At 68.4% G+C, this 56,370-nt stretch carries 53 protein-coding genes and 5 pseudogenes (2 of these 58 only partly in view); 27 read left to right on the top strand and 31 right to left on the bottom strand.

Annotated elements, in window-relative coordinates:
• The 3 genes from JIX56_RS46070 to JIX56_RS46060 form a co-directional block, all read right to left on the bottom strand.
• Positions 1-391, bottom strand: the beginning of a protein-coding gene (locus JIX56_RS46070) for a dihydrodipicolinate synthase family protein (protein ID WP_257550243.1). 503 nt of this gene lie to the left of the window's left edge; 391 of the gene's 894 nt are visible here — the first part of the coding sequence; its start codon is at positions 389-391; the stop codon falls past the left edge of the window.
• A gap of 64 nt (positions 392-455) precedes the next feature.
• The gene (locus JIX56_RS46065) at positions 456-1,775 is read right to left on the bottom strand and encodes an aminotransferase class I/II-fold pyridoxal phosphate-dependent enzyme (protein WP_257550241.1); all 1,320 of its coding nucleotides are present in this window, start codon (positions 1,773-1,775) and stop codon (positions 456-458) included.
• Positions 1,776-2,088: 313 nt separating this feature from the next.
• Entirely contained in the window at positions 2,089-2,328 is a 240-nt protein-coding gene (locus JIX56_RS46060) for an aldo/keto reductase (protein WP_331597705.1), read from the bottom strand.
• 54 nt (positions 2,329-2,382) lie between these two features.
• Here JIX56_RS46060 and JIX56_RS46055 point away from each other — a divergent pair, with 54 nt between their 5' ends.
• The gene (locus JIX56_RS46055; RefSeq protein WP_257550239.1) at positions 2,383-4,122 is read left to right on the top strand and encodes a tetratricopeptide repeat protein; all 1,740 of its coding nucleotides are present in this window, start codon (positions 2,383-2,385) and stop codon (positions 4,120-4,122) included.
• A 708-nt stretch (positions 4,123-4,830) separates the two neighbouring features.
• On the opposite strand, the gene JIX56_RS46050 is transcribed toward JIX56_RS46055, so the two are convergent.
• From JIX56_RS46050 to JIX56_RS46030, 5 genes are all read right to left on the bottom strand, one after another.
• Positions 4,831-6,744 (bottom strand): caspase, EACC1-associated type, encoded by a 1,914-nt coding sequence (locus JIX56_RS46050; RefSeq protein WP_257550237.1) that lies wholly within the window; start codon positions 6,742-6,744, stop codon positions 4,831-4,833.
• Positions 6,741-7,154, bottom strand: a complete 414-nt coding sequence (locus JIX56_RS46045; protein ID WP_257550236.1) for an effector-associated constant component EACC1 — start codon at positions 7,152-7,154, stop codon at positions 6,741-6,743. Before JIX56_RS46045 ends, JIX56_RS46050 begins: the two co-directional genes overlap by 4 nt.
• A gap of 233 nt (positions 7,155-7,387) precedes the next feature.
• Positions 7,388-7,621 (bottom strand): hypothetical protein, encoded by a 234-nt coding sequence (locus tag JIX56_RS46040; protein ID WP_257550235.1) that lies wholly within the window; start codon positions 7,619-7,621, stop codon positions 7,388-7,390.
• 284 nt (positions 7,622-7,905) lie between these two features.
• On the bottom strand, positions 7,906-9,009 hold the full coding sequence (locus JIX56_RS46035) for a hypothetical protein (RefSeq protein ID WP_257550233.1): 1,104 nt from the start codon (positions 9,007-9,009) through the stop codon (positions 7,906-7,908).
• Between the two features lie 162 nt (positions 9,010-9,171).
• The gene (locus JIX56_RS46030; protein WP_257550231.1) at positions 9,172-9,660 is read right to left on the bottom strand and encodes a hypothetical protein; all 489 of its coding nucleotides are present in this window, start codon (positions 9,658-9,660) and stop codon (positions 9,172-9,174) included.
• 683 nt (positions 9,661-10,343) lie between these two features.
• On the opposite strand from JIX56_RS46030, the gene JIX56_RS46025 reads away from it, so the two are divergent.
• From JIX56_RS46025 to JIX56_RS46015, 3 genes are all read left to right on the top strand, one after another.
• Positions 10,344-11,048: a transposase gene (locus JIX56_RS46025; protein WP_257550229.1), complete on the top strand. Its 705-nt coding sequence runs from the start codon at positions 10,344-10,346 to the stop codon at positions 11,046-11,048.
• Positions 10,952-11,179: a transposase gene (locus JIX56_RS46020; RefSeq protein ID WP_257551507.1), complete on the top strand. Its 228-nt coding sequence runs from the start codon at positions 10,952-10,954 to the stop codon at positions 11,177-11,179. The genes JIX56_RS46025 and JIX56_RS46020 overlap by 97 nt, the downstream gene beginning before the upstream one ends.
• Before the next feature lie 231 nt (positions 11,180-11,410).
• The gene (locus JIX56_RS46015) at positions 11,411-11,839 is read left to right on the top strand and encodes a nuclear transport factor 2 family protein (RefSeq protein ID WP_257551506.1); all 429 of its coding nucleotides are present in this window, start codon (positions 11,411-11,413) and stop codon (positions 11,837-11,839) included.
• Here JIX56_RS46015 and JIX56_RS46010 read toward each other — a convergent pair.
• The 9 genes and pseudogenes from JIX56_RS46010 to JIX56_RS45970 all read right to left on the bottom strand — a co-directional run.
• Positions 11,820-12,235 (bottom strand): annotated as a pseudogene (locus JIX56_RS46010) (IS5 family transposase); the annotation flags it as partial. The gene JIX56_RS46015 and the pseudogene JIX56_RS46010 sit on opposite strands and share 20 nt — an antisense overlap.
• A gap of 347 nt (positions 12,236-12,582) precedes the next feature.
• A complete protein-coding gene (gene ahcY, locus JIX56_RS46005) occupies positions 12,583-14,034 on the bottom strand; it encodes an adenosylhomocysteinase (RefSeq protein ID WP_257550228.1) in 1,452 nt (483 codons plus the stop codon).
• Positions 14,024-14,932 carry a methylenetetrahydrofolate reductase [NAD(P)H] gene (gene metF, locus JIX56_RS46000; protein WP_257550226.1) on the bottom strand — a complete coding sequence of 303 codons (909 nt, stop codon included), beginning with the start codon at positions 14,930-14,932 and terminating at the stop codon, positions 14,024-14,026. The genes ahcY and metF overlap by 11 nt, the downstream gene beginning before the upstream one ends.
• Positions 14,929-15,912 (bottom strand): carbohydrate kinase family protein, encoded by a 984-nt coding sequence (locus tag JIX56_RS45995; protein ID WP_257550224.1) that lies wholly within the window; start codon positions 15,910-15,912, stop codon positions 14,929-14,931. The genes metF and JIX56_RS45995 overlap by 4 nt, the downstream gene beginning before the upstream one ends.
• Before the next feature lie 134 nt (positions 15,913-16,046).
• A complete protein-coding gene (gene metK / locus JIX56_RS45990; RefSeq protein ID WP_257550223.1) occupies positions 16,047-17,273 on the bottom strand; it encodes a methionine adenosyltransferase in 1,227 nt (408 codons plus the stop codon).
• A gap of 164 nt (positions 17,274-17,437) precedes the next feature.
• Complete coding sequence (locus JIX56_RS45985) at positions 17,438-18,085, bottom strand: class I SAM-dependent DNA methyltransferase (RefSeq protein ID WP_257550221.1); 648 nt, start codon at positions 18,083-18,085, stop codon at positions 17,438-17,440.
• 56 nt (positions 18,086-18,141) lie between these two features.
• A complete protein-coding gene (locus JIX56_RS45980) occupies positions 18,142-19,113 on the bottom strand; it encodes a DMT family transporter (protein ID WP_257550219.1) in 972 nt (323 codons plus the stop codon).
• Between the two features lie 20 nt (positions 19,114-19,133).
• Positions 19,134-20,132, bottom strand: coding sequence for a PLP-dependent cysteine synthase family protein (locus JIX56_RS45975; RefSeq protein WP_257550218.1), 999 nt, complete (start codon positions 20,130-20,132; stop codon positions 19,134-19,136).
• Positions 20,133-20,271: 139 nt separating this feature from the next.
• Complete coding sequence (locus JIX56_RS45970; protein ID WP_257550216.1) at positions 20,272-21,258, bottom strand: class I SAM-dependent methyltransferase; 987 nt, start codon at positions 21,256-21,258, stop codon at positions 20,272-20,274.
• A 704-nt stretch (positions 21,259-21,962) separates the two neighbouring features.
• Between JIX56_RS45970 and JIX56_RS45965 the strand changes: the two genes are divergently transcribed.
• The 3 genes from JIX56_RS45965 (at position 21,963) to JIX56_RS45955 (ending at position 24,874) form a co-directional block, all read left to right on the top strand.
• A complete protein-coding gene (locus JIX56_RS45965) occupies positions 21,963-22,637 on the top strand; it encodes a class II aldolase/adducin family protein (protein WP_257550214.1) in 675 nt (224 codons plus the stop codon).
• Complete coding sequence (locus JIX56_RS45960) at positions 22,634-23,218, top strand: 1,2-dihydroxy-3-keto-5-methylthiopentene dioxygenase (protein ID WP_257550213.1); 585 nt, start codon at positions 22,634-22,636, stop codon at positions 23,216-23,218. The genes JIX56_RS45965 and JIX56_RS45960 overlap by 4 nt, the downstream gene beginning before the upstream one ends.
• 342 nt (positions 23,219-23,560) lie before the next feature.
• Positions 23,561-24,874 carry a helix-turn-helix domain-containing protein gene (locus tag JIX56_RS45955; RefSeq protein ID WP_257550211.1) on the top strand — a complete coding sequence of 438 codons (1,314 nt, stop codon included), beginning with the start codon at positions 23,561-23,563 and terminating at the stop codon, positions 24,872-24,874.
• Between the two features lie 96 nt (positions 24,875-24,970).
• Here JIX56_RS45955 and JIX56_RS45950 read toward each other — a convergent pair whose 3' ends face one another.
• The gene (locus JIX56_RS45950; RefSeq protein WP_443032092.1) at positions 24,971-25,540 is read right to left on the bottom strand and encodes a TetR/AcrR family transcriptional regulator; all 570 of its coding nucleotides are present in this window, start codon (positions 25,538-25,540) and stop codon (positions 24,971-24,973) included.
• A 290-nt stretch (positions 25,541-25,830) separates the two neighbouring features.
• Here JIX56_RS45950 and JIX56_RS45945 point away from each other — a divergent pair, with 290 nt between their 5' ends.
• The 3 genes from JIX56_RS45945 to JIX56_RS45935 all read left to right on the top strand — a co-directional run bounded on the left by JIX56_RS45945 (position 25,831) and on the right by JIX56_RS45935 (position 29,239).
• Complete coding sequence (locus JIX56_RS45945; protein WP_257550207.1) at positions 25,831-26,535, top strand: haloacid dehalogenase type II; 705 nt, start codon at positions 25,831-25,833, stop codon at positions 26,533-26,535.
• A gap of 485 nt (positions 26,536-27,020) precedes the next feature.
• The gene (locus JIX56_RS45940) at positions 27,021-27,404 is read left to right on the top strand and encodes a hypothetical protein (protein ID WP_257550205.1); all 384 of its coding nucleotides are present in this window, start codon (positions 27,021-27,023) and stop codon (positions 27,402-27,404) included.
• 668 nt (positions 27,405-28,072) lie between these two features.
• Entirely contained in the window at positions 28,073-29,239 is a 1,167-nt protein-coding gene (locus JIX56_RS45935; protein WP_257550204.1) for an ATP-binding protein, read from the top strand.
• Positions 29,240-29,383: 144 nt separating this feature from the next.
• On the opposite strand, the gene JIX56_RS45930 is transcribed toward JIX56_RS45935, so the two are convergent.
• A complete protein-coding gene (locus tag JIX56_RS45930; RefSeq protein WP_257550202.1) occupies positions 29,384-29,623 on the bottom strand; it encodes a hypothetical protein in 240 nt (79 codons plus the stop codon).
• Positions 29,624-29,974: 351 nt separating this feature from the next.
• On the opposite strand from JIX56_RS45930, the gene JIX56_RS45925 reads away from it, so the two are divergent.
• From JIX56_RS45925 to JIX56_RS45900, 6 genes are all read left to right on the top strand, one after another.
• Positions 29,975-30,568: a dienelactone hydrolase family protein gene (locus JIX56_RS45925; RefSeq protein ID WP_257550192.1), complete on the top strand. Its 594-nt coding sequence runs from the start codon at positions 29,975-29,977 to the stop codon at positions 30,566-30,568.
• A gap of 596 nt (positions 30,569-31,164) precedes the next feature.
• A complete protein-coding gene (locus tag JIX56_RS45920) occupies positions 31,165-31,368 on the top strand; it encodes a hypothetical protein (protein ID WP_257550190.1) in 204 nt (67 codons plus the stop codon).
• 107 nt (positions 31,369-31,475) lie between these two features.
• Positions 31,476-32,426: an RNA-binding protein gene (locus JIX56_RS45915; protein ID WP_257550188.1), complete on the top strand. Its 951-nt coding sequence runs from the start codon at positions 31,476-31,478 to the stop codon at positions 32,424-32,426.
• A 160-nt stretch (positions 32,427-32,586) separates the two neighbouring features.
• Entirely contained in the window at positions 32,587-32,943 is a 357-nt protein-coding gene (locus tag JIX56_RS45910; protein ID WP_257550186.1) for a hypothetical protein, read from the top strand.
• Positions 32,944-33,356: 413 nt separating this feature from the next.
• Positions 33,357-34,334 carry a hypothetical protein gene (locus JIX56_RS45905; protein WP_257550184.1) on the top strand — a complete coding sequence of 326 codons (978 nt, stop codon included), beginning with the start codon at positions 33,357-33,359 and terminating at the stop codon, positions 34,332-34,334.
• A gap of 109 nt (positions 34,335-34,443) precedes the next feature.
• Positions 34,444-35,796, top strand: coding sequence for a TerD family protein (locus tag JIX56_RS45900; protein WP_257550183.1), 1,353 nt, complete (start codon positions 34,444-34,446; stop codon positions 35,794-35,796).
• A gap of 134 nt (positions 35,797-35,930) precedes the next feature.
• Here JIX56_RS45900 and JIX56_RS45895 read toward each other — a convergent pair whose 3' ends face one another.
• Positions 35,931-36,713 (bottom strand): NAD(P)H-dependent oxidoreductase, encoded by a 783-nt coding sequence (locus JIX56_RS45895; protein ID WP_257550181.1) that lies wholly within the window; start codon positions 36,711-36,713, stop codon positions 35,931-35,933.
• A gap of 138 nt (positions 36,714-36,851) precedes the next feature.
• Between JIX56_RS45895 and JIX56_RS45890 the strand changes: the two genes are divergently transcribed.
• Complete coding sequence (locus JIX56_RS45890; RefSeq protein ID WP_257550179.1) at positions 36,852-37,700, top strand: helix-turn-helix transcriptional regulator; 849 nt, start codon at positions 36,852-36,854, stop codon at positions 37,698-37,700.
• A gap of 219 nt (positions 37,701-37,919) precedes the next feature.
• On the opposite strand, the gene JIX56_RS45885 is transcribed toward JIX56_RS45890, so the two are convergent.
• On the bottom strand, positions 37,920-38,849 hold the full coding sequence (locus JIX56_RS45885; RefSeq protein ID WP_443032091.1) for an AraC family transcriptional regulator: 930 nt from the start codon (positions 38,847-38,849) through the stop codon (positions 37,920-37,922).
• A gap of 113 nt (positions 38,850-38,962) precedes the next feature.
• Here JIX56_RS45885 and JIX56_RS45880 point away from each other — a divergent pair, with 113 nt between their 5' ends.
• Entirely contained in the window at positions 38,963-39,643 is a 681-nt protein-coding gene (locus JIX56_RS45880) for an NAD(P)H oxidoreductase (RefSeq protein ID WP_257550175.1), read from the top strand.
• Positions 39,644-39,978: 335 nt separating this feature from the next.
• Entirely contained in the window at positions 39,979-40,164 is a 186-nt protein-coding gene (locus JIX56_RS45875) for a hypothetical protein (RefSeq protein ID WP_257550173.1), read from the top strand.
• A gap of 5 nt (positions 40,165-40,169) precedes the next feature.
• Here JIX56_RS45875 and JIX56_RS45870 read toward each other — a convergent pair whose 3' ends face one another.
• The 3 genes from JIX56_RS45870 to JIX56_RS45860 all read right to left on the bottom strand — a co-directional run bounded on the left by JIX56_RS45870 (position 40,170) and on the right by JIX56_RS45860 (position 41,605).
• Positions 40,170-40,586: a hypothetical protein gene (locus JIX56_RS45870; RefSeq protein ID WP_257550171.1), complete on the bottom strand. Its 417-nt coding sequence runs from the start codon at positions 40,584-40,586 to the stop codon at positions 40,170-40,172.
• 19 nt (positions 40,587-40,605) lie between these two features.
• Entirely contained in the window at positions 40,606-41,052 is a 447-nt protein-coding gene (locus tag JIX56_RS45865; protein WP_257550169.1) for a GNAT family N-acetyltransferase, read from the bottom strand.
• A 67-nt stretch (positions 41,053-41,119) separates the two neighbouring features.
• The gene (locus tag JIX56_RS45860) at positions 41,120-41,605 is read right to left on the bottom strand and encodes a hypothetical protein (RefSeq protein ID WP_257550167.1); all 486 of its coding nucleotides are present in this window, start codon (positions 41,603-41,605) and stop codon (positions 41,120-41,122) included.
• Between the two features lie 520 nt (positions 41,606-42,125).
• Between JIX56_RS45860 and JIX56_RS45855 the strand changes: the two are divergent.
• A pseudogene (locus tag JIX56_RS45855) lies at positions 42,126-42,924 on the top strand (IS5 family transposase).
• 244 nt (positions 42,925-43,168) lie between these two features.
• On the opposite strand, the gene JIX56_RS45850 reads toward JIX56_RS45855, so the two are convergent.
• Both JIX56_RS45850 and JIX56_RS45845 read right to left on the bottom strand, forming a co-directional pair.
• Positions 43,169-43,831 carry a response regulator gene (locus JIX56_RS45850; protein WP_257550166.1) on the bottom strand — a complete coding sequence of 221 codons (663 nt, stop codon included), beginning with the start codon at positions 43,829-43,831 and terminating at the stop codon, positions 43,169-43,171.
• Positions 43,828-45,159 (bottom strand): sensor histidine kinase, encoded by a 1,332-nt coding sequence (locus JIX56_RS45845; RefSeq protein ID WP_257550164.1) that lies wholly within the window; start codon positions 45,157-45,159, stop codon positions 43,828-43,830. Before JIX56_RS45845 ends, JIX56_RS45850 begins: the two co-directional genes overlap by 4 nt.
• A 421-nt stretch (positions 45,160-45,580) precedes the next feature.
• Here JIX56_RS45845 and JIX56_RS45840 point away from each other — a divergent pair, with 421 nt between their 5' ends.
• Positions 45,581-47,071, top strand: coding sequence for an alpha/beta hydrolase family protein (locus tag JIX56_RS45840; protein WP_257550156.1), 1,491 nt, complete (start codon positions 45,581-45,583; stop codon positions 47,069-47,071).
• 432 nt (positions 47,072-47,503) lie between these two features.
• On the top strand, positions 47,504-47,668 hold the full coding sequence (locus JIX56_RS48255) for a helix-turn-helix domain-containing protein (protein WP_443032090.1): 165 nt from the start codon (positions 47,504-47,506) through the stop codon (positions 47,666-47,668).
• Positions 47,669-47,785: 117 nt separating this feature from the next.
• Here the strand turns inward: JIX56_RS48255 and JIX56_RS45835 are convergent.
• Positions 47,786-48,092 (bottom strand): annotated as a pseudogene (locus JIX56_RS45835) (hypothetical protein); the annotation flags it as partial.
• Here JIX56_RS45835 and JIX56_RS45830 point away from each other — a divergent pair.
• A complete protein-coding gene (locus JIX56_RS45830) occupies positions 47,997-48,905 on the top strand; it encodes a hypothetical protein (protein WP_257551588.1) in 909 nt (302 codons plus the stop codon). The pseudogene JIX56_RS45835 and the gene JIX56_RS45830 overlap by 96 nt on opposite strands.
• 247 nt (positions 48,906-49,152) lie before the next feature.
• Complete coding sequence (locus tag JIX56_RS45825; protein ID WP_257550154.1) at positions 49,153-49,530, top strand: Fic family protein; 378 nt, start codon at positions 49,153-49,155, stop codon at positions 49,528-49,530.
• Positions 49,531-50,024: 494 nt separating this feature from the next.
• Here JIX56_RS45825 and JIX56_RS45820 read toward each other — a convergent pair whose 3' ends face one another.
• Positions 50,025-50,651: a class I SAM-dependent methyltransferase gene (locus tag JIX56_RS45820; RefSeq protein WP_257550152.1), complete on the bottom strand. Its 627-nt coding sequence runs from the start codon at positions 50,649-50,651 to the stop codon at positions 50,025-50,027.
• Between the two features lie 714 nt (positions 50,652-51,365).
• On the opposite strand from JIX56_RS45820, the gene JIX56_RS45815 reads away from it, so the two are divergent.
• A complete protein-coding gene (locus JIX56_RS45815) occupies positions 51,366-52,949 on the top strand; it encodes a S8 family serine peptidase (protein ID WP_257550150.1) in 1,584 nt (527 codons plus the stop codon).
• A 31-nt stretch (positions 52,950-52,980) separates the two neighbouring features.
• On the opposite strand, the pseudogene JIX56_RS45810 reads toward JIX56_RS45815, so the two are convergent.
• Together JIX56_RS45810 and JIX56_RS45805 are read right to left on the bottom strand one after the other, a co-directional pair.
• A pseudogene (locus JIX56_RS45810) lies at positions 52,981-53,154 on the bottom strand (transposase family protein); the annotation flags it as partial.
• A 213-nt stretch (positions 53,155-53,367) separates the two neighbouring features.
• The gene (locus JIX56_RS45805) at positions 53,368-53,694 is read right to left on the bottom strand and encodes a hypothetical protein (protein ID WP_257550149.1); all 327 of its coding nucleotides are present in this window, start codon (positions 53,692-53,694) and stop codon (positions 53,368-53,370) included.
• Between the two features lie 213 nt (positions 53,695-53,907).
• On the opposite strand from JIX56_RS45805, the pseudogene JIX56_RS45800 reads away from it, so the two are divergent.
• Positions 53,908-54,715, top strand: a pseudogene (locus JIX56_RS45800) (amidase family protein).
• Positions 54,716-55,190: 475 nt separating this feature from the next.
• Here JIX56_RS45800 and JIX56_RS45795 read toward each other — a convergent pair.
• Positions 55,191-55,757, bottom strand: a complete 567-nt coding sequence (locus JIX56_RS45795; RefSeq protein WP_257550147.1) for a dihydrofolate reductase family protein — start codon at positions 55,755-55,757, stop codon at positions 55,191-55,193.
• Between the two features lie 523 nt (positions 55,758-56,280).
• Between JIX56_RS45795 and JIX56_RS45790 the strand changes: the two genes are divergently transcribed.
• Positions 56,281-56,370, top strand: partial view of a dihydrofolate reductase family protein gene (locus tag JIX56_RS45790; RefSeq protein WP_257550145.1) — the beginning only. It continues 528 nt past the right edge of the window; the window shows 90 of its 618 coding nt (coding positions 1-90); it begins with the start codon at positions 56,281-56,283; its stop codon lies off the right edge, out of view.

Genomic DNA, 56,370 nt, shown 5'->3' with positions numbered 1-56,370 from the left:
ACACGCACAGCGGCACGGACAACTCGCGGGTGACATCCTCGAACAGGCCGAACACCTCGTCCTCGGTGAGCGGCTGATACGTCATCGGAGCAAGCAACACACCGGAGGCCCCCGCCTTTTGGGCGTCCTCGGCCAGCGCCAGGACATGGGCGGTACGCAGCGCGCCGATACCGACCATGACCGGCACACCATCCGCGGCCTCGACCGCGATCTTCACAGCGTGGGCACGCTGTTCCCTGGTGAGGTAGGCATACCCACCCGTGGAGCCGAGCGCGCCGATCGAGTCCACGCCGACGGCTGCGAGGCGAGCGACGAGCGTGGCGTACGCCGTGTCGTCGATGCCGCCTTCATCAGTGGGTGTGAGGGGGAAGGCACTCAGGCCGCGGAACATGATGACTCCTCCAGGGGACTTCGTAGGACGTCGCAGGACGTCAGGGGAGAGAGAACGGTCGTGGTCAACTGCCAGTCGTACGCAGTTCCGCTACGACTGCGGCAAGTTCGGCGGCGAACGCCTCGGCCTGCGGCTCGCTGATGGTGGAGCTGGTGACCCGGATGCCGCCCCGGTGGGTGGACGGGTCACGGACGAAGAGGTGGCCGGGCCGTACCGCCCAGCCCCGCCGTGCCAGGGCTTCGACCGCCGACCGGCCGTCGACGTCCAGTTCGACCCATACATTCAGCCCGTCGGGCCGGTAAGGGACGTCGATTCCCCGGGCGTGCAGCCGATCGACAAGCAGGCCGCTGCGGTGTGCGTATGCCTCGCGGGCCCGTTCATGGAGTTCAAGGACACCGGGATCGAGCAGCAGTTCCCGGACGATGTGCTGCAGCAGATGGCTGACCCATGCGGTGCCGGCGCTCAACCGGGCTTCCAGGCGCACGGCGGTCTCGGCGTCGGCGGCGACGAGGGCGAGACGCAGGTCCGGGCCGAGGAACTTGGACACGGACCGCACCAGCGCCCACCGCGCGGTGGTCGCAGGGGTGATGCGGTGGTACGGGCGTGCGGAGACGGCTGAGAAGTGGTCGTCCTCGATCACCAGGACCTGAGGGTGGTCGGCCAGGACCGCGCGGAGGTCGGCCGCCCGTTCCTCGGTGAGGCTCGCGCCGGTCGGGTTGTGGGCGCGGGGCGTACAGACGACCGCACGGGCACCGCCCTCCAGTGCGGCCCGCAGGACGTCGGGACGCATGCCGACGCCGTCGATCTGGACCGGCGCGGACCGGTAACCGTTCAGCCGCAGCGTACCGATGCTCGCCAGGAAGCAGGGGTCCTCGATCGCCACCGTGTCGCCACGGGTGAGGTGGGCGTTGAGGAGGCGTTCGGTGGCGTCGACCGCTCCGTGCGCCACCAGCGTCCGGAACGGCTGCTCGATGTCCTCGGCGAAGTCGGCGGAGGCCCACTCGGCCAGCCCCGCGTCGAGGGCGGGCACCCCGTACAGGGGATGGCAGTAGTGCCCGCCCCTGGCCGCAGCCAGGATGTCGGGCAGCAGTTCCGGATCGGGGTTGCCACTGGCCAGGTCGACCGCGTCGCCCCCGACGGCCACGCCTTCACGGGCAAGCTGCGGCACCGCCGCGATCACCGTGCCGCCGCGACCTCGGGTCTCGGCCACCCCGGCCTCGACGAGCCGCCGGTACGCCAGGGCGACCGTGTTCCGGTTGACACCCAGCTCAGCGGCGAGCGCCCGCACCGGCGGCAGCGATGCCCGCGACGCCAGCTCTCCCGAAGCGACCTGGTCCCGGACACTGCCGGCGATCTCAGCCGCGGTAGTCCCCCTGATCTCCACGTCATCACCTCCAGCCACCGACCCTAGCAGTTTTTGTCCTATGCCAAATAATGGGTCATGGCTACCGGCGGCCGGGGAAGACAGCACCTGCGGCAGCCACCTCGCGCGCCCGACCCGGCGCAGCAGAGGGTGGCCAGCAGCGCGACGCCGACTGCGGCGAGGGTGCCAGGCAGGCCGCCGTGGCGGTCATCAGCGGGCGGGGTGGGGGGACGGCGTCATCGCTCTGCGTGGACAGGTAGTACACGATCGACTGGAGCACTCCGAGTGTCATGAGGGTGAGGTTTGCTGTCACGTCGCTGTGGCGGTCCCGGTGTTACCAGGCGGGCATCACCGGCGCGGGGTAGCGGTCGCCGGCCGCGCCGTTCGGCAGGAGCGAGCCGATCAGATCGAGCCCTTCGGGGGTGAAGGTGACGTGCGCGGCGGCGACGTTCTCGGCCACGCGCTGTGCGCTGCGGGTGCCAGGGATCGGCACGATGTCCTGGCCTTGGGCCAGCAGCCAGCCAAGCGCCACCTGCGCCACTGTGCATCCCTTCCACTCGGCGATCGCGCCCAGGTCACGGACCAGTGCCTGGTTGGTTTCGTAGTTGCCGGGCTGCCAGCGCGCGTCGTGGGTTCTTCCACGGTCAGCGCGGCCCGGCGTTGTGTGGTGTGGTTCGACGAGTTCGACCAGTTCCTGCGGGCCGGAGGCATCACTCTGGAGATGGTCAAAGCGATGCTCGCCGGTCCGGAACGGCAGGTAGTGCTCCTGGCGTCGATGCGCAGCAAGGAGTACGACAGGTACAGCTCCCGGCAGCGCGACGTCACCGACGCAGCGACCTGGCGGGCCGGCCGGGAAGTGCTGCTCCATGCCGGTGAGCCGGTGGAGCTGGATCGTCTGTGGTCACCACAGGAGGTCGGGCGGGCCCGGGAATCGGATCGGGATCCGCGCCTGAAGGCGGCGGCTCAGGCGTCCGACCGGTTCGGGGTCGCCGAGGTGCTGGCGGCGGGCCCGGAACTGCTCAGCGACTGGATGCACGCCTGGCACACGGGTGAGCATCCGCGCGGTGCCGCCTTGGTCGCCGCCGCCGTCGACTGTCGGCGTATGGGCCTGCACCGGCCCGTGGGCGCGTCGCTGCTGGTGCCGTTGCACGAGATCTACCTGTCCGCTCGTGGCGGAGCCGTCCTGCGTCCGGAGCCCCTGGAGGATGCGCTGATGTGGGCCACCGCGCCGGTGCAGGGGGCAAGCAGCCTTCTGCTGCCTGACCCGGGCGGCTATCTGGCGTTCGACTACTTGATCGACCTGCCCGGTCTGCCGGCCATACCCGAAAGCAGCTGGGAAGTGCTCCTCGCTGCCGTCGCGCCGGAGGACGCCTTCGACGTCGGCTGGGCCGCCGTGGACCTGATGCGGCCATCCATCGCGCTGGAGGCCTTCGACGCCGCACGCCGCCACGGGGTGCCTGACGCCGACTACGCGCACGCCATCGCCCTGGGCAACGCAGGACAGCCGCTGCCGGCCGTGCATCTGCTGCGTCAGCTGCACCAGCAGCGCAATGCGCAGCTCGGCTCGGATCACCCCGACACCCTCGCTGCACGTCACGACATAGCCCGATACCTCGCCGAGGCGGGCCGCCACGCGGAGGCCGTCGCTCTCCTCGACCGCCTCGCCTTGGACCGGCAGCGCGTCCTGGGCCCCCGTCATACGGCGACTTTGGTGACCCGCAGCAGCAAAGCCAGATTCCTGCGGGAACACGGAGACGCCCCCCAGGCACTACGCCTGTTTCGGGAGCTGCTTCCCGACATGACGGCAGTCCTGGGCCCGGATCATGTGGACGTCCTGCTGGCGCGTCAGGAAGTGGGGCGCACCCTCGGCCACATCGACCGGACCTCTGACGCCCTCGCCTGCATCACCGAGGTACTACATGACCAGGAACGCATTCTGGGCGGGGCACATCCGCACACGCTCAGCACCCGCTTCGAGCTGGCGCTCCTCGTTGCTCGGTCCGGTGACCTCCGCGAGGCCATGAGGCAGTTGCAGGCCCTCCTGGGCGACCAGGAACGTGTTCTCGGCCTGCATTCACGCACTCTGAGCACCCGCCATCAACTCGGCAGGCTCCTGGCACAGACCGGCGAGCCGGAAAGAGCCCTGGAAGTCCTGTCAGAGGTACTCCGTGACCAAGAGCGCTTCCACGGCCCGACCCACCCCCGCACTCTGGCAACCCGATACGACCAGCTCCTGGTCGCGCGCCGCACACAAGGCCCGCAAACGGCTGCCGTCATGCTGGCCGCACTGCGCGATGACTGCCGGCGGGCGCTTGGCAGCAGTCATCCTCTCACCCGGACCGTCGCATCAGCTGCGGGAACAACCTGACGCAAAACGCCCTCAGGTCGTACGCCGGCAGCTGGCACCAGCACGTCCTGATCACCGAGTCCCACGACCGGCTGCGTGACCGGGTCCGTAAGCGCGAGGGCCGCGAGGTGGATACCGAACGGCCGGGATCATCGATGCATAGCCGGTGCCGGCCAGCCGCCACGACGGTGCCCGCTGTCCCGCTCGGCTACGACGGAGGCAAACAGATCAATGGCAGGAAGCAGCGCATCGTGACCGATGTCCTGACTCTGCTCCTGGTCGTCGCGGTGCGCGCCGCGAACGTATGCGGCCGTGCCCCTACTTCTGCGGCTGCGTCGGCTGCACTGGGACATCTGCCTGGTCTGGGCCGATGGCGGCTGCACCGGCCCTCATCGGCTGGTGCCGTCAGAAACTCGTCGTCGTCCCTCGAAGTCGTCAAGCACACTGACGACATGGAGGGCTTTGTAGTGCTGCCGATACGCTGGGTGTAGAGCGCGCACTGACATGGTTGATGCGTGCGCGCCGTTTGTGCCGGGGCTACGAAACGCTGACCGCGACCAGCGAGGCGATGATCTGTTCTCGATGGTCACACGGATGAGCCGCCGGCTTGGCACTGGCAGCTCCTGCGTTCCTGTTTCTGCCCTCTGCCCTGTGCCCTATGTCTGGTCGCCCTCATGGCCATCGACGTCTTCGTCATCTGGGCCTGGCGGTGTGCCGTTCGTAGCCCTCCTAAGGACTGTCCGGGCGGGTGACCTCCCAGAGACGGATGGTCCGGTCGGTGCCGCCCGCGGCGAGGAGTTCGCCAGCGGTGGCGAAGGCGATGGAGTACACGGTGTCCGGGGCAGTCAGGAGGGTGCCGAGCGGTACCGGCTCCGCCGGGGCGGCCATGTTCCAGAGATGGACCTTCCCGTCCGCGCATCCGCCGGCGAGGAGTTTCCCGCCGGGGGCGAAGGCGACGGAGTAGACCGCCTCTGTGGTGGTCAGCGGCTGGCCCGCCGGTTTCGGCGCCGCCGGGTCGCTCACGTCCCAGAGCCGGACGGTCCTGTCGCCCCCGCCGCTGGCCAGGAAGCCGCCGTCCGGGCTGAACGCCACGCTGTAGACGCGGTGCCCGTGACCGGTGAGGCGTTTCCCCACCGTGGATGGCGGGTCGGCGGCGTTCCACAACCAGATCGACTCGTCGGCGCTGCCGCTGGCCATGAGGGTCTCGGGACCAAACGCCACCGAGGTCAAAGCATCCGAGTGGCCGGCACCGGCCCGCCCGATCAGTGTCGGCTTCGCCGGATCCGTCACGTTCCAGAGGCGCAGGGTCCGGTCGGCGCTGCCGCTGACGAGGAGGCTGCCGTCGGAGTTGAAGGCGACGGAGAAAACGGCGTCCGAGTGGCCGGTCAGCGGATCGCCGAGGGGGGTTGGCCGTGCGGGGTCGGTCACCTTCCACAGCCGGATCTTGTTGTCGTGGCCCCCGGCGGCCAGAAGGCTCCCGTCGGGGCTGAACGCCAGACAGGCGATGTCGTCCGTCGCGGTGGTCAGGGGTGTGCCGACCGGCTTCGGCTTCGCCGGATCCGTCACGTTCCAGAGGCGGATTGTCCGGTCGGCGCTGCCGCTGGCCAGCATATGGCCGCCCGGCTGGAACGCGACCGCGTGGACGGTGTCGTCGTGACCAGACAGCGGCCGACCCACCTCGGTTGCGCCGGTGACCTCGCCGCCCGACGAACCGCTGGCCGAACGGGAGTGTTCCCCGGTCGGGGTGCCGTCGCCCGCCGGGCTCCCGGAACCGGACGCCGCGTGGTCGAACCGGTCCCTGACCGCCCAGTAGGTCGAGCCGAGCGCCAGCGCGGCGGTCGCGCTCCCTCCGGCCAGGAGCCGACGACGGCTCAGCGGGGACGGGCGTGACGTGGCGACGGCAGTCGGCTCGAGTGCCTCCGGAGGCGGGCCCTTCGTCAGAGTGAGCTCGCCTGCCGTGCCGCCCGCCAGGCGTTGGGGCAGTGGCCGCTCCTGGGACCGGAGGCGCTGATGTACCGCCCTGAACATGTCGTCGAGGGTCAGCGGATCCGGCTCGCGCAGCGCCGTGAGCAGCGCTTCGGTGAAGACGGTGTGGGTCGCGCCCGGCGGAGCGTGCGAGGTGGTGGTCGCGGACGTCGAGGTGAGGGTGTACGTGCCGGTGATCTCGATGTGTCCGGTGATGACTCCCCTCCCGTCCGACATCGCCGCGAGCGCTCGGCCGGAGAAACAGCAGTCCAAAACGAGCACCCGGACGGCCGCAGAGCTGTTCGCCATCTCCTCCCGAAGGACGCCGAAGGCGAGCGCGGTCCACTTCAGCCGATCCGGGTCCGTCCTGGACAGAGCCAGCTGGAGCCCGCCCCCATCGTCGATGAGCCCGTGGCCTGCGTAGTAGACGAGCAGTACGTCCGTCGCGTCGCGCGCCGCACGGGCCAAGGGGGTGCCGACGTCATCGGGGACTGCGGGATCGTCGACCACGGTGCAGTGTTCGGCCCGCAAGGTGCCGCTCACCGGATGGGTGAGGACCGCCCGTAGCTCCGTGAGGTTCGCCCGCACCGCCGGTAGCTCGTGCAGGCTGGTGTGCGCGTATCGGCTCGTGCCGATCAGGACGGCCTTGGAGCGAGCCGGATCCGGAAACCGGTTCATTCCGGTGCCTCTACCGCGTTCCGCTGCTCGTTGTCCTCCGCGTTCCCTGCCAAGAGCCGCTCGAGGATCTCGACCAGGGCGGGGACGTCGACACGTTTGCCGTCCACCTCGACGGTGCGGCCGCTCTCAGTGGTGACTGTGATCCGCAGTTCCGCACGGCGATGCGGTATCCAGGCGGCCAGAGCGCCGGCCAGCGCCGTGACCACTCCGCTGCCGACGGCTACCACGAGAGCGTCCAGCGCCCCGCCCATCTCGCCCTGCCCGACCGGCGTGTTCTCGGGCCGCACCCGCCCGCGCAGCGCATCTTCCTGCCGCAGCCAAGCGAGCAGGGATCTCAGCTCGTCGGCCTCGTCCTCGATACGGATGCGCAACTGCCCAGAAGCCTGGAGGGAATCCGTGAATGTCACCATCACATCATCCCGCGAGCACCCCCGGTTTTGGGCACTTTCTCATTGCTTCGCCTCCTATACGAACCCGGGTCCTGAAGGGTGCACAGCGCTGATCGCCACGCCCGCCCGCGCCCGGCGGCTTGCGACCCGGTCACATGACGCACGCCACACAAGTGTTCGGCGATTCTTTGCCGGAACAGCGAAAGCCCTGCCGGGACCGAAGGGTGAACGCTCATACCGATCAGCAAGGAGCATCACCCCAACCGGGTGCTGCTGCCTGGGATCACCACGCTGGCCCGGATGGTGGCCACGATCCGCGAGATCCGCCTGCCGCACACGGCCATGATCCGCCGGTAGTCCGGGGGCAGCGCCGTCTCGTCCGTGCCGGGCTCGCGCTGCGGCACCAGCAGCACCGTACGGCCCGCGACCTGCCCCGCGGCAGGCGGCGGTGCGTGCGGTCCCGTCTCCGTGCGCAGCTGCTCGGCCACACGGGAGCACTCACCCACACCAGCCCTGCGACCAGCTACTTCAGGTTGGTGGATCTTCACTGCATCGCGCAGAACCTTCCGCGCCCGCGACAACGGGCGAACGACCCTGCGTTCGTCGTCATGCCCTGGTCGTGCCCGTGAAACCATCGCCCAGCACCCGCCCCGAGGACCGTCAACTTCCCCCCACCAGACACATATCCGCCGAAAGAGGAACCCGGTATTAATCGACACCCCACGCGTGCACCGGGCCGCGGAGGCCGGGACACACGCGGGAGGTGCCGTCGTCAGCGGCGTAGACCGAGCGTCTGGTACAGCGGCACCATGCCCGCTTCCGCCGAGTCGAGGAGTACTTCGACCTCAGTGAGCGCCAGGTCGATGTGGAACGGGGTGTAGCCACCCAGCCCCAAGCCGATGTGGATACCGGGCCAGCGCTCGTTGGGGTGGAAGTTGCTGCGCAGCCGGTCGGCGCAGCCCGGGTGAGTGCCGAAGCCGAACTCATGGATCTTGCGATAGCGCGGCTCGGCCTCCACCAGTGCGCGGAACGTGTCACGCAGGCGCTTGGCCTCCGGGATGGGCGCCGTGAAGTCGTGGATATACCCGTTGCGGACGTGGGCCACGACGGGCAGATCCTCAATCGGGGCGAGGCGCGTGTAGGTGTCGGCGGTGTGCTCCGCGGTTATGCTCCTGTCGCCGCGGTGGATGATCGGCGAGCCCTTGATGACGATCTCACCGTCGATCGGCAGCCGACTGTTGCGGTCGTAGGCTCCCGGCCCATCGGCGAGGGTCGAAATCTCCCCGGTCGGCAGCACCGTCTGGTCGCCATAGCGCAGCGGTCCGTGGAAGGAGAACCAGTGCTCGGCCTCGTGGTGCTGGAAGACACACCGGGTACCCAGCGCCGGCGTGGCCAGCACCAGCGCTTCGGCGTCGTCCATCAGGGAGAGCATCTTCCCCTCAACCGCCAGCTCCGACTCGTAGTCGGTGCCCGCGATGATCCGGAGGTACTGGCTGAGGGAGAGCGGGGTGAACTCCGAGGAGTTGTAGGAGATGGCGCCAAGCTTGACGCCCGCCCCGTCCTCGTCCAGCAGATGCTCGAACAGGTCCTCCGCGATCCACAGCACGGATGCCTTACGTTCGCGTGCACGCCACTCCCGTAGCTGCTCGACGAACGGGGCCCTGCTCTCCGGGCCTGTCCACTTCATCTCGTGGACGGGCTGCGGGATGTCCGCCACGAGACGGATGCTGCGGCGCACCCGCTCGGAAGTGATGAGCAGGAAGTCGTCGCCAAAGTCGCCGTCGTAAAGGGCCAGAAACTTGGACAGGCGCAGCTCCACCATGCCGTCCGAACCCACGGCGATGTCGCCGGGCTGGCCGGGCTCGGCCTCGGGCATCGCCCCCAGCAGATCTGCGGGAGCGCAACTCGACTCCTCCACCGTGCACAGCGGCCCGTCAGGGCCAGCGGCGAGCTCTCTGGGGTCCGCTCGCAGGCAAGGGCAGTTGCCCCGGGTTACCTGGATTTTGCTCATGACTCTCCTTCGGTTGACTCCGGACGCTCAAGCGCCCCAAATGGCGCGGCCACAGGCACGCTTGTTTCGGCGGGTCACGTCGTCCCCCAGTTGAACCCGCCGAATTCCGGCAGTGACGCGCGCGGGCGCCTCCTCGACGCGCTGCCCGTCGGTCCGACCGAGAAGCAGCAGACCGCCGTCCGACAGCCGTTTGGCCGTCTCACCGATGCGGAACATCTTGCGCCCAGGGCGGAAGATGTTCCGCATCGGTGAGACGCGGAACATCTTGCGCCCAGGGCGGACCGGGTGAGATATGTACCGGGCGGCCGGTACGGTCCGGGCTCCCCAGGTACCCCCGGCCAGCCCCATACCGCTGACGCAGACCTCCCCGACCACGCCCGGTGAGCAGAGGTCGGCATTCTCATCCAGTAGATCGAGGGTATGGCCAGCGATCGCCGCGGCCGCGATCGACAGGTCCTTGAAAAGGAAATTCCCACCCTTGGTCGCGTGAAATCCGGACCCAGTTGCGCCACGCAAGGGGCAGACCGGATACTGACGGCCGGATTACTGGCGATTTGAACCCGCCTCTTGAATTCCCGGCAACCGCTGTAGCGGCGCAGGCTCGGGGCGAAGGAGTTCCCGCGCCCCGAGCCTGAGGTGAATTAGCCCTGCAGATTGACGTACGCGCCGTATCGGGTGACCTTACCGCTCATGGGGGCCTTCGGTGCCGGCTTTGCTGACTTTGCCGTCTTCTGCGTAACCTTGGCAGCCATCACGATCCTCCTTGACGGAACAACAATGGAGTGCCGGGGAAATTTCCTCGACCACATCAGTATGCCCAGGAAGAGCCCGTTGAGATAGGGCCTGTTTTGGAGGAGACCCGGCAGTCTGCTGACGCATTGAGGTCAACGCAGTCGCGTGACCAGGAACAACACGCTATGGATCAGGAAATTCCACGGTGGTACATTCCTGTTGCCTTTCGATAGGCAACAGGGCAACCCTGTACAGCTTTCGTGGAGTCGACGCTAGCTTGACTCTGTCGGGGATCTTGGAATTTCGCGGTGCGGCAGCGTGATCAAGCGGGCATGCTCGGGGCTGATACGAGTACCGATGAAGTCGTCGAGGTGTCCGTTGTCGCTCCGTCCCCGTTCCGGTGAGCAGGTCCCGAATCTGACCGCGCAGATCGCGCGGGCGAATAACCCGGACGGTACGACGGCTATATGGGTGCGAGACCGGCTGACAGGCTGTGGTGTGATGAGGACTTCTCCGACTGGTACCCACGCGACGGGCGCCCGGGCCTCTCGCCCGCCCAGCTGGCCACTGTCTGTGTGCTGCGGTTCCTGCTCGGCCTGTCGGACCGTCAGGCCGCCGAGGCGGTCCGCTGCCGCATCGACTTCAAGTACGCCATGGCCATGGAGCTGGACGATCCCAACTTCCACCACGGCGTGCCGGCCGACGTCCCCGACCGTCTCGCCCAGGGCGACCGGGCCGACCGGCTCCTCGACCTCGCACTGGCCCGTCTCAAGGAGGCCGGGCTGGTGCGGGAGCGCACCACACAACGCACCGATTCCACCCATGTCCTGGCCGCCGTGCGTGACCTGACCCGGTCGGAGCTGGTCACCGAGGCGGTACGTGCCGCACTGGAGGAGGTCGCCGGCACCGCCGGGCACCTGCTGGACGGATCGTGGTGCACCAACTCCCGCGAGAGTACCCGGAACGTGGGCTTTCCCCCGCGAGAACTGCGCGACCTGCAAGTCCGTGTCCGCGCCGAGCAGCAGACCCCCGACTGGAGGGCCGCTACGCGGTCCGCTCCGGAGTCGAGAGCACCATCAACGAGTTCGCCCACGGACACGGCATGCGCCGCTGCCGCTACCGAGGACAGCCGAAAGCCCACCTTCGACGCGCACTCACGACCATCGCCGTGAACATCGAACGCCTCAGCGGCCGGTCAGTGACCGAAACAACCTCTCCACCGAGACCTCCGACCGCCTTCCAGACCTACCAGGACCAGCAGGGATTTCCCCGACCCAAGTCCTGGCGGACCCTCGGCAGTTGACCTCGACCGCTCAAAATCCCCGACAGAGTCAACCGCAACGACTGCGGCTGAACGCCCTGTAGCCGGCAACACCGATCAGATCTGGCAGGCGTCCCCCGCCCAAATGCCGCACCGTCTGAACCATCGGACGGCCGACGCGGAACAGCCCGCGTCGGCCAAGAGGGATGGTCCCACGTGGCGGCAGATGAAATCGGTTGCGGCGGGAACCATGAGTCCGGTGAGGATACGTTCATGGACGGTGCAACAGACGATGTGAACCAGGCGATCGCGGGCGAGTTGCAGCTCATGGATCCACGTGTGCGTGCCTCGCGGGAACGCACCGCGCAGCTTCTCGACCCGGAGTTCGTGGAGGTCGGCGGGTCGGGGCGGCGATGGACGTATGAGGCCATGCTCGCCGAACTGCCTGACCATGCGGGCAGTTCGGCGGATGGCCCCCGCTATGAGCCTTCGGAGATCTCGGGAGTGCTGCTCGCACCGGGTCTGGTGCACCTGACCTTCGAGACCATGCTCGGCGAACGCAGGACCAGGCACAGTTCGATCTGGCGCAAGAGGGACCAAGCCGCAGGCTGGCGGATGTACTACCACCAGGCCACGCGCGTGCCACCCGGAGTGGACCAACTGGCACTGCCAAAGACAAGCGTTGGACGTGGCGGTGGGTGATCAGGCAGAGGGCGAGGCCGAGGAACGCTTCGTGGATGTCGTCGCGTCGTTCCCAGTGGATGCGCAGCGGCGGAAGCCGTGGAGCCAGGCGATCGTGCCCTCGACGACGTAGCGGAAGATGTCCAGGCCGGTGTCATCTGGCTGGCCTCGCTCCGCGATCACGGGACGGATGCCGCGTTGCCGGAGCAGGCGGCGGTACTTGTCGTGGTCGTAGCCGCGGTCGGCCAGCAGGGCGTCCGGTCGTCGGCGGGATCTGCCGGCCCGGCCCGCGACGGGCGGGATCTTGTCGAGCAGGGGCAGCAGTTGGGTGACGTCGTCGCGGTTGCCGCCGGTCAGCGACACCGCGAGCGGGATGCCTTGCCCGTCGACGATGAGGTGGTGCTTGCTGCCCGGCCGGGCGTCGACCAGTCTCGACAAGCGCCACCAAGCGCCGCAGGAGCAGGTGCTCTTCCCCACCCGCCAGGACCACGGCCGGTTGCCCACCCCGCCCTCAGAGGACGGCCAGGCGCGGGCAAGGTGGCGGCGGGCTCCGGCGAGCATGGCGCCGCTGGACGAGGCCGTTGCGGTGCATGACGAACACGATGGCTGCCAGAGCGCCGTAGATCACCGACGCGCCCAAGGCCCGGACCGCCTGGTGCGGTTCACGTGCGTCACCACCCCTTACGGGACACAGCCGTTCGCTTGACAGAGCCCATCAACGGTACGGGCCAAGCGTCCGTCAAGTAGCAGCGTGGGATGTTGACTCAGTAGCGGTAGTGGTCCGGCTTGTACGGGCCCTCGACCTCGACCCCGATGTATGAGGCCTGCTCGGGGCGGAGCGTCGTGAGCTTCACGCCGAGCGCGTCGAGGTGGAGGCGGGCGACCTTCTCGTCGAGGTGCTTGGGCAGCGTGTAGACGCCGATCGGGTACTCGGACTGCTTGGTGAACAGCTCGATCTGGGCCAGGGTCTGGTCCGCGAAGGAGTTGGACATCACGAACGACGGGTGGCCGGTGGCGTTGCCCAGGTTCAGCAGGCGCCCCTCGGACAGGACGATGAGCACCTTGCCGTCGGGGAACTTCCAGGTGTGGACCTGCGGCTTGACCTCGTCCTTGACGATGCCCGGGATCTGCGCGAGGCCGGCCATGTCGATCTCGTTGTCGAAGTGGCCGATGTTGCCGACGATGGCCTGGTGCTTCATCCTGGCCATGTCCGAGGCCATGATGATGTCCTTGTTGCCGGTCGTGGTGATGAAGATGTCGGCCTTGTCGACGACCTCGTCGAGGGTCGTGACCTGGTAGCCGTCCATCGCCGCCTGGAGCGCGCAGATCGGGTCGATCTCGGTGACGATGACGCGGGCGCCCTGTCCGCGCAGAGACTCCGCACAGCCCTTGCCCACATCACCGTAACCACAGACGACGGCGGTCTTGCCGCCGATGAGGACATCGGTGGCGCGGTTGATGCCGTCGATCAGGGAGTGGCGGCAGCCGTACTTGTTGTCGAACTTCGACTTGGTGACGGCGTCGTTCACGTTGATCGCCGGGAACAGCAGGTCGCCGTCACGCTGCATCTCGTACAGGCGGTGGACACCGGTGGTGGTCTCCTCGGTGACACCGCGGATCTCCGAGGCCAGCTGGGTCCACTTCTGGGAGCCGTCGGTGATGGTGCGGTTCAGCAGTTCGAGGATGACGCGGTGCTCGTCGTTCTCGGCCGTGTCGACGGCGGGCACCTTGCCGGCCTTCTCGTACTCGACGCCCTTGTGGACGAGGAGAGTGGCGTCACCGCCGTCGTCGAGGATCATGTTGGGGCCGCCGGTGGGGCTGTCCGGCCAGGTCAGCGCCTGCTCGGTGCACCACCAGTACTCCTCCAGAGTCTCGCCCTTCCAGGCGAAGACCGGGATGCCCCGCGGGCTGTCCACCGTGCCGTTGGGGCCGACCGCGACGGCGGCGGCGGCGTGGTCCTGGGTGGAGAAGATGTTGCAGGAGGCCCAGCGGACCTGGGCGCCGAGGGCGGCCAGGGTCTCGATGAGGACGGCGGTCTGCACGGTCATGTGCAGGGAGCCGGTGACACGCGCGCCGGCGAGGGGCTGCGCCTCGGCGTACTCCCTGCGGATCGCCATCAGGCCGGGCATCTCATGCTCGGCGAGGGTGATCTCCTTGCGGCCGAACTCGGCCAGGGAGAGGTCGGCGACCTTGAAATCGATGAACTCAGCTGACATGAAGGCTCCTTGCGCTCAGTACGTTGCGGTGGATGTCCAGGGCCGCCGTGGACTTATTCAGCGTGATGTAGTGCAGCCCCGGGGCACCCTCGTCCAGCAGACGCCCAGCCATGGCGGTGGCGTGCTCGACGCCGATCCGGTGACCGGCCATGGGGTCGTCGCGGACCGCCTCCAGGAGGTGCGCGAGTTCTTCGGGGAAAGCGGCGTGGGACAGCTCCGCGAAGCGGCGGATCTGGCGCACATCGATGGCCGGCATGATCTCGGGAATGATCGGGATGTCACAGCCCGCGGCGGCGACACGGTCCCGCAGCCGCACATAGTCCTCAGCGTCGAAGAACATCTGGGTGACCGCGTAGTCCGCGCCCGCGCGGCACTTGGCGACGAAGTGCCGGATGTCGCTGTCCCAGTCCGGCGAGCGCGGGTGCTTTTCCGGGAAGGCGGCGACACCGATGGTGAAGTCCCCGAGGGATCTGACCAGTTCGACCAGCTCGTACGCGTGGGTGAAGCCGTCCGGGTGAGGGATCCAGGGGCCATTGGGGTCACCGGGCGGATCGCCGCGCAGGACCAGTACATCGCGGATGCCCGCGTCGGCGTACTGACCGATGATGTGGCGCAGTTCGAGGACCGAGTGCCCCACGGCGGTCAGATGAGCCACGGGTCGCAAGGTCGTCTCGGCCGCGACCCGCCGCGTCACCTCGATGGTCCGCTCACGCGAGGACCCGCCGGCCCCGTAGGTGACGGACACAAAGTCGGGGGCGAGCGCCTCGATCCGGCGGATGGCCCGCCACAGTGTCTGTTCGCCCTGAGCTGTCCTGGGCGGGAAGAACTCGAATGAGAACGTCGGAGATGTGTCCGTCAACGCGTGCTCCCGGCTTGCTCCACCACCCTTGAGGGTCATGACACCTGCGCGAGCCGCGGCTCGAGAGCGCGGGCCGGGTCGTTGCCGTACGTCTGCTCGATGCGGGTGACCAGGTCCGGTGGGCTGAGCTTGTACTCCTGAGTGCCAACGGACTCCAGCACGGTGGTGGCCAGGGCGCAGCCGAGTCGGGCTGCCTGCTCCTGCGGCCAGTCCCACGCCGTACCGGCGAGGAACCCGGACCGGAAGGCGTCTCCCGCGCCCGTGGGATCGGCGATCTTGTCCGTGGGTACGGCAGGGATGCGCAGCGTGGGGGCACCCGACCTGGCCAGCGCCACTCCGGCCTCGCCCAGCGTGGTGATCCAGGTGCCGATCCGCCCCAGCAGGTGGTCCTCTGTCCATCCGGTGCGTTCCAGAAGCAGAGCTGCCTCGTACTCGTTGGTGAACAACCACCGCGCCCCGTCCACGAGTTGACGAACCTGATCGCGGTCCAGGCGGGCGAGCTGCTGGGAGGGGTCGGCGGCGACGGGGATGCCGAGCCGGTGGGCCGTGGCGGTGTGCCGCAGCATGGCGGCGGGGTCGTCGGCGCCGACCAGGACGAGCGCGGGCATGCCAGTACGTTCGGTGATCGCGGCCAGGTCGATCCGAGACGCCTCGGCCATGGCGCCGGCGTAGAAGGTGGCGATCTGGTTCAGGTCCTCGTCGGTGGTGCACACGAAGCGGGCGGTGTGCAGACGCTCGCTGACCTGGACCTCAGACGTGTCGATGCCATTCGCCCGCAGCCAGGCGCCGTACTCGGCGAAGTCGACTCCCGCCGCACCGACCAGGATCGGGCGGAGGCCGAGCAGGCCGAGGCCGAAGGCGATGTTGGCGCCGACACCTCCTCTGCGCACCTGAAGCCGGTCGGCGAGGAAGGAGAGGGAGACCCGCTCCAGCTGCTCCTTGATCAGCTGTTCGGCGAAGCGTCCGGGAAACACCATCAGATGGTCGGTCGCGATCGATCCGCTCACGGCGATACGCATGGACAGCGCTCCTTGGTGCTGAGGCGGAGTGGGGGCGATGGAACGGCCGGGGTGGCGGGGGAAGCGGTGCGCGGTCCGGGGGTAAACCGCGCACCGCTGTCTGTCGTGCCGGGGCGTGCCCCGGCGCCGCGCTGTCAGCCCGCTGCCGCTGCCTTGCGCAGGGCGTCCGCGCGGTCGGTGCGCTCCCAGGTGAAGTCCGGCAGCTCGCGACCGAAGTGGCCATAGGCCGCGGTCTGGCCGTAGATCGGGCGCAGCAGGTCGAGATCGCGGATGATGGCGGCCGGGCGGAGGTCGAAGACCTCGGAGATGGCGCTCTCGATCTTCTCGACGGCGACCGTGTTGGTGCCGAAGGTCTCGACGAGCAGGCCCACGGGCTCGGCCTTGCCGATGGCGTACGCCACCTGGACCTCGCAACGCGTGGCCAGGCCGGCCGCGACGACGTTCTTGGCCACCCAGCGCATCGCGTACGCCGCCGAACGGTCCACCTTGGACGGATCCTTGCCCGAGAAGGCGCCGCCGCCGTGCCGGGCGTAACCGCCATAGGTGTCGATGATGATCTTCCGTCCGGTCAGCCCGGCGTCACCCATCGGGCCGCCGATTTCGAAGCGGCCGGTGGGGTTGACCAGCAGGCGGTACCCGTCGGTGTCCAGCTTGATACCGTCGTCGGCGAGTTGGGCCAGGACGTGCTCGACGACCTCGGCGCGGATGTCGGGGGTGAGCAGGCTGTCCAGGTCGATGTCGCCCGCGTGCTGGGAGGAGACGACGACCGTGTCCAGGCGTACGGGCCGACTGCCCAGGTACTCGATGGTGACCTGGGTCTTGCCGTCGGGGCGCAGGTAGGGGACGGTGCCGTCCTTGCGGACTTCCGTCAGCCGGCGCGAGAGCCGGTGGGCCAGCTCGATCGGCAACGGCATCAGGCAGGGCGTCTCGGCGGTCGCGTAGCCGAACATCAGACCCTGGTCGCCCGCGCCCTGCTGGTCGAGCCCGTCCGTCGCGCCGCCCATGGTCGAGCTGTCCAGCCTGCTCTCGTACGCCTTGTCGACGCCCTGCGCGATGTCGGGGGACTGCGCGCCGATCGACACCGACACCCCGCAGGAGGCACCGTCGAAACCCTTGGCTGAGGAGTCGTAGCCTATGTCGAGGATCTTCTTGCGGACCAGGGTGGCGATGTCGACGTAGGCGGAGGTCGTCACCTCGCCCGCGATGTGCACCTGACCGGTGGTGATCAGGGTTTCGACCGCCACGCGCGACGCGGGGTCGGCACGCAGCAGTGCGTCGAGGATGGTGTCGCTGATCTGGTCGGCGATCTTGTCGGGATGTCCCTCGGTCACGGACTCCGAGGTGAACAGGCTACGCGACATGACACTCCAGGGCAGACGTGGTGGATTACCGATCGACATCGTGCGGCCCCGGCGGCCGGAGCCGAGGTACCTGGGCCCCGTCACCGCTCATGGCCACGCATACTTCTGAGGCGGAGTCAGAGGGAGGGGTGGTTCCGAACCGGATCAGCGGTTCGAGGCCCCTGTCACTGCGCCGGACCGGTCTTGCGGAAGACCCAGTAGTCGGCGCTCTCTTCGGCGATGTAGCGGGCGTCCCCCAGCTTGAACTCCAGGGAGGCCAGGGCGGCGACCTTCTCGGACCGCGCGAAGTCCTCGAATCCCGTCTCAGCCGCGTAGCTGCCGCGGGTGGACACCGCGATCAGGCCGCCGGGCAGGGCGTACTCGATCAGGGTGAGCAGCGCCGTGGGGCGCACATGACCGAGCGTGAAGACACCGCTGCTGACCACGATGCCGTACTGGTCCAGACGCTCATCGCGCCGGGGCACCGACAGGTCAACGCCGCCGTAGACCTTCCGGTACGCCTGGGTCTTGAGGGCCTCGGCAGCCATGTTCTCCGAGAGGTCGACGCCGTCGATCACGTAGTTGCCCAGGGTGCGCAGGACACTGCCGACGAGGCCGGTGCCACAGCCGGCGTCGAAGACGGTCGGGTCCGGCGTCACGTAGGCGGAGGCGAGCAGGTGCACGAGGTTGGCCGCGACTCGGGGCGCCACCCATTTCTGGTCCGCCAGGTCCACGTCGTACCGCGACGCCCAGTCCTCGTAGTAGTTCTTCAGCCCCGGGGAATCGTCGAAGAATACGTGGGACTGCTTGATGTTCGTGAAGGAGCTGCTCACGGGAATTCCTCCATGTCGGATCGGTCAACGATCGTGACGGTTCTTTTCTCGCTCTGCTATGTCACTGCGGGCACGTCTGACGCGTCCGTTTTCTGCTCGGCGCCGGCGCCGTCTCCTCGCGATCGGGAGTTCTTCACGTCGAACACCATGTAGACAGCGATTCCGGCAAGAATGAACAGGGCGCCGCCGACCTCTGTCCAGGTGGGCATCCGCTGTTCCGCCGGAAGACTCATGATTGCGCCGAAAATCGTCTCCGTGGCGAGCAACGGCCCGACCAAGGGCACCGGAATGCCCTGCGCCGCCTTCACCCAGATGTATGTGCCCCACCAGGAACCGAGGACTCCGAGGAAGACGCACCAGGCGATGATCTTGAACAGAGGGTACGGAGAGAAGGTCTCCTCAGGCGTCGTGGCAATGGCGAAGGGCAGCAGGACCATGGAGGCACCGCCTGCACCCATGGCCACCAGCGCCGCCCAGATCTTGGGGTCCGGCTTCGTCTCCCAGGTGCGCTGTGACTGGGCGTTGCGGACAACGAAGTAGGACCATGTGAGCATGGCCATGATGGCCAGCAGGATCCCGAAAAGTGAGTCCTGCGCGCGGTCCGAGGGCCCTTCGTAAATGAAGTCCGTGGCGCTCAGGAGGGTGAGGCCGGAGAGAATCAGGAGGACCGGCGCGACCAGCTCGCTCCACGACATGCGCTTTTCCGCGAAGTTGCCCGCCACCGCAATGGTGATGGGTGAGGACCCCACGATGACTGCGGTAATGAAGCCGCTGCCCATGGTGGCGGAGTACGAGACACAGATGTAGAAGACGAAGTACCCCACGAAGCCTATGTACAGGCCGAAGAGGATTCTGCGCATCGGCATCAGCTTGAGCTGGCGCCGGCCTCGGTACAGGACGTACAGGCCGCACAGGCCGAACAAGGAGTACCGGCCGGTGACCAGGAGCAGTTCACTTGCCGGCTTGACGGCGGCCGGGGCGGGGAAGGCGAAGGCCCACAGCAGAGCGGCCGTCAGTGCCGCGGCCACGTTCTTTTGCGTACTCCCCATCACGCAGTCGCTTCCAGTGCGGGATTCTGCCCGGCGGCAAAACCGTTCTGCAGCAGCCAGTCCCGGTTGTAGATCTTGGAGATGTACTTGCTTCCGCTGTCCGGCAGGACGGTGACGACCGTGGCCGGTTCCGTCAGCGACCGGGCCACCTGCACGGCACCCCACACATTGGCACCGGAGGTGCCACCGCAGATCAGACCCTCACGTTTGGCCAGGTGCTGACAGGTGGCGAAGGCATCGGCGTCGGTGAACTGAATCACATCGTCGACGACCGAGAAGTCCATGCACTTCGCCAGATGATCCTCGCCCGCGCCCTCGACGAAGTACGGTGCGATCTGCGAAGGGTCGACGACGCCTTTGTGGAAATAGCGGTGGTAGATGGAACCCACCGGATCGAGCAGGACGGATGTCACGGACGGATTCTTCGACTTCAGGAACCGCGAAGTTCCGGAGATCGTGCCGCCTGTGCTCCCCGATGCGACGAACGCCGTCACCGACTGCCCGAGCGCCTCCCAGATCTCAGGGCCCGTCGATCGGAAGTGGGCCTCCGCGTTGAGCGGGTTGTCGTACTGGTTGAGCGTGAATGATCCTGGCATCTCCGCGTGGATGCGCCTCGCGTACGTCACATAATGCTTGGCCGAGTCCGGTGGGGCCGAGGTCGGGCAGACGATCACCTCAGCGCCCATGGCGCGCAAGGTGTCCTGCTTTTCCTTGCTCACCTTGTCCGGCATGGTCAGGATCGCGCGGTAGCCACGTGTTGCCGCCATCATCGCGATCGCCGCACCTGTGTTTCCGGAGGTGTTCTCCACTATGGTCGCGCCGGGCTGGAGCAGACCGCGGCGCTCGGCGTCATCGAGGATGTAGTGGACGATCCGGTCTTTGATGCTGCCCCCCGGATTCATGAACTCGGCCTTGGCGAATATCCGAACACCGGCCGGAACGTCGAAGGTCTTCAGTTCGACGAGGGGCGTCCTGCCGATGAACGACTGGACATTCATGCCGACTCCTTACTGAGTGTGGAAAAGGGTGATGGAGAGCCGGTTCGGCGGGTGTGCCGCGGACTCCGGGCCAATGCTTACCCGGTGCCTCACTGTCCGCTGTCGACTGTCCATGCACCCAAGAGGCGCTGACGCCCGTTCAGAGGGCAGAGTCAGGAATCTTCACCGAGTCAAGAATCGCGACCGTGTGACCGACCCTTTCGCCCTTCTCCACGAGAGTCAGGGCGTCCAGCGCCGACATCTCGAACGGCGCCAGCTCCTCCTCCAGTTTCAGGGCCTGCGCCCCGGCCGCCGCGGGCGACAGGCCCTCGAAGGCATCGCGCAGAACGCTCACCGGGTAGAAGTGGAACGGCCCCAGGCCTTCCCTCTCCCACTGGGCGTATCCGCCGACCACATCGGTTGGCTCGGACTGAACCTTCCAGGTGTAGGTCAGGATGCTGCCGTTGTAGCCGGCGGCTCCGGAGAGGGCCAGGATTTCGGACAACGGAATGCGCGCACCGATCGACGACAACACGCGCCCGCCGACCCGAAGGAGAGGATGTGCCTGCTGGAGAGCCAGGTAGTGCAGCGTCACGAGGTTCTTCTCCGCGGAGCCGGGAATCTCCTCGCTGCGCTCGGTGATGAAGGTCGAACTCGTCTGGCCGTCGGCCAGATCCTCGTTGCCCACCATCGGAATGTTGGGGAGATTCTCGTAGATCACGTCGATCTGCGACAGCTTGCCGGCCAGCGGGGTGAGGAGGTCACCCACGCCTCCGATCAGTTCGACATCCTTGTTCAAGAGGTTGCTGCGAATGTTTTCCCGCGCATACGCGAGAACGTCCTTATGGAGGTCGGTGAAGCCAACGGTATGTGCTTGCAGAATCTCCACGGCCGCCAGGGCGTCGAGGCCTGCCCCTGTCCCGATCGTGCAGAACCGCGGGGCGAGCACCCCCATGCGTGCCAGCGTCTTGAACGCCGGCACGGCAACGCTCGCCACCCAGTCGGCACGCGGATCCTCCGCCTTCGGGAGGTAGGAATGGTCCGAAAGCCGGAGCCCGATGGATGACCTGATCCGTTCTGTTTCACTGATCTGGAAGAACTCGCCGGGCGACACGACCAGTTCGGCATGGTCGACGCGTGTACCCATCTCGGTCTCCTTAGAGGTGGCGACAGCACTACTTCTGCGAGAGTCTCCGGCTCGCCCAATTCGACGAAGGGTCGACGGGCACACGGAACCGGTCTGTGCCGAGGGAATCAACTGCGATCGGATTGCGCCCTTCACGAGGAACGGCGTCCTCCGGTGGCAGCGACTTCACTATCGCCACGGCTGGCAAAGCTGTACAAGGGGGGCTCTGTTGCCTGTCGTCAGGCAACGGCGGCAACAGCGGCCCCCAGAGCACCTTGCCGGGTGCGTCAGTCCGGCGTTTGCCGGTGCACCAGCCGGCCACCGTACGCGCTTTCCTGCCATCGACTCAGATGGTCAGACGCACGCGGCCGGGCCGCAATAATCTACATACCGCCATCAAGCGGACAACTTCCGCCCACTGACGGGCCCGCCCTCTATCAGACGCGCGACTGGACCACAACGGGAAAGAGCTTTCCAGCCACCTCGGGAGCGCCCTGTTGACACTACAAAATTCAACTCCCTAGCATGTAGCTATACCGGTTGGTATACATCACCGTCTCTCCCCCCACGAAGGAGACGCACGTGTTGCTCCATCTGTTCGGCGTAGCGGCTGGTGAGGCATTGGCTGTCCCCAGAGCGTGTGCCGCCGATCCGCTGAGAGGTCAACGGCACGGCGATCGGTGCACGAGGATGCAACCACTGGCCCGTACGGGAGAAGAGAATCCGTGAAACCCGTATACATCCGCGATGACGCCGAGTCGCAACGTCAACAGCTCTCTGCAGTTGGCCAGTCCCTGTGCCGGCGTGGTTGGCTGCCGGGAACGTCCGGCAGCGTCTCGATGCGATCGGGCGAAGCGGTTCTGATCACCGTCGGTGACCTCGACAAGAGGGTGATGACCCATCAGGACACCGTGATGGTTGATCCGTTCGAAGGGCTGCCGTTGACTGGGGAGATCGAATGGCCCCCGGACGAAACCGCGATACACCTCGCCCTGTACCGACGACTGCCCGACTGCGGAGCAGTGATCTATGCGCAAGCACCGTGCGCCAAGGCACTCGCCTCCTTGACCGACGGCAGCGGTCATTTCGGCCAAGCGGTCCTCAAGGAACCGGAAATGGCGCAGGCACTCGGCTTATCGGATGCCTGCCTGCCCGCACTGCCGGTCGTCTCGGACCGACTCGACGCGTCGCGCATCGCCGAGGACGTGGTGACCGCTCTCGACGCCTCGGCCGCCGGTACCCCTCCGGTTCTGCTCATCCAGCAGAACGGTCTGGTCGCCTGGGGCCGTGACGCCGACGAAGCGCTCAGCAGGCTGGAGCGTATCGAACAGCTCAGCCACCTGTTCCCGGCTGACGCGGTCGCCGGCGAACCCGCTGTAGCCAGGGTGAACGCCCGGTGACACTGCTTCAGATCATGCCGGAGGACGCACCGCAGACGGTGCGGGTGCGGACCGACGACCTGGACGTCATCCGCAAGGAACTGCTCAGGATCGGTGTGCGCCTCGCCCGGTGGCACGCCGCCCGCCGGCTTCCGGCCGACGCCGACGACACCACGGTCATGAAGGCCTACAAGAGCCACATCGACCATCTCAGCGCCGAGGGCGGCTACCGGATCGTCGACATCGTCCGCATGACTCCCCCGCCGACCGATACGGGTCAGGGCCGGCAGACGTGTCCAGCACGTGAGAAATTTCTGCAAGAGCACGTCCACGACGACGATCTCGTGCGCTTCCTGGTGGCGGGGACGGGCTGCTTCTATCTCCACGTCGCGGGCCAGGTGTACGCGGTGCTGTGCACGACAGGGGACCTGCTGTCCGTACCCGGCCGTACGCCCCACTGGTTCGACGCGGGCGCTCGCCCAAACTGCACCGCGATCCGCTTCTTCCAGCGGGCCGAACGCAGCGCTACCCGGTTCCTTCCAGACGGCATCGCCTCCCGGTTCCCGACCTGTGACGATTTACTCGCGACGCCGGGCAACTAGCCCGGCGCGTCGCCGAAGACATCCGCGGCCATTCCTGCCGGTGCCGGGCACGACCTTCCATACCCAGCTCTCTCCTCAATGAGTGCTGCCAGCTTCCATGGCGTCCATTCACAACCGCCAAGACGGTCCGAAGCATGCGATCTGGATCACCAGGCCACCGCCCGGGCATGGAAGTTGGCACGGTCGGCGCAGCAACCCCGGTTTGAGCTGGCTGCTTTGGACCAACTGTACAATTCTGGGGGCTAGACAGTGGTACGAGAACCAGCGCAGGGCTCATCGTCAACTCAGCGTACCCAGGAAAGAATCAGCTCTCTCGCCGGCGTACCGGCGACGTTCGGGCAGTTGCTGCGGGCTCACCGGACGAAGTCCGGGCTTTCGCTCACGCAATTCGCCGCTCGGGTGCATTTCGACCCAGGCCACATCAGCAAGGTTGAGACCGGCAAGCGGTCGCCGTCGGTGAGCTTCGCGAAGGCCTGCGATCGAGCACTGAACGTCGGAAACACCTTCATTGCCATTGCCTCCGCTCTGGAAGCGGCGACTCGTCAGCAGCAAGGCTGGGTCCAGCCTGCCCAACTGCCCGCGGCGAAACGGCATTTCGTGGGGCGCCATGACGACCTGCATGGACTGGACGGGCTTCTTCAAGGCCCCGAGCAGACACTTGCGGTACCCGTGGCGGTGATCAACGGCCCGCCCGGCGTGGGAAAGACCGCGCTCGCGGTGCAGTGGGCACACCGAGCCGTCAACGAAGGACACTTCCCCGACGGGCAGCTGTTCGTCAGCCTTCAGGGGCCCGAGCCGGACACCGCGGCTGCGCCCTTCGACGTGCTGGAGGATCTGCTGCGCGCCGTGGGCGTTCCTCCTGAACGCATTCCCGCGGAGCTGGATCAAAGGGCTGCCACCTTCCGGTCGTACCTGCATGGCCGGGAAATGCTCCTGGTTCTGGACAACGCCGCGGACGCCCAGCAGATCCGCCCCCTGTTACCCGGATCTCCGGGAAGCGCCGTCGTGGTGACCAGCCGGTCGCGATTACCGGGGCTGATGCCCTTGGTGGACGCCGCCTCCCTGCCCCTGCCCGAGCTGCGCCAGCCGGAAGCAGCCAAGCTGATCGGCGCGGTCATAGGCCAGGTGCGAGCCGACGCCAACCCAGGCGCGGTAGCCGAACTGGCGGAGCGATGCGGACGTCTTCCACTGGCACTGGTCCTGGCTGCCGAGCGGATCGTGAGCCATCAGCACCACAGCGCCGAGGCCCTTGCCGCCGAACTCAAACCCCAACAGGCCCGGCTGAACCTCGCCGAGGGAGACGTGGTACTCCGCGACGCGTTCGAGACCTCGTACAAGGCGCTCGACGAGCAGAGTGCTCGTGTCTTCCGGGGGCTCGGCCTGCTCCCGGGTCATCTGATCGACGTGGCCAGCACGGCGTCGATCGCGGGCGTCCCTCCCGAAGAGGCCTCACTGTCGCTGTGCAATCTGGCCGCCGCGCACCTGGTTCAGCGCCATGACGAGCGTCACTATCGCATGCACGACCTGTTGCGGGCGTATGCGGCCGATCTGGCAAGGCAGCTGAACGGCAACCCCGGGCGCGCGATGGCGAACGGCCATGCGGCCGACCCGATACCCCCGTTGAACCCCCCGGCCGCTACGTCCCTCATCGCGTAGAACCTCGCTGGTAGCCGGGGCCGGGAGACCGGTCCCGGCAGCGGACGCGAACCCCGGATCATCACCCGCGTGTCATGTGGCTGGGGGCCGGAGTGGTCACTCGGGAAGCGACGTTTCGATGAGGACTCTGGCCACATGCTCAGCACGATCGACGGCCCGATCCAGCGACCGCATGGAATCGGCCACACAGGCCCCCTCGTGCAGGATCAGAATCTGGGCGGCCAGTCCTGCGGGATCCTGGGCACGGGCTTCCGCGGCCAGTCCTTCCAGGTAGGCGAGCAGCCAGGCCTTCTGGTCGCGGGCGACCTCCCGGCCCGGGTGGCCTTCAGGGAGTTCCACGGACGCGTTGATGAAGGCGCAGCCCCGCAGGTTCCGCTCGCGCAGCCATTCGCGCAGAGCTCCGAACGTGGCCAGGATCTTCTCTGTGGGGGGACCATCATGAGCGTTGACGTGATTCACCAGCGTGGAACGCCACAAGCCATCACGAGCACGCAGATAGGCGACGATGAGGTCCTCTTTCGAACCGAAGCGGTCGTAGAGGGTCTTCTTGGTGACGCCCGCTTCCTCCGCGATCGCTTCCACGCCGACGGCGCGGATCCCCTGCTCGTAGAAGAGCCGCGAGGCGGTCTGGAGGATCTTCACGCCGGCCGGCGTGAGGTGCTGCATGCCGCGACGCTTGCTGCTTCGACCGACGCTCTCGCTGTTGACAGTCACAGCTCAACACTACACCCATCGGTATAGTTACAGCAGTCGCTGCGCAAGCGTGAACGCCCAGGAGGAGCCGGGAACTCCGAAGAGCTCCGCCTCACCGGCGAAGTGAACCGACCATTGCGACGCCGTCATGTCAGTTGTTCGTGACGCCTGTTCGTACGACATGCCGCTGACGGGGTAATGACGGGCTTGGTCAGTTGCTTCGGTTCACCGTTTACGCCGGAACGCCGTAATGAGGAGGTCGGATGACCGAGGCATACGACATCGAGGTCATCGTCTTCGACGTCCTCGGCACGATGGTCGACGAACCCGGCGGACTGCGAGCGGCCATGCGGGAGGCGGCTCCCGCATCCGAAGAAGCCTCCGGGGAACTCTGTGTCGACCGGTTGCTCAACGTGTGGCAAGAGTATGTGCGGCACGAGCAGCGTCGCATCGCGGAAGATGTGCGGCCCTATGCCAACTCGGAGATCATCGACCGGGAGGCGGCCGAGCGTGTGGCCGACCGTGTCGGCCTGACCGACGCCGCTGCCCTCGATCGACTGGCCACGGCAGGGCAGCGCATGAAGCCCTGGGACGACTCCCTCGTCGGCCTCGCACGCCTGGCCGAGCGTTTTCCGGTGCTGGCCCTGAGCGATGCCAGCCGCACGTCCCTGCTCCGGCTCAACGCTCACGCGGCACTGCGCTGGCATCAAGCCCTGTCCGCCGAGGACGCCCAGGCGTACAAGCCCGCGCCGGAGGTCTACCAGCTCGCGCTCGACGCGGCAGGTTCTCCACCAGAGCGCGTACTCATGGTCGCCGCGCACGCCTGGGACCTCCGCGGAGCCCAGGCCATGGGCATGCGAACCGCCCACGTTCAGCGACCGGTCGGGGATCCGCCGCGCGATGCCGACTCCTTCACGTGGCGGTCAAGCGGCCTGGAGGAACTGGCCGCCGTCCTGGCGGGGGTGTAGTACCAGAACGCGACAGGCCGAGCACCCGGCGGTCGGAGCCTTCTCATCGTGGTGTCCCTGGGTTCTGGGCCCGGGCACCACAGGGCGCGGCGGGTGTCAGGCCAAACCGAATCGTCGCCGGATGCGTACCGGTGCCCTGGTCCACAGCGGGCCGACCGGTGGCGCCGAAGGCCGCTCGCGCGCGACTGACCGCCATGTCGGTCGGCTCGTCAGTAGCCATACAGGTGGGTATACTTCGCGAGGGGGCGTTTCCGCGTCCCGCTCGGCAGCCGAGACTGCTTGGGGATCCCCAAATGAGGATGCTGCTTCAGCACGTATGGAATTTCCTGCGAGACATCGCGTACGGGATCGATGCCGGACATGCCATCAGGCACGGAGCGCCGGTTCCAGCACGTAAACCACCACGCTGACGTGCCGCCCGCGCCTACGCCCTCAACCACCAGCCCGAACAGGCCCGCGCCGCGCTCGAGGCCGCCGACGCCCTCATGGACCGGCTCCCTGAGGGCAAGCGGTCGGACACGTGGCTGACGTACGGCGAACAGAAGCACCACGTCCACCTCAGCCATGCCTTCACCACGCTCGGGGAAACCCGCCTCGCCCACGTCAGCCAGGAGCGCGCCTTGGAGCTGTCCGCGCCGACCAGCACCATGACGCGCACCCTGCTGAACATCGACGCCGCCGCCTGTGCTCACCACGACGGCGACAGCGAAGAGGCGTGCCGCCCTACGGTCTCCGCCCTGACGGCGCTGCCGGACGGCTACCGCGCCGGCCTGGTCCGCCGCCGCGCCCTGGACCTGTACGAGGCGATCCCTACCGAGCACCACCGTGAGCGTGCCGTACGGGAGTTGCGGAACGTCCTGGCCGCATGACCGGAGAGCCCACCCCGAGACAGAGAGCTACGCACCCGCCCGAGGTGGGGCGCACCCCGTGCCGGTGCACCCCACAGGGCTGGCATACCGGCATCGACGTCCTTGCGTTGTGAGATCACGGTCCGGCGACGAGTCCTGAGGGTGCAGCCGGCGGCAGCGAGAGCGCCGGCCGTCAGGCCCAGGCCGAGGTTGATGTCCCAGCCGGACACTCCACCGCTGGAGGCACCTCCGAGCCCGCGCTTCACTCCACGCATCGGCGGGGTCGCCGTAGGAGCCACCGTCGGCGTGTTTGCAGTGCCTCGGCGTAACAGTGCCTCGTAGGCGATCCCGTCGGGGCCCTGGTCCTCATCGAGCCGATGAGGACCGCTGGGATCTTGAGACAGGTACGTATTGACCAGGGTGCGCCGCAGGTGGGTGATCCAACTTCCCTGGATGACCTGCCACATACCGGAATTCGGGACCTCAGGGGCTCCCGCAACGGGGTCGTATGCGGCTTCGGCGGACCCACGGGCACGCTCCGGGCGCGGTGCGCGGTCCTGGGCCCGACTACTTCCCGGCGCGCCCTCACCCGCCCGTCCCGGGCCTCACCAAAATGGCTTTGACCTGGTGTTTTCCTGGATTCCACCTAGGCTGGGGAAGTCTGCCGGATGCCATGGGACGGGGTCTTCGTGAGTGGGGAAAGCACGGGGTACGACGCTGCCCGGATCGAGGTGCTGGAGGGGCGGGAAGCCGTTCGGAAGCGGCCCGGGATGTGGGTCGGCTCGATCGGCGAACGCGGTCTGCATCAGCTGGTGTTCGAGGTCGTCGGCCGGGCGGTGAATCAGGTCCTGCCCGGCCGCGGCGGCTCCGTCGACGTCACGCTCACGCCCGACGGCGGCGTGCGAGTCACCGACGACGGGCCGGGGGGTCCCTTCGAGGACACCGGGGACACCGACGGCCACCAGGGCCTCGAAGCGCTGCTGACCAGTTTCTACGCCGGGTCCGAGCCCAGTGGCCGGCACGTCGCGGCCGTGGGCCAATTCGGTGTGGGGCTCTTCGTCGCCAACGCCTTGTCGAGTCGGCTGACGGCAGAGGTGCGGTGGGAGGGGGTCCGCCGGGTCCAGGAGTACGCGCGAGGTGTCGCCGTCACCCCGCCCTCCGCCGTCGGGCCCGCGACCGGAAGCGGGACGACCATCGCCTTCTGGCCCGACACCGAGATCTTTGAGACGACGCGGTGCTCGTTCGCCGTGTTGGCGGAGCGTTTTCGGCAGGTGGCCTTCCTCAACCGGGGGCTGGGGATCTCGCTGACCGACGAACGCCCGGCGGGCGAGGCCCGGGCGGTGCTGTTCCGGTTCCCGGACGGAGTGCGGGACTTCGTGGCCGCCCTCGACGCGGAGACCGGGGCGGCCCTCCATCCGGACGTCATCGGCTTCGAACGGGAGGACCCGAGGATGGCGGGGACGATGGAGGTGGCCCTCCTGTGGAGCGGCTCCCGCGAGGAGCGGATGCGCAGCTTCGTCAACAGCCGGGCCACTCCACAGGGCGGCACGCACGTGGACGGCTTCCGCGACGGAGTGGCCGCCGCAGTCATGGCGTACGCGCGGGAACGGGGGCTGCTGGCGGCGGACCCCGATCCCGGCGCCGACCGGATCGGCGAGGGCCTCACGGCCGTCGTGTCGGTGAAGCTCGACCGTCCCGAATTCCTGGGCGCCACGCGCGGGCTGCTGGGCAACACCGACGTGCGGGTCTGTGTCGGGAAGGCCGTCCGGGAGCACCTCGGCAACTGGTTCGAGGAGCAGCCGGGGCGGGCCGCGGTGGTCGTCGACCGGATCGTCCGGGGCATCCACCAGGACTGAACAGCAGAGGACGGCCCCGCCAGAAAGCCGCGCGGAAGCGTTGCACTGCAGTTGGCTGTGCCCGCACCAGATGCACTCACGGGTGCACGCCGGGACTCTGGCCGGGGCCGGGCTCGTGCGGGTTGGTGCGCGCGCCGGTCGTCCTCACGGTGGCGCGCGGGGCTTGTCCTGGTGCGCATCGGGAACGTCCTGCGCACTCGATGCGCTGTCGGCGGCCTGGTGCGCACGCTGGTTGGCGTCCTTACTCAGCACGCGGCGAGTCGCTGCCCGGCGCTGCCGATTACCGGGGCGGCCGGTACGGCGCGCAGTACGCAGCCAGGCGGTGAGCACGTGGGCGGCGATGACGGCGCGGTCGTGGCGCAGCGGCACGCGCGGGATGTCCACTCCCCCGGCTCCAACCCACTGTGCCAGTGGTGCCTGGCCCCGGTGCGGGAGAAGTAGGGCGCGGCCGTGCGCTACGTCAGCACTCGCTGACACCGGGCCTCGTCGAACCGCCCGGTCGACGCGCTCTGCGGCGGCTGCCGCGCCCGACCGAGGCGAGCGCGCCCTGGTTCCCGGCTGCGTCCGCGCCGCCCATCCCGAACCCTCCCTCACCCCTCAACCTCAACCTCAACCAGGGACATGGGCGAAAGCGGCCGCAACGGAGACGTCAGCACCCCGACCACGCCCGCACGCTGTGCTGGCCTGGGCAAACTCCTCCGGGACGCCGTGAGGGCTCGCGCAACATCTACCGCGATGGCCCATGAACTGGCCGGGTACGGGTACTACGTGCTCGTCCCCAACCTCTTCTACCGGCACGGCCCGGCACCGGTGATCGAGCTTCCCGAGCACATCGGAGAAGAGGCCCGGCCCCAGGTCATAGCCAAGCTGATGCCCTTGATCGAGGCGCACACCGCCGAACGTGTCCTGAGCGACGCCGACGCCTACCTCAGGTTCCTCACCACCCAGCCCGAGGTCGGCGCCGGACCGGTCGCGGTGACCGGCTACTGCATAGGCGGCCTCCTGGCGATGCGCACCGCCGCGGCCCACCCCGGCCAAGTGGCCGCCGTCGCCGCATTCCACGGCCCCGTGGGCGCCGACGGACCCGACAGCCTCGCCAAGCTGACCGCCCAGGTCCACCTCGGCCACGCCGAAGGCGACCTGACGCCCGAGGCCCTGGGCGAGCTCAACCAGGCCCTGGATGCCGCAGGGGTCGGCTACACCTCCGAGATCTACCCCGGTACCATCCACGGCTTCACCATGTCCGACACCGACGCCTTCAACCCCGCCGCGTTGCAGCGCCATTGGGACCGCCTGCTGCCCCTCCTCGACCGCACCCTGGCCATCTGAGGCTCCGGCTCGGAAACCAAGCCCGAAGCACATGGCTACCCAGTCCTGGCGAAATTTCGAAGCCGGTGTGAGGGCGGGCGCAGCCCGCCCTCACCGATTGGGGAGCCGATGATTGATGGCGGCGATGCGGATGTGCTCGCTTCACTGGTTGGGCTGACGGGTTCGTGACGGCGGTGGGAGAAGCGCGGCCGGGCTCGCGCCGTGCGGCGGCGCGGCTGTACCGCAGCGCCTGGCGACCCGTTACGGGCAGCCGCCCTGATGACACTCGTCGTCGAGATCCTCAACGACCCAGACGGCCAGACACCACTCGCCCGCGTTCTGTCCCAGCTTCCCTCCAACCGCGCCGGATACCAGCCGATTGAAGCGCCTCGCCCCCACTGTTCCCCCGGCATGAACGCCGCCCCGGGCAAGAGTTCCCACCTGCGTCACGGAACCGTCGGCCCGCCCTCGCTCTTCCCCCAGCCCCGACCCACCAAGGTCTGAACGATCCGAAGGACATCCCGCAGCTCCTGCCGGACTCCTGGGCCGGGCCACTGGACGAACTGGACGGGCCCGCGAGACAACTGTGCCGAGACGCCGCGGTCCGCCTCGTCCAGATGACCTGTGGCGGATCTCGCGCCGCAGCCGCCTGCTACCTCGGCATCACCCCCGGCGCCCTCCAGTCCGCGACCGTCACCATCCGCGCCTGGCAGAAGATGCCGGGCAACGCGGACGCCCACCAGGACGCACTTCACCGCATCACCGAAATCGCCGCCGCGACCGAGGCGCCTTCATCGAGGAGGCTCACCGCTCCCGAGTAGATGACCGTCGGACCTCGAACCCGTCGATGGGGGCCGCCTCCCCCCGGCCACGGAATCGGGACCGGGATCTACGCTGGGCACTCCTCCCGCCCCGTCCGAGGAGTGGCGTGCCGCCTGCCTTCGTCCACCGGATCACCAAATACGACCCCGCCGACCGCGACGAGCACGGTCACTACACCGGCGCCGAGGACACGACCAGCGACAACGGGCCTGTCGAAGCGGCGTACCTGGCGGCGATGGCCGCCTTCGCGGAGAGCTCGGGCATCGACCGGCTGGAGATCCGCGATCCCGCGGTCACAGGCTTCGTACACTTCGGCGGGGAGCCCTCAGTTGCGGGGCACGGCCTCGGCGATCTCTTCCCTCCCGACCTCACCGGCTACCACGACGGGGCCGAGGTCTTCCTTCCGGTCGCCCTGGAGCTGGTCCGTGCGATGCTCCGCGACCAGGGCGCCTGGTGTCGGCTGGAGGTCGGGGACGTGTTCACCGTGCACGTCGGGTGGGATCAGTACATGTACGTGGGCAGCGACAGGCCCTGCGCGGACGCCGTGGCGCGTACCCGGGAACTCGGCCTCTTCCCGGAGCCGCTGACGGCCTCACCCTACGCGGCCGAGTTCGACGAAGCGGAAGTGACGGAGCCGGCCGACGAGCACTTCTGGATACGCGTGCACACCGCGCTGGCCTCACGGCATGCGTTGCTCCTCGAAGAAAGCCACGTCCGCAACGCCGCACGCTGGCACCGAATCACGCCGGACAACCTGGACACCGTGCGCGCCGGTCTCGCCCCCCGCGCCTTGCTGACCGTCTGGCCCGACCTGTCCCCGGACGTCGGCGCCGTCCTCGCCGCATTGCCCCAGGAGGAAACCATCGAGTTCGTCTGGGAGACGCCGGACGGGACGATCAGCCACGCGATCGTCGACGACACCGACTACCACAAGCTCACCGCCCACGTGGCCGATGCCCGAGCCGCCTGCGCCCTGCCCCTGTCCCTCGCCGAACACCGCCCGCTGCTCTGTGCTGTCCTCCCGGACAGCGACGGTGTACTGCGCGCCCGGTGGTAACCCGGTTCGCGCGCCGGGCGAACCAGCAGGTGCTGTGCATAGAACCGGCGGACCAGATGTCGCGCTCAGTCACAGCGACGTGATGGCCCACAGATCCGAGTCGACGCTCCGACAGGAAGGCCCGCGTAGAAGGCCAGGGTGACCCGTTTAACCTGGCCAAATGGTGGATGCGGTGGAATTCCGGGTCGGCGACGTGCTGTCGGTCGCTTGTCCCTACACGGCGACCAGGGTCGAGCGGGGTCTCACGTGGGATCACCTGGCGGTTCGATGGCCGTGGTGGGAAATCGACACCGGCAGCGAGTCCGCGCACTGGAACGGGATCGTCGCGCTCGGCGTAGGCAGCGGCGGACACGTCTCACCTGATGTCGAGCGCGAGCTGTTTCGGACCGACCCGCCGCCCGAACAGCTGAAGGAGGGAGACGTCTGCCGGGTCGGTGTGCCACCCACCGTGGTGCACGTGACGGCTGTCGACCACCATGATCCTCCGCGGGCCCTGGAACTGGACCGCCTTCGATGAGAGTCCGCTGGGGCGGGCCCGGAGTGGCCCCTCGTCCTGCTCACCCGAGCAGGGGCACCGTGCTCTGTTGCGGACGCGAAGACAGTGGCTACGAGCACAGCGAGCGGATCGCACCAGGAGACGGTCCGAGACTGGATGTCCCTTGCCGAGGCCTCGCCTACACCCTGATCCGTCGGGACGCCTCCGGCACCTGTCCCGTGGCTGAGCGCGTACCTGACCCAACGGGCCACCTATCGAGCACGGACACACGTGTTGTGACTGAGCGCTACACCTGGCCACTGAGCGCGATAGTTGGCCAGCCCAAGCGTCGTAGTCGGCCCGCCCAAGCGTCGTAGTCGGCCCGCCCATGCCTCGCTCGGCGTGCACACCGCCCCCGGATCGCGGGCGGCCTGACTGGGCGTTAGCCTCAGCGGATGATTCCTGCGCCGCCACCGAAGGTCATCACGCGTCACCGCGACGGGCGGATCTACGCCTACGTCGTGGACTCCGGTGCCTACGGGGCGCTGGAGCCCGCTGCGGTGTTCCAGCCGCGGGACGGCGACGGGGTCGTGGCGTCGGTGGTCCGGCAGGATCTGGAGCGGGTCGTGTACACGACGCTGAACGGCGCCGTGTGCCTCACACGTGCCGGCGACGTGGCGTGGGCCTCGGACTTCGAGCCGTACTCCGACGTACGCCATGGCCACCGGCCTGGCTGTGCGCTGTCTCTGGACGGCCGGACGGTGTGGGTCTACCGGCCGGACGCGATGGCGAGACGCGGGGGCGGAGACCAGTGGGTCGTGCACGACGCCGATAGCGGTGTGGTTCTGGCCCGCCGAGAGCTGGAGACGGTCGGACACGGCGCCGGCCACCACGTGCATCCCGTGGACGGCAGCGTCTACCTCGACATCGGTGAGGGCCAGGACGGCTCCGTCATTCTCCGGGGCACGGCCGGGGCGGATGGCCGGCCGGAGTTCGAGACCTACCCGTGGTCGGACCGCTGCCTGATCGACCTGGCGCCGTCCGGGCAGCAGTTCATGACCGTCGACCACGAGCAGGCAGACGTCGCCTTTCACCACCACCCCAACGGGGATGTGCTCTTCTCTCTCCCGGTCGAGGCCTTCGGGTACGACCCGGAGGAGTCCTTCGTGGAATGGAGCGGCGGCTACCTGACCGAGGACACGGCCGTCGTCACCCTGGGCGGTGAGAGCCAGGACGGGGAGGAGTGGTTCCGCTACCACCTGGTCGACGTACGCACAGGCACGCTCAGCGGCGAAATCACCGTCGAGGTGAGCAGCCCTTACGAGCTGGTGCCCCTGGGCGACGGCTCCTGGCTGACCGACGGCCCCGGTGGTCACCCCGTCCGTTGGTCCCGCGCTCCGCAGCAGTCCGCGCCGCCGCATCTTGCAGGTTGAGGGGGTGGATCGGCATTCAGGGCACGGTGGCCATGGCACGGGCTTTCTCGGGCGGCGATCCTGGAGAAAGCCCCTGTCGGCGGCTCGGTGGGGGTGTCAGGATGCGTGCATGACGCAGATCATCAAAGGGGGGAACCTTCCGCTCAGTGGCGAGCCGATGCGCGTAGCGGTCGTACGCCGGTCCGGTGGGCCGGGGGCACCGGAGGTCGACGCGGCTGCGCTGCTGGTCGACGCGAGCGGCAAAGTCAGGGGCCGAGGCGACCTGGTGTTCTACAACCAGCCAGTGCACGCGGGGAGCGGCGTACGGCTTCTGGGCAACGCCCAGGGGGAGGGCGGAGTGGCCGCGGACTGGCTGGAGATCGACCCCGGCCGGGTCGAGCCGTCCGTCGATCGGATTGTGGTCGCGGCGTCCTGCGACGGCGGGACGTTCGGGGAGGTCGCGGACTTGTACATGCAGGCGGTGAGCGCGGCCACCGGGGCGCAGTTGGCGCTGTACGCCGTCGAGGACGCGACGACGGAGACGGCGATCCTGTTGGGCGAGTTCTACCGCAGGAACGGGGGGTGGAAGTTCCGTGCGGTGGGGCAGGGATACGCGTCCGGGCTGCCGGGCCTGGCTGCGGACTTCGGTTTCACGGTGGCGGACGACGCACCCGCGCCGCCGCTGCCTCGCGGGCTTCCGTCGGCGCCACCGTTGCCGGAGACGGCCGCGGTGCCGACAGCCGTGCCGACAGCCGTGCCGGTGCCGCAGCCTGTCGCCGTACCACAGCCCGTCCCGGTGCCGGAGCCCGTCTCTGTCATGAAGACCGACGGCCCGGTGCCGGCCGCCGTCGCGCCGGCCGGCGGTCCCGCGATGCCGAGCAACTCGCTCCCGGCCGGCTTCGGGCCCGAGTTCCTGTACTTCGAGCAGAGCGGGAGTGGCAGCGAGGTCATCCGGGCCGACGTTCCCATCCCGGCCGGCTTCGTGGTCGTCGACGTGGTCAAGGAGGGCGACGGCAGCCTGGAGATCGTCACCCTGGACCACCGCAATCACGACGACAAAACCGTCTTCTTCAGCTGGATCGAGGACGTGCGAGGCCGGGGTCTCGCGGACCACCACGGTCGCGCTCCGCTGCGGCTGCACGTGAAGACCCAGGACGAGTGGACGGTCTCCGTACGCCCGGTGTCCACGCTCCGCGAGCTGAACGGCCGCCTTGAGGGGCATGGACCGGACGTGTTGGCCCACACCGGGGACGCGGTCGACCTCGTCATCAGGCACCGGGGCGACGAGGACGGGGAGGGGTACTTCGAAATCGAGGCCGTCCGGCCGAACGGCAAGCGCGATCACGTGTTCAGCAAGTGGGACCGTGGGCGCGGCACCGTACCGCTGACCGAAGGGCCGCGACTCTTGGTGATCAAGGCCAGCGGGGGCTGGTCGCTCGAGCCACGCCAGGTCGGCGGCAGGGGTTTCTGGAGCCGCCGTTGAGCACCAGAGCGGCCAGTGAATGTGCTCACGAAACGCCTGCCGCTCGGCGGTCGGCCCGCCCCCGTGCGGATGCCTCATACAACCGACCTACCGCACAACTACCGCTCGTCAGCTACGACATCACGCCGACAAAGTCAGTAGCCGCGCACATGCAGCCCGAAGCCCGTGCGGCCCGCGGGCTCCAGTCCCTCCTTCAGGTGCAGCGAGGAGATCTCGTAGTCGCCGAAGTTCTGCCGTCGGAACGCGATCGGTTCGGTCGACTCCAGGGTGAGCAGGCGCTGCTCCCATGCCTTGGCGACGTCCGGGTAGTCCTCGCCGGTCATCCGGTCGGTGCCGTACAGCACGAACGGCGGCAGCACTTCGATGCCCGGGTAGTAGAGGATGCCGTGGTGGATCGGGAACAGCAGATCGTCGATGGGGCCGTTGATCCCGCGAGCGGCGTAATGCGACTCCGGCCCGCCTGCGGTCACCGACAGCAGAGCCTTCCTGCCCGCGAGGGTGCCTTCGCCGAAGCGCTCGCCGTACCTGGTGTCGCTGTGCTCACCGACGCCGTACGCGAAGTGGTAGGTGAACACCCGGTCCACCCAGCCTTTGAGGATCGCGGGCATCGTGTACCACCACAGCGGGAACTGGAAGATGATCGTGTCGGCCCACAGCAGCTTCTCCTGTTCGGCGAGGACGTCCGGGGTGAGCGTCCCTGCGTCGAAGGCCCGGCCCGAGTCCAGGGCGACCTTCAACGGGCTTGAGGCGTTGGGGCCGTAGTCCGCGGCGTCCACGACCGCCTTCCAGTCCATCGCGTACAGATCGCTCACCCGTACCTCGTGCCCGGCGGTCTCCAATGTGGACACCGCGAGGTCCTTCAGCGAGCTGTTGAGCGACTTCGGCTCCGGGTGGGCGTAGACGATCAGCGTCTTCATGGGAACTCCTTCGGATCGGGTGCCTTCGATTCTGGGCGCCGCGGCACCCGGCGTTCAGGGGCGCCTCTTCCATCGGACGGGACTTCCTGGTATCGGCAGGACCACCTTCACGGGCACCACCGAGGCCATACTTGAGGCATGGACGATCTTGGGGGCTTCCTGCGGACCCGGCGTTCCCGGGTCGACCCGGCGGCCGTCGGCATAGCCACCGACAGACGCCGCCGGGTCGAAGGGCTGCGCCGCGAAGAGGTCGCGCACCTGTCCGGAGTCAGCGTCGACTACTACGTACGCCTGGAGCAGGGCCGCGCGACCCAGCCGTCCGAGCAGGTCCTCGACGCGCTCGCCCGCGTCCTCGGCCTCGACGAGACCGAACGCGGACACCTCTACCGGCTCGCCCGACAGCGCCGCCGCCGCGCGAAGGCACCGGGCGGGCGTGTCCGGCCGGAACTGCTGCGCGTCCTCGACCTGGTCGCCGACGCACCCGCGCTGATCATGGACCACCGCCTGGACGTGCTCGCCGGAAACCGCCTCGCCGGGCTTCTCTATGGCCGGCAGATGCCGGGTCTGAACACCGCCCGGCACATCTTCCTTGAGGAGGCCGAGCGCGGCCTTTACGCGGACTGGGAGAAATGCACCCTCGATGTGGTCGGCCACCTGCGCCTGGCCGCCGGCAAATACTCCGAGGACCCCCGCCTGGCCTCGCTCATCGGCGAGTTGGCGATGGGCAGCGAGCGCTTCCGCCGTCTCTGGGCCCGCGCGGACGTGCGCGCCCGCGCACATGGACGCAAGGCGTACCGGCACCCGCTGGTCGGACTGCTGGAACTGCACCAGGAGAACTTCGCGCTACCGGACGAATCAGGCATGGAGCTGCTGGTGCTGTCCGCGGCCCCCGGCAGCCCCGCCGAGGACGGGCTGCGCCTGCTCGCGCGCCTGGGCGCGGACAGCGGTGACGCGCATCCCACAGTGAACGCTCAGGTCCGCGAGTAAATTCAACGACGCCCCCCCCCCACCGCCGGGAACGCCTCAACAGTGACGGCTTTCCGGTCCCCGGCCTACTTTTGTCGGCTGGTGACACGCTTGGGTCGACCTTACGAAGGGCCCAGCTGCGCTGCCATGGAGTGCCGGACGAAGGTCGGCTGTGCGTGAGGGAGCGGTTGACGCCAGTTCGCGCAGTCGGCGGCATCCGCTGCCCGGGGGTGTGGGACGTCAGGACGCCGCGGCGCGGAAGACACTGGGGCTCAGGCCCCGATGGCGTTTGAAGGCGGCGCTGAAGCCGAAGGCATCGGCGTAGCCGACAGACTTGGCGATCTGAGCGATGGCGAAATCGGTGTCGGACAGGAGTGCCTCGGCCTCGTCCATGCGGCATTCGGTGAGGTAGGTCAGCGGCGGGCGGCCCATCACCTCGGTGAAGCGTTTGGCGAACAGCGCTCGGGAGACGCCGGATTCGGCGGCGAGCGCCGCTACCGTCCACGTCTGGGAGGGCCGGGCGTGGAAGGCTTGGAGGGCGGGGGCGAGGATCGGTTCGGCCAGGCCGCGATACCAGTCGGGGGCCTCCGGGCCGGCCTGCTCGAACCAGGTGCGCAGCGTGCACACCAGGGCCCAGTCCAGGAGTCGGTCCATCAGCGCCTGCGAGCCGGCCGAGCGCTGGGCGGCGTCGGCGGCGGCTGTCTCCAGCCAGGCGCAAACCTCGGTGTCCTCGTTGATCACCAGTACGGGTGGCAGGGCGCGCACCAGTCGTTGATGGCGATGGCCCGATGCGCGGTAGGCGCCCACGATCAGCGCGGTCGCTCCGTCCGGATCGTTGCCCCAGCGGATGCCGCCGAGGTCCTCGGCGGTGCATGCGGCATCTTCTGTGAAGCAGGCGATTTCGTACTCGACGTGTGGGCGGTTGCAGGAGGTCGGCCGATCCGCGAGGTGAAACGGGTCGGGGCCGCGCACGATCGCCGTGTCGCCGACGCCGACCACTTGTTCGGTACCGTCGGGCAGCAGCAGGGTGCCGCCGCCGCGCAGCACGCTCACCATGGTGAGCGGGGCGCCGTCGGCGAAGCGAATGGTCCAGGGCGCTTCCAGCAGGGCGTGACTGACGACCGAGCCCTCGGCCCGGATGCCACTGAGCAGAGAACTCAAAGGATCCACGGGCGCCATCGTAGACGAACTCCTATGCAGCGGAGCGTTTCTCCCATGGATCATCCAATCGATCATGGGTTTACTGGACTGGCAGAACCGACCGAGACCAGCCAGGAGAGACCATGTCGCACCTCGACAGCGCAGCCGGAACCGCCCTTGTGGTCATCGCGCACCACCGCACCGATTCCCTCACCGCGCACACCGCCCGCCGTACCGTTGCGCAACTCGAGACCGCCGGATACGTCGTCGACCTGCTCGACCTGCACGCCGAGGGGTTCGACCCGCGGATGAACGCGGCGGACCAGCCTGACTGGGGCAATCGGGAGAAGCCGTACTCGGACGAAGTCCGGGCCCATATGCAGCGCCTTCTCGACGCCGATGTCGTCGTCGCCGTGTTCCCCGTGTACTGGCAGAGTGTGCCCGCCCTCCTCAAGGGCTGGATCGATCGCGTGTGGAACTACGGATTCGCCTACGGTCGCAGCAAGTCTCGCCTGGCGGGCAAGCGCATGCTGTGGCTGGGTCTGGCCGGCGCCACCTCCGACGATCCCATCACGGAGGGAATGCAGGCCGTGCTGGAGACCAACTTGAGCGAGGGCATCGCCTACTACTGCGGGTTCTCCCACTCCACCGTCGCCCTGCTCCCCGACGCCGAGGAGCGCCCGCAGCGCCTCGACGCCGAGGGCAATCTGCTGGTCGGGGACGCGGTCGTGGGGGCCGAGCGCGAGGCGCAGTACACCGAGTTCGACCGCCGCGCGGGGAAGGCCGTGGAAGGGTTCCTTACGGCGGAACCGGTGGTGGTCTGAGGGCCACGGTAGCGGCGGCGTTGCAGGCTGGTGCCCGGTTGATGCTTGGCCTGCAACGCTTCCGAGCACACCACGGTCTGCCACACCAGCCGCTACGGCCGACGCCGAGGCACTGGCCGGGGACCGGACGCACCCACGCCTGCAAGCCCAAGGGCCGAGGCCGGACCATGCGAACTCCGCTTCGTCCACGGCATCTTGAGCTGCCCTCCATCAGGGCCACCTGGTCGATGCGGTCGAAGCACCCCTCGATATCCGTGGGGCGAGCCTGGCTGTTTGACCAACGAGAACTACGAGCCGACCGGGTACACCGGCGACCGGGACCGACCCCGCCCACCATGGACCGTACGGCCGGTCTCCTCCAGCTCTGGGACGCGACCACCGATCACCCGCGCGACGACGGCGACTACCTGGAACTCGCCGCGCGGCTGCTCGTCCTCGATGAGGACGAGATGTGCTGTCTCATGGGGGCGACTGCCGGCGCCAGTCCGGGGAGCTCGGTCAGCGGTGGCGGAGCTTGGTAGCCCAGTTACGGAGCGGGTCTTCGAGGATCAAGTTGTCGCCGCGAGCGACGGTCTGGAGCAGCTGGGCGCATACGGTCGCTTCGGCGGCGAGGCCGGCCTGGCTGCACAGGACGGGGGAAGGTGTCGTGGACGCGGGCGGCGGTGTCCGGCTGGAGCAGCATGTAGGCGTAGAGGGTGGCCGCGTCGAACCCCTCAGGGGCGCGGCCCCATGCCTCCCAGTCCAGGATCCGCAGAGGCAAGCAGAGGTTCGCCCAGTGCACGTCAGCATGGGCTGTGGTCCAGCAGGGCGCGGTAGGGGCGGGGATGCCGACGAACTCGGGGATGGCCCGGTCCATGTACTGCCGCCGTACGGCGACCCGGTCGGTCCGGTCGGTTTCGGCCGTCGACACCTTCTCCGGTACCCCGGCGAGGTCGGCCCACAACGGGGTGAATCCGCCCCGTCTACGGTCGGTAGAGGTAGAACAGCTCGGGGTCGCCCTCATCGAGGCCGTGGAGAAGGCCGACCGGGCTCCAACCTGCTCGTTGGAGCAGTCGCTGCATCGGCTGGTTGGAAACGTTGGTCGAGGTGAAGAGCTTCGGGGTCGTGCACGAGGCAGCCACGGCGTCCAGCAACCGATGACCAACGCCTCTGCCGCGGGCCGATGGGGCCACCATCAGCATGGTGACGAAGCCCTGTTCGAAGAACGTGTACTCAACCACGCAGTAGCCAAGCAGGCCAGACGCGTTCTCCGCTACGACCACCAGGCCCTGCCGGCACCACTTGCGGATGCTCGCCTGTCGCCCGACGTCACCTTCGACCGCGACCGCGTCGATCACAACCAGCGCGTCCGACTCCGACTCACTCGCGCGGCGCACAACGAACTCGCCGAGGTCCACTGCATCGTCCATGAGCTCATGCTGTCAGTTCGCTCCAGAAGCCCGTCCTGCCCCCGGTCCTCTGTCGCGGACTAGGTCGTTACAGTTTGTCCCCCATGCCGGCTGGTTCCGGAGGATGCGGCCCGCCACCGTCCTTGACGTCCTGTTCGCAGGTTCGTCCGTCGTAGGACTGGTCATTGGGGATCAATAGCACTCCGGCAACCTGCTCAGGGTGCTCGACGGCGAGCCAGCCGTCGCCCGTGAGGTCACCGTCCGGCCCGAACGCCTCAGAGGAATAGACCGTCTGGCACCCCAACGCCACGCGCTCCTTATCGACCGCGCAGGCGTCCACTGCAGGGCCGAATCTCTCGTCGGCGCCGTCGAAGCGGTAGTGGAAGTGGACCTTGTCACCTTCGGAGGGCACCTGCGGGTGAGGCTCAAGGCGCCAGTCAACGACCTCGGCGGTGACGCCGAGAGGCCGCCCAGACGTGTCCTCGACCTGCACCCTGACACCCGCCTCACCGCGCTCCGCAGTCGTGTCGGTGCAGCCCCAGTGGGAAGAGCAGCCGGACAGGGCGAGAATCATCAGAGCCAACGGAGCACCGGCAACTACCCGTGCGGGGAACACTCAGGTGACCTCCAGTCAGGGCGGAGCGGAGCAGTGTATCCCCGGGTATGGCAGCTGCGGCTGATAGCGAAGAGCGCCTGCGGCGGTGAATCCTCGCCTTCATCGCCACCGCCACCGCCACCAGCCTCATCAACTACCGCCGACTCAGCAAGTGAAACTACGTCTTGGCCAGAGCGCAGGCTTCGACCAGCAGCGCGTTGGTGTCGAGGACGCGCAGCGGCATCGGGTTGATCGCCGATCCGGAGGGGACAGCAGTGGCGGTGCCGCATCGGCACGGTCAAGCGTCATGGATCAAGTGTGGCCGCTGCCACTGACATGGGGACAGACTTTTCGGGCCGGGTGCCAGTCTGTTTGGGCAGCTTTCGGCGGCCGATGGCTATGAGGCCCAGCCGGGCAGTGCCCCGCGGGCGCGTGCGTCCTCTTTGAACACATAAGACGTCATCTCATTTGGCTGGGTAAGCTGCCGGTCGTGGCAGGGATCGTTGAGCGGCTGGTGCCGGACGAGTTGTGGGAACTGTTCCAACGGGTGGTGCCGGAGGCGCCGTCGCGGCCTCAGGGCGGTGGCCGGCGCCGGCACGGCGACTGCGAAGTGCTGGCCGCAATCGTCTTCGTGGCGACATCGGGATGCACGTGGCAGCAGTTGCCGACTGCCTCGTTCGGGCCGTCCGGTGCGACGGCCCACCGGCGATTCGCTGAATGGACGAAGGCCCGGGTGTGGGCCAAACTCCACCGCCTGGTCCTCGACGAACTGGGATCCCGCGGGGAGTTGGACTGGTCCCGGTGTGCGATCGACTCGGTCAACATGCGGGCCTTGAAAAGGGGGAGCTGACAGGCCCGAATCCTGTAGACCGGGGCAAGTACGGGTCGAAAATCCACTTGATCACGGAGCGGACCGGCCTGCCCCTTTCCGTCGGCATCTCGGGCGCGAACACGCACGACAGCCAGGCACTGATTCCGCTGGTGAAGGGCATACCGCCGATCCGCTCACGACGGGGACGCCGGCGGCGCAGACCTCACAACTCCACGCCGACAAGGGCTACGACTACAACCACCTGCGGCGTTGGCTAGCCGGCCGAGGCATCCGGCACCGCATCGCCCGCAAGGGCATCGAAACCTCGCAACGACTCGGCCGTCACCGCTGGACCATCGAACGCACCATGGCCTGGCTCGCCGGATGCCGACGTCTGCACCGCCGCTACGAACGCAAGGCCGACCACTTCCTCGCCTTCACCAGCATCGCCTGCACCCTGATCTGCTACCGCAGACTCACCAAATGAGATGATCTCTATATGGCCGCCGACGGGGATTTCCAACTGGCCCCCACCCTGCGGAGAGCAGCGCCGTCCCTCTTCGTCGCGGGGCACGTCGTACGGTTCACCTCCGATCGCGGTGAGGCTCCGCCGCAGTAAAGCCGGCATTTACTGCGGCACCACACTTTCTCGCAATAGCTACGTCGGACGACCGTCTAGCGCTGGTGATGCTCGGGGCTGAGGACATCGCCGTTGGCTCCGGGCGGCGGCGTCATGCCGGGTGGATGAGGCGGCTTTCGTAGGCGAAGATCACGGCCTGGATCCGGTCGCGGAGTTCGAGCTTGTGCAGGATTCGCCCCAGATGGGACTTCACGGTCGCCTCCGCGAGGTACAGGGTGGCCGCGATCTCGGTGTTGGACAGGCCGCAGCCCACCTGGATGAGCACCTCGCGCTCACGGGCGCTGAGCCGGCTCAGCCGCTCGTCGCGGTCGGCGCTGCTGCCGTCGGGGATGTGCGGGCGGAAGTTCTCCAGCAGGCGGCGGGTGATCCGCGGGGAGACCACCGCGTCGCCCGCGGCCACGCTGCGTATCGCGGTGAGCAACTCCTCGGGCCTGGTGTTTTTCAGCAGGAAGCCCGAGGCTCCGGCGTTGAGTCCGGCGAAGGCGTATTCATCCAGGTCGAAGGTGGTGAGGATCAGCACCCTGCTCTGCGGGGAGATCCGGATGACCTGCCGCGTCGCCTCGATCCCGTCGGTCCCGGGCATCCGGACGTCCATGAGGACGACATCGGGGCGCAGCTCCCGGGCGAGGCGTATGGCCTGGATGCCGTCCGCGGCTTCGCCGACCGGTGCCATGTCGGGCTGGGCCTCCAGGACCGTGCTGAAGGCCATACGGAGCAGCGCTTCGTCGTCGGCGATCAGGATGCGGATCGTCATGCGGACGCCGCTCCGCTGCCGCCGAGGAAGAGGCGGGTATGGACTCCCCAGCCGCCGCCCGGAAGCGGTCCGGCCTGCAACTTCCCCCCGTAGGCGGCCGAGCGCTCGCGCATACCGGGGATGCCGTGGCCGGATGGTGTGCCGTGGCCGGATGGTGTGGCGCCGGGAAGTGGCGGGCAGGGGCCGCTGTCGGTGACGTCCACTGTGACGGCCTCGGTCGAGCACCCTATCCGGACCTTCGCGTGGGTACCGGTGGGTGTGTGCTTGAGGGTGTTGGTCAAGGCTTCCTGTACCAGGCGGTAGACGGTCAGTTGTGCGGTGGCGGGTATGTGCGTGTGGTCGCCTTGGACCTCGACGCGGGTCGGCAGCCCGGCGGCGCGCATCTGATCGGCGAGAGTTTCCAGTTGTGCGATGCCGGGCAACGGGTGGCGCTCCGCGTCCGGTTCGTCGGTCCGCAGGATGCCCAATGAGCGCCGCATGTCGGTCAGGGCCTGTCGGCCCGTCTCGGAGATCTGGAGCATCGCGGTGGTGGCCTTGTCGGGCGACCGGTGCTGCGCGTAGACGGCGGCGTCGGTGAGGGCGACCATGACGGACAGGTTGTGGGTGACGATGTCGTGCATCTCCCGGGTGATACGGGTCCTCTCCTCGGCGACGGCCAGTCGCGCCTGCTGGTCCTGTTGTTGCTCCATGCGTGCGGCCCGTTCCTCCAGCGCCGCGAGGTAGGCGCGCGTGGTCCGCACATTCACACCCAGGACGGCGGCGGCGACGACCATCGCGGTCACCGCGACGAAGAGGGTCAGGAATGCGCCTTCCGTCGCCCAGCGCAGGCAGGCCAGCAGGGCCCCGCCCTCCACGATGGCACCGGCGACAAGCGTGCCGCGCCGGCCCGAGTTCGCGGCCGCCGTGTAGAGCGCCACCAACAAGGCGATGTCCGCCGGCAGTTGGACGTCCATCAGCCACTGGACGAAGGCCGCGGCTGCCACGGCGCCGAACACCGTGAGCGGGGCCCGGCGCCGCCACACCAGGGGCAGCGCAAGGGCGGCGGTGAGGGCCACGGCCACCGGGAGCTCGTGCGGCGCGCGCGTGGTCACGATGTGGAGCAGGAGCAGCGCCGGCAACAGCGAGTCCCCCACCATGGGTGGCAGCCGGAGGCCCCAGCGCCGGGCGGCTCCCCCCAGTCGCGCCGCTCGCACGGAGGCCAGGTCGGCGTACCGCGTCAACCGTACGGCCGTCATCGTCCGCCGCACGCGGTTCCGGTAGCGCACCGGGTGGGCATGGCCCGGCTCTGCGGCCGCCTCGGTCATCACATGTCCCTGTCGATTCAGCATCGTGGTGGCACCGGCAGGGGCCACCTCCGCGCACAGCCGGAGCCGAGTCGGGTACTCGGGTACTCGGGTACTCGGGTACTCGGGTACTCGGGTACTCGGGTACTCGGGTACTCGGGTACTCGGGTACTCGGGTACTCGGGTACAAGGAGCGCACACCCGCGCTCCCCGGCGTGTACCGCGGCCCTGTCACGGTAGGCCGCGGGCTCGCGAAGCACATGAGTCCACCGACTGATGGCACCGCGCCGAGGTACGACCACAGGAGGAGTCCCGCTACCGTCCGCGGTCGCAAAGCGGCCGTTCACCTGGCGTGCTCGATTGCGACTCCGGTCGCACAGGCGAGATGCCTGGATGCGACTGTGGTCGCACAGGGGACATGCCTCGGATTGCGACTCCCGTTGCATGCGATGGCCACCCGGGATCGATGTGGCATCGCGTGCCCCGCCCTGACGATGGCCAGGTGACCGAGATCATCGCGGGGCTGTACATGTCCCCTCTGGAATTTCTTGCCGTGCTGGGTGCCGTCGCGCTGGTGGTGGCGCGCTGGCTTCCCCCCACTGCCCGCCCACGCGTCACGATCGCGGCGGGGGCGGTTCTCGTGCTGTCCGCGATCGTGCTGAGTGCGGTGGGGATCCGCTGGCAGATGCTGCCGGTACTGGCAGGCGCTGCCGCCGCGTTGCCGTTCGCCCTCTCTCCCCTGCTGCGACGCCGTACCGCCCGGCCGGCGTGGCGGGCCCGATGGTGGCTGGCGTTGCCGGGGTCGGTGGCCTGCGTCGGCCTGATCGCCACGGGTCCGGCGGCCGCCTGGGCCTTTCCCGTACCCGTGTTCCCCGAACCGTCGGGCCGTTTCGCCGTCGGCACCCGCGTGGTGCAGTGGACCGACCCACGCCGCCCCGAGGGCTTCACCGCCGATCCGCACGACCGGCGCACGGTCGTGGTCCAGCTCTGGTATCCCGCGCAGAAGAGCCCCGCAGGCACGCACCGGGCCCAGTACCTCGGACGCACGAAGCACGAGGCGCGCACCGTTTCCGACGCCCTCGCCCGGCAGGTCGGCCTGCCTGGCTTCCTGGTCGACGGCGTCCCGCGTGCCCACACCCATTCGGTCTTCAACGCCCCGGTGGCCGACCGGGGCGGACGGTTCCCGGTCGTGCTGTTCTCTCCCGGATCGGGCGGAGTGCGCACCCAGAACACCGCCTGGGCGGAAGAACTCGCCAGCCACGGCTATGTGGTCGCCGCCCTCGACCACCCGTACGACTCCGCCGCCGTCGTCCTCACCGACGGCCGAACGATTCGCACCAAGACCGCCTCCACCGGCGACCGGGACAAGGACGCCTCGCTGTCGACCGGCTGGACGGCTGTTCGGGCCGCCGACCTCAGCTTCGTCCTCACCCAGCTGGACCGTCTGGGCCGAGGTGAGATTGCCGGCCCGCTGACCGGACGCCTGGACACGAGTCGGGTCGCGGTCACCGGCCACTCCATGGGTGGTGCTGCCGCCCTGCAGGCGGCCCGGCAGGACCACCGGTTCGACGCCGTCATCGATCTGGACGGCTACCCCCACGGCCCCACCTCCCCCTCCCTCCACCAGCCGACGCTCGCGCTCACCCAGGCCATCTCCCCCGAAACCGACCCGCGCTACATACCCCGCCTCACCAAGGCCCTCAAGCTCAACACCGTGACGAGCTACCGGCTCACCATCCCCGGCGCCGCACACCTCACCTTCATGGACGGCCCCCTGTACCTGCCGCCCGTGCCCTCGATCGTCGGCTCCCCGGGCCGCACCGAGAGCCCACACATCGTCGCCGCAACCACTCTCGCCTTCCTGGACACCACCCTGCGGCACAAACCCGGTGACCTGGCCGGCGTCCTGTCGGCCCACGGCGACCTCAGCGTCTACCACCCGGGCAGCAGCCGCTGATCAGCTGTGCCGCGGCAGCCGACAGCACGGCCGTTCCCTCGCCGGCCGGAGTGCGGTCCGCGGTGCGGCCCCGCCGCGGACGGTAGTTCAGAGCGGCTGACCCTCCAGACGTCGCCTGTGGTGAGGCAGCCTTCCTGGGCCCCGGCCGCTCGATCACCACTATCGCCGAGCTGCTGGGCATCTCCCTGGGAACCCTCTCCACCTCCCCGCGAACCGACGCAGGCCCGCCGAGCAGGGCCGGGCGCTGCGCCACGCCGTGGACATCGCCGGCGTACCGTCGCGTCGCTTGGCGCCGGAGGCCATGCTCAGGTGCGTTCGCGAGGAGTTCGGTGACGCGGACTTCACCGTTGCCGCTCTGGCGAGCGAGTTCCACCTGTCCGTGCGCTCGGTGCAGGCGCTCTTCGCCGAGGCCGGCATCTCCCGGCCGCCGAGATCCGGCGCGTCCGCCTCGAGTTCGCCGCCGGTCTCCTCGCGGACGGTTCGACGATTCGTCACGCCGCCCTGGCCAGCGGTTTCACCGACCCCGGCACCTTCGCCCGTGCGTTCCGGCGGCAGTACGGAGAATCACCCAGCAACCAGGCTCGCCGCGCCGGCTGACGGCCCGGGGTCGGCCCATCAGCCGCGTACTGGGCGTCCTCCTCGCCCAACGCCGGCGTGTAGTCACCGGCATCGGTGCCGGGTCCCTGGCAAGGGGGCTCGGCGACACCGGCCGCGCTCACCAGTGGGGTTGACGGGGATGTTGCCGGCTTCCAGGTACATGACGGCGGCGGCGCAGGCCACGGTCACAGTTGGAGCGCCCCAGCCAGCGGCAGCGGCAGCGGCAGCGGCAGCGGCAGCGGCAGCGGCAGCGGCCCAGGTTGTGCACCAGGGCGGCAGCGCGGGCGTAGGCGCCGTCGTAGACGGGTGTGTCGAGGAGTTCGCCGCGGTGGCGGGCGAACGCTGCGATGGGCACGCCGCAGTCATCGGCGGCCGGGTCGCGGGGCCCGGCCCGTTCCGCCACTTCGAGGATCCAGGACAGGATTTGTCGACGTGCAGGAGCACGTGGCAAGTAGATCCGGCGGAGCCGGAAACTTGTATGACAACGCCGCGAGGCTCTGGCACGATCGCTCAGACGTCCTGCCCTGCCCGGTTCTGGAGGAACACCACGGCCATCGATTACGAGCTCGCTCCGGCCTGGTTGCCGTGGTCTGCCGTCGATCCCGATCTCGTTGCTTTCGCCTGGGACGATGACGAGGCCTCTCAGGTCGCCACAGTGATCGCCTCGATGGTGCCGCCTGCCGGTGCCGGGTGGGAAGAGAATCATCGTTTCACCACCGAGGTCACGGTGCTTCTGGCAGCCCGATACGGCCGGTGGACCTGCGGATGGCATTGGGCGGTCGGCGAGGGCGGTGGTGGTGGCATCGTCACCAGCTGGTGCTGCGCCTCCCATTCGATAGGCGAACCCGCAGCGACGGCCGCCAAGGTGATCGCGTCGCTGCGGGAGTGGCGTGACTGGCTGGAGGAACTGGCCGAGCGGTTCGCCCGGTTGGCACCGCCCACCGGAGCGGACGCCGAGGAGCGCAGCTGGCACCTGGAACGGGCGGCTACCCGACTGGTGACGGTGGTGGTAGACCGCACGGGTGCCGAATGCGGCTGGTACGGGCTCTGCCACACCGTGTTGACGTGGTTCCTTTCTTCTACGGGCATGGGGCCGGAAAGGGCGAAGGGCGCGGTCGAGACCGCGATCGGTGGACGGTTCGAGAGCTGGACGGAACCGTCACGGCCCCTGGTCGCCACCGTGGGCGAGGATCTTGCCGTAGGCCTGACCGGAGAGCAGCCGTACCGTGACCGCTGACGCCTTGGCTTCCTGGTGCCATGTCAGGAACCAGATCGACTGGGCTTCCGCGGCCGGCGAGACACCGACCCCGGTCGAGGCGACCGTGGACGGTTTCGGCACCTGGTGCGATGCCGGGGGGCGTGCCTCGAATCCGGCTCGAACCGACCGATTGCTCGCGGCGCTGACGCGATCGCGCGCAGACGCTTCCCAAAGGCGCCCCCTCACCTGCCCGCTTCTGGCTGGATGGCAGCGTCTTGTCCTGGGCATGCCTGAGGTTCCGTTCCGACAAGGCGATGCCTTCGCCAAGGGCGGCCGGGAGCGCTACGCACTTACGCCACATACCTGGCGGGACTTCGAGCGTTGTCTGCGCGACAGCGCCGACCTGCGAGTCCCTCTGGCCTCCCGCGCGGCCAGGGCCTACCTGGACGTGGCCTTCTTCCACCCCTTCGCCGATGGCAACGCCCGCCTCGCCATGCTCACCCTCGCCTATGTCCTGGAGTTGGAGGTAGTGCGGCTTGATCAGACCGGTCCCTTGCAGACCACGCGGTACGCCGACGACGCTGCCGGCGCAGCTGACCTGGCTGTCCTGGTCTCCGTCCTCATCCGCTCGACCCATCACCGGACCGTCAGGGCCCGCTACTGAGAGCGCACAGCGGCAGGTGAGTGGCGTAGGCGGACGCGTCCGGGCACAGGTCCAGCTGCCCGCTCTCCGGGGGAACGCGACGGGCCGGACGTGCTCGGGAAGCCGCGCCGCGACGGCGGCCGCGATCTCCGGCCAGCGGTCCAGCACGCTGCCGCCGGCGGCCGGAATCGCCCAGGCCGCGCCGCCATCAAGCCCTGGAGCACGGCGTCGAACCCGCTCGGCTCTCGGCCGTCGGGCCGTACACCGGTCTGCCGCCGGCGGCGGCGCGACGCGCGTGCCTCGATGTCGCCACGCTTCTTGACGGCCTCGCGTCGGGCCTGGAGCAGCGCGATACGCGCGAGGTCGACGCCGGACAGCTCAGGACCGTAGCTGCGGCCCTGGTCGGCGGACACTCGTCGACGCGCCGCCCCACGTACCGTCACTTCAGCGAACGTGAGGCGCCCTGGTGGGGGCTGGGGAGCGGTTGACGGAAGGGTCTCGGGTAAGGCTCGGATTCAGGCGAGGGGGCGAGCGTGCACGCTGACGGCGTAGCCATCACCCTGTTGGTAGGGGTCGCCGCCCCACGTGGCGAAGCGCTGCCGCAGGGTCAGTCCGGCCTGCGTGCACCAGTGGTCGAAATCCGTCAGCGTCACTGTCGGTTCCGGCAGCGGCAAGTGGTCCGCGTCCAGTCCCATGCCGGTGATCAGCAGTCCGCCGGGGCGCAGTACGGCGGCCAGTTGCCGGACGACAGCCGGTTCGGTGCCGGGTGCCAGCAGGGGGATGACGTTTCCAGCGGCGAGTACCAGGTCGAAGCCGGGTTCCAGATCCAGGCTGTCCAGGCGTGCCAGGTCACCGTGGAGCCATACCAGTGTGGGTGCGTTGCGGCGGGCGACGGCGAGCATGGAGCGGTCGATGTCCACGCCCGTGCAGTGGTGGCCCAGTTCGGCGAGCCGGATCGCGATCCGGCCGGTGCCGCAGCCGGCATCGAGTATCCGGGCGGCGGGTTTCAGCAGCGCAGCGCAGAAGGCGGCCTCGCCGTGGATGTCGTGGCCTGATTCAGCGAGTTGTGCGAACCGTCGGGCGTACTCCTCACCGGCTTGTCCGCCAGTCAGTTCCGTCCAGCGGTCGCGTTGCCTTGTCATGTCTGCATGCCTTCCGGTCGGCCCCGGTGTAGGAGCGAGGGCGGCGCCATCGCCGCATTTCCTATCGTAGGTACGGACCTCACGGGGTCCGAGCTACCCCGCGGGCGCGGGGGTAGCTCTCTTTCACCGGTCTCCGAGGCGACGTACAGCCGCATCGTCCCCGCACACGCGAGACAGCCCTGGAGGTGAGCACGCGCTCCCCCGGTCGACAGGGTCGCCCACGCGTCCTCTGCGGGGACAGCTCGCCCTGCATGATCAGGTCGACGTCGCCGCGTGGGTCGTCTTCTCCGCGCCCGAGGGCAGTACCGCCTGCCGTAGTTCTGCAAGCGACCGACGACCGCTCCTCCTGACTCGACCGCGACGCCACTGGCAGTTGCGGTTGCGGTTGCGGTTGCGTTGCCCCAACTGCGGAGCAGATAAAGGAGTATGGGCAGCCGTGCCGGCATCGCCGCGGTTCAGCAAGTATCGCCCCGCCGGCAGGCGCGGGGCAGCTCGAGGACCCCTCGACCACCATCATGGCATCTCCGTCTGTCCCCCTCCCCCCGGCGCCCGTGCGGTTGCTCCCCTTCCAAGACCCGAGGAGACTGGCGAGAAAGGGGGTTTTATACCTGAACGGGGTTTTCTCTCTCGGGCCGCGTCCTGTCGCTGTGACGTATCCGGCCAGGACAGCCACGCCCCTGAGGACAGCCACGCCCATGAGAAGAGGCGAGTGCGATGGCGCGTCAGTACTACCAGCGTGGCAACCTCGTCGAGGCGGAGGAACTCGACGATGTCGTAGCGGTGAAGGTGGAGACGGACGGTGTCAGGGCCGCCGCCGAGGCGGAGGCCGAGCTGGGCACGAGCGCACGGGGAGCGATGCGCGATGCGGGAATCGACGACGAGACCACCGCCGCCTTCGCCCGCGCGCACTGGGTGTTCGTCAGGCCGAACCGGCAGACCCGAGCGGCGGTCGACGTAGGCGAGGAAATCTCCGGGGCGGAGGCGGCAGGCAAGGTCATCCGGCGGCCCAACGGCAGGATCGGTATCGCGACCGACGCGCTGAACGTCCAGCTGCGGCCGTCGCTCTCGCAGGAGGAAGCAGAGCGCGAGATCGAGACGGCCGGCCTGAGTGTCGTCAACAAACTCGGCTTCGCGACGAACCTTTACGAGGTGCGGGCCAGGACGGCCGAGGACGCCCTCGCGGCCTCCGTGGAGCTGCACGACAACGACCGTTTCGTCTTCGCCGAACCGTCGTTCATCGAGCACGTCCCGACCCGGTTCCACCCCTCCGACCCCGAGTACCCCAAGCAGTGGCAGTGGGACAACACGGGCACCAATGGCGGGAAGCCGGGCGCCGACGTCCGCATCGAGAAGGCGTGGGACCGCACGCTCGGGGACGGCGTCCGCGTCGCCGTCATCGACAACGGCTTCGATGTGCGGCACAAGGATCTCGCCAGTGGGCTGGACCCGGGCTCGGGCTTCTACAGCAGCGGCGTGGTGGGCGTGACCTTCACCCAGAACACCGTGGGCATGCCCGACGAGGACCACGGCACTTTCTGCGCCGGGATGGTCGGCGCCCGGCACAACGGCACGGGCGGGGTCGGTGCGGCCCCCGAGTGCGAGCTCATGCTGGTGGCGTGCCTGGGTGACCAGGTCGGCACGCAGACGACCTTGGCACGTGCCGTGGCGTACGCCGCCGACCCCTCGACCGAGTCCGGAATCGGCGCACAGCAAGGCGCGGACATCCTCGTCAGCAGCCTGGGCCCGAACATTGCGGAGTGGGACCTGACCGACACGCTGAAGCTGGCCCTCGAATTCGCCGCCGCCGACGGACGCCAGGGCAAGGGGCTGCCGATCTTCTGGGCGGCCAGCAACGGCAGGAACGTCGACATCATGCTGGACGAGGTGGTCTCCCATCCGGATGTCATCGCGGTGGTCCGGTCGAACAACAAGGACCGGGAGGACAACGCGGCCCGCGGCCCCGAGGTCGAACTGATCGCCCCCGGAGTCGATGTCTTCAGCACGACGTCCGGAGGCGGCTTCGGCCCAAGCACCGGCACCAGCTTCGCCGCCCCCTGCGCGGCCGGCTGCGCGGCACTGGCGTTGGCGGCCAACCCCGCCCTGACCCGCGACCAACTGCGCGAGATCATGCACCAGTCGGCCGACAAGATCGGCGGACCAGGTGTCGTCTACGACGGCAACGGCCACAACGACGACTACGGCTTCGGCCGGGTGAACGCCGCCCAGGCCATCGCGCTCGCCCAACTGGTCGCAGGGCGTACGGCACCAACTGCACGAGCGGGACAGCGGACGCGATGAGCTCGACACGATCAGGCGGCGCGCCGAGCCGTTCCGGCACCTGCGGTGGTGCGTCCACGATCCACTCGCCGACCGCGAGCAGTGACGTCGCCCCGGCCAACACCGCACACACGGCCGGCGCGAGTACGACGGCCAGGGCGTGCCGCACCCCGCGCGGGTCGCGAGGATCCGGCACCTCGGCCAGCCGTTCCAGTAGGCCCGGCACCTCCCCTGACACAGCCTGGGGCCGCTCGCGGAGCCGGTCAAGGGCAGGTGGGATCAGCGATGACGCGTCGGCAGGCACGGTCTGCCAGGCCGGTCACGGGGCGTGGAGAGCTACATGATCTTGGAAGCCCGTGCGTGTCTGCCCTGCTCGCCAGGAACGTGAAACCAGCAGAACGAAGACCCTGGTCGACCGTCGGTTCCGTTCCACAGAGGGCTAATCGAGCGGCAGCTCGACACGTCGTCCGAGGCCGATCTCCTCCGCCTCATCACTCGTGACCATCGCGAACACTCCGCTCGGGATGCCCGGAAGCCTGGCCAGGTCAGACGCCACGGCCAGGAGAACCTCCTCAGTGGCCCCGGTGATGGAGAAGACGTACACCTCGTCGTACTCCTCGCCATCGTCGTACACCTCCGCCGCCTCCTGCTCAGCGAGGAAGTCCTCGACCTGGTCGATCCACGGGAAGGGATCGGAACCTTCCGGAGTGCCCGCCGCATCCCTAAGGGGCACATGGATCTCAACGACAATGTCCATAAGGATCATTGTCGCTGGTGAAGGCCTGGACGCATGTACCCACGGGCGGCCCGGACATGAGGCGAGACCCCACCGCGACTGTCGGTCTCCGTGCTCGGAGGCGAAGACACCGCGCATCGCCATCGCCGGCGGTCGGGCGAATTGTTCGTAGCCTGAGGCGCCAACCCCGTTGTGCGAAGCGCCGTTTCGTGGCCTCTCTCAGATACCCGTACCGTCCGATTCATGGAGTGGAATTTTCCGACGGCCGAAGAACTCACGGCTGCCTTGCGTGCCGGTGAAGTAACCTCGGCGGAACTGACTGACGAGGCGATCGCCCGTATTGAGCGGGACGACAAGGCGATCAACGCGATCTGTGTGCCGGACTTCGACCGTGCCCGGGCCGCCGCGCGCGGTGCCGACCATGCGCGCGCCCGCGGTGAGGACCGGCCGCTGCTCGGCATTCCGGTGACGGTCAAAGAGTCCTACGACATCGCCGAGTTGCCCACGACCTGGGGCATGCCGCTGCACCGGAACTACATGCCGGCCGAGGACGCGGTGCAGGTGTCGCGGCTCAAGGCCGCAGGCGCGGTGGTGCTCGGCAAGACCAATGTGCCCTTGGGGCTGCAAGATGTGCAGAGCTTCAACGCGATCTACGGCACCACCAATAACCCGTGGGATCACGGTCGCACGCCGGGTGGATCCTCCGGCGGGTCAGCGGTGGCCCTGGGGCTGGCGGCAGTTCTTCGCCGAGTTCGACGCCGTGGTGTGCCCCATCACGCCCACCCCCGCGTTCCGCCACGACCACAACCCCGACCTGATGAAACGCCGGATCGACATCGACGGCGTCGAGTACCCGTACCTCGACCAGCTCGTCTGGGCCGGTCTGGCCACCATGCCCGGTCTACCCGCCACCGCCATACCAGCGGGCCGGTCGCCCGAGGGTCTGCCGGTGGGAGTGCAACTCATCGGTCCGATGTTCGAGGACCGCACCCCGCTGCGGCTGGCCGACCTGCTCGAGCAGAGAATCGGCGGCTTCCAGGCACCGAAGTAGGGCGTACTACCTGGGTGTCCGTCGAGGACGATGTGCGCATCACGACGAGATCCTCCGAATGCGCACAGTCGCTGCCAACGCGGAAAGCGCAGGTCACAGAGCCGCCACATGAAGCCGAGCGCGAGACCCTACAACAGCTGAGGGTCTCGCGACTGATGTCGTAATCTCACGGGCCATGTCGTACCGATGTCGTATACGACATCACCGTGAGACTAGGTGGTGTTTCGAAGTGACGGAGTCACTTGCTGTGGGGACGTCAGCCGGCACCGCTGCTGTGGGGACGTCAGCCGGCACCGCGGCAGGTTCTCGGCGTGTTCGTGGCGAGGACAGCGACGACGTGGTGGGAGCACTGTCGCGCGGAGCGCGTCCGTGAGGGGTGGTGGTCGGGCCGGCGGGTGGGAGCGCTGAGGTTCTGCTACCCGCACCGCTACGCACATCACTTCGAGACAGTCCCTAGCGCGTGGGGTGCTGCTGCTCAGCGTCTCGTCTCGTACCTGGTCAGGACCACGCCGCCGGGAAACGTCCGCGTCTCCACCAGGTTCAGGTTCACCCAGCTGTCCAGCGCGGTGAAGAACGGCGTGCCGCCGCCCACCAGGACCGGATGGGCGGCGATCACGTACTCGTCGATCAGCCCGGCGCGCATGGCCGCCCCGGCGAGCGTTGCGCCGCCGATGTTCATTGGGCCGCCGTCCTCTGCCTTGAGCCGGGTGATCTCGGCGATCGCGTCGCCGGTGACCAGGCGGGTGTTCCAGTCGACCTTGTCGATCGTCGAGGAGAACACCACCTTCGGCGTGTCCCGCCAGTTCCGCGCGAACTCGATCTCCGCCGGGGTGGCGTTGGGCTGCTGGTCGCCGGTCGGCCAGTAGGAGCTCATCGTCTCCCACAGCTTGCGCCCGTACAGCGACAGGCCACTCGCCTGCTCGTGTTCGAGCCAGCATTGGAACAGCTCGTCGCTCGGCGGCCCACCCCAGCCGATGTCGTCGCCGGCCGCGGCGATGTAGCCGTCCACAGTCAGGTTCATGCCGTAGATCAGTTTCCGCATGGCCCAGCCTTCCGTCCGTGGGTGTCCGGCGTATAGACCAGCGCGGCTCAGGAAACTCATCGGTGCGCGATCTGGGCTCGCCGGTAGTCCTCGTGCTCGGGGCTCAGCGTGGTGTACTCGGCCGACACGGGCAAGCCGCCTGATCTCGCCCTCGCCCTCGCCCTCGCGAGGAAATGCCACGGATTTGAGACTGATCATGGGTGACAAGGCCGTGAGACAGCCAAGAACGCCCAGGTCACGCAAGATCGACATGTCACGAGCGGCGCGGCAGGTCCGACAGCAGCCCGAGTACCAAGTCCTTCACCCGGCGGCGGGGCTCAACCCGTGCGCACGAGTCTTCACACACCGATGAGCAGCAGTGACCGTACCCGTCAATCGGCCGACCTGTATTGAGCGCTCCACCCTTCACCTGGCCATTCCGAGCACCAAAGAGGCCATACCGCGTCGTGCTCTCGAGTTCGCATCCGCCACACGCTTCATGCGTGAGCGATGAGTTTGGGCGGCGGATCGGGTCTGCCCTGGCATGACTCGCATCATCGCTGACATCTCGGTCTCTCTCGACGGCTTCGTCACCGGGCCCGACCCCAGCCAGGACAACGGTTTGGGCACCGGC

The sequence above is a fragment of the Streptomyces sp. CA-210063 genome (genome assembly GCF_024612015.1).
In the GTDB taxonomy this organism is placed as follows: domain Bacteria; phylum Actinomycetota; class Actinomycetes; order Streptomycetales; family Streptomycetaceae; genus Streptomyces.
Note: the sequence above shows the minus strand (reverse complement) of the source record. Positions and strands in the feature narration are given on the sequence as shown.

What these genes read in the sequence shown, in the direction of transcription:
- JIX56_RS45900 (WP_257550183.1), top strand. Translation starts at nt 34,444, where the DNA reads ATGACGCAGATCATCAAAGGGGGGAACCTTCCGCTCAGTGGCGAGCCG.
- JIX56_RS45880 (WP_257550175.1), top strand. Translation starts at nt 38,963, where the DNA reads ATGTCGCACCTCGACAGCGCAGCCGGAACCGCCCTTGTGGTCATCGCG.
- JIX56_RS45950 (WP_443032092.1), bottom strand. Translation starts at nt 25,540, where the DNA reads ATGCAGCACCTCACGCCGGCCGGCGTGAAGATCCTCCAGACCGCCTCG.
- JIX56_RS45975 (WP_257550218.1), bottom strand. Translation starts at nt 20,132, where the DNA reads ATGAATGTCCAGTCGTTCATCGGCAGGACGCCCCTCGTCGAACTGAAG.
- JIX56_RS45860 (WP_257550167.1), bottom strand. Translation starts at nt 41,605, where the DNA reads ATGATTCTCGCCCTGTCCGGCTGCTCTTCCCACTGGGGCTGCACCGAC.
- JIX56_RS45995 (WP_257550224.1), bottom strand. Translation starts at nt 15,912, where the DNA reads ATGCGTATCGCCGTGAGCGGATCGATCGCGACCGACCATCTGATGGTG.
- JIX56_RS46045 (WP_257550236.1), bottom strand. Translation starts at nt 7,154, where the DNA reads ATGGTGACATTCACGGATTCCCTCCAGGCTTCTGGGCAGTTGCGCATC.
- JIX56_RS45865 (WP_257550169.1), bottom strand. Translation starts at nt 41,052, where the DNA reads ATGGACGATGCAGTGGACCTCGGCGAGTTCGTTGTGCGCCGCGCGAGT.
- JIX56_RS46050 (WP_257550237.1), bottom strand. Translation starts at nt 6,744, where the DNA reads ATGAACCGGTTTCCGGATCCGGCTCGCTCCAAGGCCGTCCTGATCGGC.
- JIX56_RS45890 (WP_257550179.1), top strand. Translation starts at nt 36,852, where the DNA reads ATGGACGATCTTGGGGGCTTCCTGCGGACCCGGCGTTCCCGGGTCGAC.
- JIX56_RS45795 (WP_257550147.1), bottom strand. Translation starts at nt 55,757, where the DNA reads ATGCGGAAACTGATCTACGGCATGAACCTGACTGTGGACGGCTACATC.
- JIX56_RS46035 (WP_257550233.1), bottom strand. Translation starts at nt 9,009, where the DNA reads ATGCCCGAGGCCGAGCCCGGCCAGCCCGGCGACATCGCCGTGGGTTCG.
- JIX56_RS45840 (WP_257550156.1), top strand. Translation starts at nt 45,581, where the DNA reads ATGTGGCATCGCGTGCCCCGCCCTGACGATGGCCAGGTGACCGAGATC.
- JIX56_RS45970 (WP_257550216.1), bottom strand. Translation starts at nt 21,258, where the DNA reads ATGGGTACACGCGTCGACCATGCCGAACTGGTCGTGTCGCCCGGCGAG.
- metF (WP_257550226.1), bottom strand. Translation starts at nt 14,932, where the DNA reads ATGACCCTCAAGGGTGGTGGAGCAAGCCGGGAGCACGCGTTGACGGAC.
- JIX56_RS45825 (WP_257550154.1), top strand. Translation starts at nt 49,153, where the DNA reads ATGCCTGAGGTTCCGTTCCGACAAGGCGATGCCTTCGCCAAGGGCGGC.
- JIX56_RS45945 (WP_257550207.1), top strand. Translation starts at nt 25,831, where the DNA reads ATGACCGAGGCATACGACATCGAGGTCATCGTCTTCGACGTCCTCGGC.
- JIX56_RS45815 (WP_257550150.1), top strand. Translation starts at nt 51,366, where the DNA reads ATGGCGCGTCAGTACTACCAGCGTGGCAACCTCGTCGAGGCGGAGGAA.
- JIX56_RS45925 (WP_257550192.1), top strand. Translation starts at nt 29,975, where the DNA reads ATGGCCCATGAACTGGCCGGGTACGGGTACTACGTGCTCGTCCCCAAC.
- JIX56_RS45940 (WP_257550205.1), top strand. Translation starts at nt 27,021, where the DNA reads ATGGACCGGCTCCCTGAGGGCAAGCGGTCGGACACGTGGCTGACGTAC.
- JIX56_RS45850 (WP_257550166.1), bottom strand. Translation starts at nt 43,831, where the DNA reads ATGACGATCCGCATCCTGATCGCCGACGACGAAGCGCTGCTCCGTATG.
- JIX56_RS45920 (WP_257550190.1), top strand. Translation starts at nt 31,165, where the DNA reads ATGACCTGTGGCGGATCTCGCGCCGCAGCCGCCTGCTACCTCGGCATC.
- JIX56_RS45820 (WP_257550152.1), bottom strand. Translation starts at nt 50,651, where the DNA reads ATGACAAGGCAACGCGACCGCTGGACGGAACTGACTGGCGGACAAGCC.
- JIX56_RS45805 (WP_257550149.1), bottom strand. Translation starts at nt 53,694, where the DNA reads ATGATCCTTATGGACATTGTCGTTGAGATCCATGTGCCCCTTAGGGAT.
- JIX56_RS46015 (WP_257551506.1), top strand. Translation starts at nt 11,411, where the DNA reads ATGGACGGTGCAACAGACGATGTGAACCAGGCGATCGCGGGCGAGTTG.
- JIX56_RS45905 (WP_257550184.1), top strand. Translation starts at nt 33,357, where the DNA reads ATGATTCCTGCGCCGCCACCGAAGGTCATCACGCGTCACCGCGACGGG.
- JIX56_RS45875 (WP_257550173.1), top strand. Translation starts at nt 39,979, where the DNA reads ATGGACCGTACGGCCGGTCTCCTCCAGCTCTGGGACGCGACCACCGAT.
- ahcY (WP_257550228.1), bottom strand. Translation starts at nt 14,034, where the DNA reads ATGTCAGCTGAGTTCATCGATTTCAAGGTCGCCGACCTCTCCCTGGCC.
- JIX56_RS45895 (WP_257550181.1), bottom strand. Translation starts at nt 36,713, where the DNA reads ATGAAGACGCTGATCGTCTACGCCCACCCGGAGCCGAAGTCGCTCAAC.
- JIX56_RS45910 (WP_257550186.1), top strand. Translation starts at nt 32,587, where the DNA reads ATGGTGGATGCGGTGGAATTCCGGGTCGGCGACGTGCTGTCGGTCGCT.
- JIX56_RS46025 (WP_257550229.1), top strand. Translation starts at nt 10,344, where the DNA reads ATGGGTGCGAGACCGGCTGACAGGCTGTGGTGTGATGAGGACTTCTCC.
- JIX56_RS45845 (WP_257550164.1), bottom strand. Translation starts at nt 45,159, where the DNA reads ATGCTGAATCGACAGGGACATGTGATGACCGAGGCGGCCGCAGAGCCG.
- metK (WP_257550223.1), bottom strand. Translation starts at nt 17,273, where the DNA reads ATGTCGCGTAGCCTGTTCACCTCGGAGTCCGTGACCGAGGGACATCCC.